The sequence below is a fragment of the Flammeovirga aprica JL-4 genome (assembly GCF_012844305.1).
Lineage (GTDB): Bacteria > Bacteroidota > Bacteroidia > Cytophagales > Flammeovirgaceae > Flammeovirga > Flammeovirga aprica.
Genome location: NZ_JABANE010000045.1, coordinates 1 through 57,671, shown reverse-complemented (window position 1 = coordinate 57,671; position 57,671 = coordinate 1). Strand labels below are relative to the sequence as shown.

Annotated in this window: 48 protein-coding genes and 4 tRNA genes (1 of these 52 running past the window's edge); 23 read left to right on the top strand and 29 right to left on the bottom strand. The window is 35.4% G+C overall.

Translation table 11 applies throughout. The annotated features are described in order from the left end of the window. The 7 genes from HHU12_RS16915 to HHU12_RS16885 all read right to left on the bottom strand — a co-directional run. A protein-coding gene (locus tag HHU12_RS16915) for a hypothetical protein (protein WP_169657923.1) crosses the window boundary here: on the bottom strand, positions 1–38 show its 5' portion. Its footprint begins 367 nt before the window's first position; only the first 38 of its 405 coding nucleotides appear in the window; its start codon is at positions 36–38; the stop codon falls past the left edge of the window. A 436-nt stretch (positions 39–474) separates the two neighbouring features. Then, positions 475–557 (bottom strand) — tRNA-Leu (locus HHU12_RS16910). A 23-nt stretch (positions 558–580) separates the two neighbouring features. After that, positions 581–663: transfer RNA gene (locus HHU12_RS16905), tRNA-Leu, on the bottom strand. A gap of 36 nt (positions 664–699) precedes the next feature. After that, positions 700–782, bottom strand: a tRNA-Leu gene (locus HHU12_RS16900). Between the two features lie 23 nt (positions 783–805). Beyond that, positions 806–888, bottom strand: a tRNA-Leu gene (locus HHU12_RS16895). Between the two features lie 295 nt (positions 889–1,183). Next, entirely contained in the window at positions 1,184–1,954 is a 771-nt protein-coding gene (gene surE / locus HHU12_RS16890; protein WP_205959909.1) for a 5'/3'-nucleotidase SurE, read from the bottom strand. Between the two features lie 85 nt (positions 1,955–2,039). After that, positions 2,040–2,678, bottom strand: a complete 639-nt coding sequence (locus HHU12_RS16885) for a hypothetical protein (RefSeq protein WP_169657922.1) — start codon at positions 2,676–2,678, stop codon at positions 2,040–2,042. 463 nt (positions 2,679–3,141) lie between these two features. Here HHU12_RS16885 and aceB point away from each other — a divergent pair, with 463 nt between their 5' ends. Both aceB and aceA read left to right on the top strand, forming a co-directional pair. After that, complete coding sequence (aceB, locus tag HHU12_RS16880; RefSeq protein WP_169657921.1) at positions 3,142–4,743, top strand: malate synthase A; 1,602 nt, start codon at positions 3,142–3,144, stop codon at positions 4,741–4,743. Between the two features lie 162 nt (positions 4,744–4,905). After that, a complete protein-coding gene (gene aceA, locus HHU12_RS16875; RefSeq protein WP_205959908.1) occupies positions 4,906–6,180 on the top strand; it encodes an isocitrate lyase in 1,275 nt (424 codons plus the stop codon). A gap of 574 nt (positions 6,181–6,754) precedes the next feature. Here aceA and HHU12_RS16870 read toward each other — a convergent pair. From HHU12_RS16870 to HHU12_RS16860, 3 genes are read right to left on the bottom strand one after another with little or no spacing between them, the layout of a single operon-like run. Further along, positions 6,755–8,053, bottom strand: coding sequence for a cryptochrome/photolyase family protein (locus HHU12_RS16870; RefSeq protein WP_205959907.1), 1,299 nt, complete (start codon positions 8,051–8,053; stop codon positions 6,755–6,757). A 57-nt stretch (positions 8,054–8,110) separates the two neighbouring features. Beyond that, positions 8,111–8,605, bottom strand: a complete 495-nt coding sequence (locus tag HHU12_RS16865) for a flavodoxin family protein (protein WP_169657920.1) — start codon at positions 8,603–8,605, stop codon at positions 8,111–8,113. Between the two features lies 1 nt (position 8,606). Continuing rightward, positions 8,607–8,969: a winged helix-turn-helix transcriptional regulator gene (locus HHU12_RS16860; RefSeq protein ID WP_169657919.1), complete on the bottom strand. Its 363-nt coding sequence runs from the start codon at positions 8,967–8,969 to the stop codon at positions 8,607–8,609. Positions 8,970–9,079: 110 nt separating this feature from the next. Here HHU12_RS16860 and HHU12_RS16855 point away from each other — a divergent pair, with 110 nt between their 5' ends. Further along, the gene (locus tag HHU12_RS16855; protein WP_169657918.1) at positions 9,080–9,673 is read left to right on the top strand and encodes an NAD(P)H-dependent oxidoreductase; all 594 of its coding nucleotides are present in this window, start codon (positions 9,080–9,082) and stop codon (positions 9,671–9,673) included. 2 nt (positions 9,674–9,675) lie between these two features. After that, positions 9,676–10,323 carry a peroxiredoxin-like family protein gene (locus tag HHU12_RS16850; RefSeq protein ID WP_169657917.1) on the top strand — a complete coding sequence of 216 codons (648 nt, stop codon included), beginning with the start codon at positions 9,676–9,678 and terminating at the stop codon, positions 10,321–10,323. 95 nt (positions 10,324–10,418) lie between these two features. On the opposite strand, the gene HHU12_RS16845 is transcribed toward HHU12_RS16850, so the two are convergent. The 3 genes from HHU12_RS16845 to HHU12_RS16835 all read right to left on the bottom strand — a co-directional run bounded on the left by HHU12_RS16845 (position 10,419) and on the right by HHU12_RS16835 (position 12,526). Then, a complete protein-coding gene (locus HHU12_RS16845) occupies positions 10,419–10,826 on the bottom strand; it encodes a GNAT family N-acetyltransferase (RefSeq protein WP_169657916.1) in 408 nt (135 codons plus the stop codon). Between the two features lie 11 nt (positions 10,827–10,837). Beyond that, the gene (locus HHU12_RS16840; RefSeq protein ID WP_169657915.1) at positions 10,838–11,794 is read right to left on the bottom strand and encodes a hypothetical protein; all 957 of its coding nucleotides are present in this window, start codon (positions 11,792–11,794) and stop codon (positions 10,838–10,840) included. 204 nt (positions 11,795–11,998) lie between these two features. Beyond that, entirely contained in the window at positions 11,999–12,526 is a 528-nt protein-coding gene (locus tag HHU12_RS16835; RefSeq protein ID WP_317170490.1) for a GNAT family N-acetyltransferase, read from the bottom strand. Between the two features lie 203 nt (positions 12,527–12,729). Between HHU12_RS16835 and HHU12_RS16830 the strand changes: the two genes are divergently transcribed. Genes HHU12_RS16830 through HHU12_RS16805 form a run of 6 tightly spaced genes read left to right on the top strand, consistent with a single transcriptional unit; the run spans position 12,730 to position 16,917 of the window. After that, positions 12,730–13,617: a protoglobin domain-containing protein gene (locus HHU12_RS16830; RefSeq protein ID WP_169657913.1), complete on the top strand. Its 888-nt coding sequence runs from the start codon at positions 12,730–12,732 to the stop codon at positions 13,615–13,617. A 1-nt stretch (position 13,618) separates the two neighbouring features. Continuing rightward, entirely contained in the window at positions 13,619–13,996 is a 378-nt protein-coding gene (locus tag HHU12_RS16825) for an STAS domain-containing protein (protein ID WP_169657912.1), read from the top strand. Continuing rightward, positions 13,986–14,375, top strand: a complete 390-nt coding sequence (locus HHU12_RS16820) for an ATP-binding protein (RefSeq protein WP_169657911.1) — start codon at positions 13,986–13,988, stop codon at positions 14,373–14,375. Before HHU12_RS16825 ends, HHU12_RS16820 begins: the two co-directional genes overlap by 11 nt. After that, positions 14,363–14,947: a SpoIIE family protein phosphatase gene (locus HHU12_RS16815; protein WP_169657910.1), complete on the top strand. Its 585-nt coding sequence runs from the start codon at positions 14,363–14,365 to the stop codon at positions 14,945–14,947. Before HHU12_RS16820 ends, HHU12_RS16815 begins: the two co-directional genes overlap by 13 nt. Beyond that, positions 14,947–16,581 carry an ATP-binding SpoIIE family protein phosphatase gene (locus tag HHU12_RS16810; RefSeq protein WP_169657909.1) on the top strand — a complete coding sequence of 545 codons (1,635 nt, stop codon included), beginning with the start codon at positions 14,947–14,949 and terminating at the stop codon, positions 16,579–16,581. Before HHU12_RS16815 ends, HHU12_RS16810 begins: the two co-directional genes overlap by 1 nt. A gap of 3 nt (positions 16,582–16,584) precedes the next feature. Continuing rightward, entirely contained in the window at positions 16,585–16,917 is a 333-nt protein-coding gene (locus HHU12_RS16805; protein WP_169657908.1) for an STAS domain-containing protein, read from the top strand. A 445-nt stretch (positions 16,918–17,362) separates the two neighbouring features. On the opposite strand, the gene HHU12_RS16800 is transcribed toward HHU12_RS16805, so the two are convergent. Next, the gene (locus tag HHU12_RS16800) at positions 17,363–17,545 is read right to left on the bottom strand and encodes a hypothetical protein (RefSeq protein WP_169657907.1); all 183 of its coding nucleotides are present in this window, start codon (positions 17,543–17,545) and stop codon (positions 17,363–17,365) included. A gap of 281 nt (positions 17,546–17,826) precedes the next feature. Between HHU12_RS16800 and HHU12_RS16795 the strand changes: the two genes are divergently transcribed. The 4 genes from HHU12_RS16795 to HHU12_RS16780 all read left to right on the top strand — a co-directional run bounded on the left by HHU12_RS16795 (position 17,827) and on the right by HHU12_RS16780 (position 20,849). Next, positions 17,827–18,357 (top strand): TlpA family protein disulfide reductase, encoded by a 531-nt coding sequence (locus HHU12_RS16795; RefSeq protein ID WP_169657906.1) that lies wholly within the window; start codon positions 17,827–17,829, stop codon positions 18,355–18,357. Positions 18,358–18,411: 54 nt separating this feature from the next. Beyond that, positions 18,412–19,086 (top strand): thioredoxin family protein, encoded by a 675-nt coding sequence (locus tag HHU12_RS16790; RefSeq protein WP_169657905.1) that lies wholly within the window; start codon positions 18,412–18,414, stop codon positions 19,084–19,086. A 92-nt stretch (positions 19,087–19,178) separates the two neighbouring features. Continuing rightward, positions 19,179–20,027: a glycoside hydrolase family 25 protein gene (locus HHU12_RS16785; protein ID WP_169657904.1), complete on the top strand. Its 849-nt coding sequence runs from the start codon at positions 19,179–19,181 to the stop codon at positions 20,025–20,027. Positions 20,028–20,177: 150 nt separating this feature from the next. Beyond that, a complete protein-coding gene (locus HHU12_RS16780) occupies positions 20,178–20,849 on the top strand; it encodes a hypothetical protein (protein ID WP_169657903.1) in 672 nt (223 codons plus the stop codon). 155 nt (positions 20,850–21,004) lie between these two features. On the opposite strand, the gene HHU12_RS16775 is transcribed toward HHU12_RS16780, so the two are convergent. Then, a complete protein-coding gene (locus tag HHU12_RS16775; RefSeq protein ID WP_205959906.1) occupies positions 21,005–21,703 on the bottom strand; it encodes an SDR family oxidoreductase in 699 nt (232 codons plus the stop codon). Between the two features lie 114 nt (positions 21,704–21,817). Continuing rightward, positions 21,818–22,693, bottom strand: a complete 876-nt coding sequence (locus tag HHU12_RS16770) for a phosphatase PAP2 family protein (protein WP_169657902.1) — start codon at positions 22,691–22,693, stop codon at positions 21,818–21,820. A 350-nt stretch (positions 22,694–23,043) separates the two neighbouring features. Here HHU12_RS16770 and HHU12_RS16765 point away from each other — a divergent pair, with 350 nt between their 5' ends. From HHU12_RS16765 to HHU12_RS16745, 5 genes are all read left to right on the top strand, one after another. After that, complete coding sequence (locus tag HHU12_RS16765) at positions 23,044–23,865, top strand: SdiA-regulated domain-containing protein (protein WP_169657901.1); 822 nt, start codon at positions 23,044–23,046, stop codon at positions 23,863–23,865. Between the two features lies 1 nt (position 23,866). Further along, entirely contained in the window at positions 23,867–27,496 is a 3,630-nt protein-coding gene (locus HHU12_RS16760; RefSeq protein ID WP_169657900.1) for a BamA/TamA family outer membrane protein, read from the top strand. Positions 27,497–27,500: 4 nt separating this feature from the next. Next, complete coding sequence (locus HHU12_RS16755; protein WP_169657899.1) at positions 27,501–28,724, top strand: Pycsar system effector family protein; 1,224 nt, start codon at positions 27,501–27,503, stop codon at positions 28,722–28,724. An 11-nt stretch (positions 28,725–28,735) separates the two neighbouring features. After that, a complete protein-coding gene (locus HHU12_RS16750; protein ID WP_169657898.1) occupies positions 28,736–29,908 on the top strand; it encodes an adenylate/guanylate cyclase domain-containing protein in 1,173 nt (390 codons plus the stop codon). A gap of 180 nt (positions 29,909–30,088) precedes the next feature. Beyond that, a complete protein-coding gene (locus HHU12_RS16745; protein WP_169657897.1) occupies positions 30,089–30,436 on the top strand; it encodes a hypothetical protein in 348 nt (115 codons plus the stop codon). A 67-nt stretch (positions 30,437–30,503) separates the two neighbouring features. On the opposite strand, the gene HHU12_RS16740 is transcribed toward HHU12_RS16745, so the two are convergent. The 4 genes from HHU12_RS16740 to HHU12_RS16725 form a co-directional block, all read right to left on the bottom strand. After that, positions 30,504–30,821 carry an antibiotic biosynthesis monooxygenase family protein gene (locus tag HHU12_RS16740; RefSeq protein WP_169657896.1) on the bottom strand — a complete coding sequence of 106 codons (318 nt, stop codon included), beginning with the start codon at positions 30,819–30,821 and terminating at the stop codon, positions 30,504–30,506. A 49-nt stretch (positions 30,822–30,870) separates the two neighbouring features. Next, positions 30,871–31,383 carry an adenine phosphoribosyltransferase gene (locus HHU12_RS16735; protein WP_169657895.1) on the bottom strand — a complete coding sequence of 171 codons (513 nt, stop codon included), beginning with the start codon at positions 31,381–31,383 and terminating at the stop codon, positions 30,871–30,873. A gap of 101 nt (positions 31,384–31,484) precedes the next feature. After that, positions 31,485–31,979, bottom strand: a complete 495-nt coding sequence (locus tag HHU12_RS16730; RefSeq protein WP_169657894.1) for a mechanosensitive ion channel family protein — start codon at positions 31,977–31,979, stop codon at positions 31,485–31,487. Between the two features lie 12 nt (positions 31,980–31,991). After that, complete coding sequence (locus HHU12_RS16725) at positions 31,992–32,603, bottom strand: MarC family protein (protein WP_169657893.1); 612 nt, start codon at positions 32,601–32,603, stop codon at positions 31,992–31,994. A 369-nt stretch (positions 32,604–32,972) separates the two neighbouring features. Here HHU12_RS16725 and HHU12_RS16720 point away from each other — a divergent pair, with 369 nt between their 5' ends. Continuing rightward, complete coding sequence (locus tag HHU12_RS16720; protein WP_169657892.1) at positions 32,973–36,332, top strand: CHAT domain-containing protein; 3,360 nt, start codon at positions 32,973–32,975, stop codon at positions 36,330–36,332. Positions 36,333–36,403: 71 nt separating this feature from the next. Here HHU12_RS16720 and HHU12_RS16715 read toward each other — a convergent pair whose 3' ends face one another. The 5 genes from HHU12_RS16715 to HHU12_RS16695 form a co-directional block, all read right to left on the bottom strand. Next, positions 36,404–36,712 (bottom strand): MTH1187 family thiamine-binding protein, encoded by a 309-nt coding sequence (locus tag HHU12_RS16715; RefSeq protein WP_169657891.1) that lies wholly within the window; start codon positions 36,710–36,712, stop codon positions 36,404–36,406. Between the two features lie 54 nt (positions 36,713–36,766). Next, positions 36,767–37,171: a hypothetical protein gene (locus tag HHU12_RS16710; protein ID WP_169657890.1), complete on the bottom strand. Its 405-nt coding sequence runs from the start codon at positions 37,169–37,171 to the stop codon at positions 36,767–36,769. A 447-nt stretch (positions 37,172–37,618) separates the two neighbouring features. Continuing rightward, on the bottom strand, positions 37,619–38,128 hold the full coding sequence (locus HHU12_RS16705; protein ID WP_169657889.1) for a hypothetical protein: 510 nt from the start codon (positions 38,126–38,128) through the stop codon (positions 37,619–37,621). Next, positions 38,128–38,781 carry a bifunctional 4-hydroxy-2-oxoglutarate aldolase/2-dehydro-3-deoxy-phosphogluconate aldolase gene (locus HHU12_RS16700; protein WP_169657888.1) on the bottom strand — a complete coding sequence of 218 codons (654 nt, stop codon included), beginning with the start codon at positions 38,779–38,781 and terminating at the stop codon, positions 38,128–38,130. The genes HHU12_RS16705 and HHU12_RS16700 overlap by 1 nt, the downstream gene beginning before the upstream one ends. A 1-nt stretch (position 38,782) precedes the next feature. Further along, a complete protein-coding gene (locus tag HHU12_RS16695; RefSeq protein WP_169657887.1) occupies positions 38,783–39,313 on the bottom strand; it encodes a DinB family protein in 531 nt (176 codons plus the stop codon). Positions 39,314–39,528: 215 nt separating this feature from the next. Between HHU12_RS16695 and HHU12_RS16690 the strand changes: the two genes are divergently transcribed. From HHU12_RS16690 to HHU12_RS16680, 3 genes are all read left to right on the top strand, one after another. After that, on the top strand, positions 39,529–40,359 hold the full coding sequence (locus HHU12_RS16690) for a sulfurtransferase (protein WP_169657886.1): 831 nt from the start codon (positions 39,529–39,531) through the stop codon (positions 40,357–40,359). Positions 40,360–40,439: 80 nt separating this feature from the next. Then, complete coding sequence (locus HHU12_RS16685) at positions 40,440–41,300, top strand: hypothetical protein (protein WP_169657885.1); 861 nt, start codon at positions 40,440–40,442, stop codon at positions 41,298–41,300. Between the two features lie 87 nt (positions 41,301–41,387). Continuing rightward, positions 41,388–42,032: an HAD family hydrolase gene (locus tag HHU12_RS16680; RefSeq protein WP_169657884.1), complete on the top strand. Its 645-nt coding sequence runs from the start codon at positions 41,388–41,390 to the stop codon at positions 42,030–42,032. A 66-nt stretch (positions 42,033–42,098) separates the two neighbouring features. Here HHU12_RS16680 and HHU12_RS16675 read toward each other — a convergent pair whose 3' ends face one another. The 4 genes from HHU12_RS16675 to HHU12_RS16660 form a co-directional block, all read right to left on the bottom strand. Next, positions 42,099–42,476 carry a hypothetical protein gene (locus HHU12_RS16675; RefSeq protein WP_169657883.1) on the bottom strand — a complete coding sequence of 126 codons (378 nt, stop codon included), beginning with the start codon at positions 42,474–42,476 and terminating at the stop codon, positions 42,099–42,101. Between the two features lie 145 nt (positions 42,477–42,621). After that, positions 42,622–54,636, bottom strand: a complete 12,015-nt coding sequence (locus tag HHU12_RS16670) for a LamG-like jellyroll fold domain-containing protein (protein WP_169657882.1) — start codon at positions 54,634–54,636, stop codon at positions 42,622–42,624. Between the two features lie 85 nt (positions 54,637–54,721). After that, complete coding sequence (locus HHU12_RS16665; RefSeq protein WP_169657881.1) at positions 54,722–56,404, bottom strand: hypothetical protein; 1,683 nt, start codon at positions 56,402–56,404, stop codon at positions 54,722–54,724. Positions 56,405–57,002: 598 nt separating this feature from the next. Further along, positions 57,003–57,431, bottom strand: coding sequence for a hypothetical protein (locus HHU12_RS16660; protein ID WP_169657880.1), 429 nt, complete (start codon positions 57,429–57,431; stop codon positions 57,003–57,005). Between the last annotated feature and the right edge of the window lie 240 nt (positions 57,432–57,671).

The window sequence follows — 57,671 nt, the reverse complement described above, 5'->3', positions numbered from 1 at the left end:
AGTAAAAACAATCCATATATGAAATTTCTTATTGACATGTACATTCTATCATTCACGTAAACAAAGATAGGACTTTTTTACGTTTAATTTTAACTATTTTTCAACTTTTGTTAAAGACATCTAAATATAGCTGTTAATTATTGTAAACACTGCCTTTAAAACTTTAATCAATTGAAATATTTTAAATAATCTTCACTTATAATAGACAGTGAAAGCTGCGGAAATGTACGAAGGGATTCTATATTTTTTTAATTGTTTACCTCTTCAAAAATCACAAAATTCATATCAATTAAAGCCTTATAAAGCTAGCATTCCAAAGCATCGATTCATTTTGCAACCCTACTTATAGATTACAACTAAAATGATCGCATGTGACAATTCTTATCTTGCCTAAATTGGAGTATTTAAAATAAGCTTAGTGGAAAAATTTAAGCAATAAAAAAAGCATTGATATTTCTACCAATGCTTTTTGAGTACCTGGGGTGGGACTCGAACCCACACGAGCAAAGCTCACAAGATTTTGAGTCTAGCGTGTCTACCAATTCCACCACCCAGGCGGAAATTAAAAAAACAATCGTAGTACCTAGGGTGGGACTCGAACCCACACGAGCAAAGCTCACAAGATTTTGAGTCTAGCGTGTCTACCAATTCCACCACCTAGGCAAATTGTTTTTTAATTTCTTCAATATGGACAAAATGTACTTGAGGTGGGACTCGAACCCACACGAGCAAAGCTCACAAGATTTTGAGTCTAGCGTGTCTACCAATTCCACCACTCAAGCGAAAATATAAAAAATGAACGTAGTACCTAGGGTGGGACTCGAACCCACACGAGCAAAGCTCACAAGATTTTGAGTCTAGCGTGTCTACCAATTCCACCACCTAGGCGGTTCATTCTATATTTCGTACATGCTTTTCGTTTAAAGCGATGCAAATATGCAAGGTTAATTGATAGAAAACAAACCAAAAATAACCTCACAAGAAATTCTTTTATTAACACACTGAATAATAGGAAGAAATTCTTCAAATAATAAATGTAAACTATTCGAGTGTGTTAATAGTTAAAAGTTAAGAATTAAGATCGCATGTATATTTATCATCAAAATAATGATTGCACGTTTAAAGAATGATAGTTTACTATAAAACCAACTACACTTTTCACACTCTTAACTCTAATATAGGTCTACTCTTCCCAAACACCCTTTAATTCCTCCAGATAATTATAATCTGTAAGGTCTATTTTAGTAGGTACAATACTTCCATAATTTTGCTCGATCGCAAACTCATCAGTATCTTCAGAAGTATCAGGATTCACAAATTTACCTGTTAACCAAAGGTATTTTCTTCCGCTAGGGTTTACCCTTTCGTCAAACTGTTCATGCCATCTCCCTTTCGCCTGTCTTCCCACTTTCATACCTTTAATAGGTTCTCCATTATATTTAGGGAAATTGACATTCAATGCAGTCCCTTGTGGCAAGCCGTTCTCTAATACAGATTGAGCTACTTTCTTCACCCACTCTCTTGTATGTTCAAACTCGGCATCGTAACTATAATCACAAACACTAAAGCCAACGCTTGGCAAACCTTCTATAGTACCTTCTAACGCCGCTGACATTGTCCCTGAGTACAACACACTCACGGATGTGTTACTACCATGATTAACACCACTGACTACTAAGTCAGGTTTTTTAGGTAAAATATGGTTCTTTGCCAATTTAATACAATCAGCTGGGGTGCCGGAACACTGATAAGCCTCGATGCCCCAATCACTAAATAAATCTGACTTATGATATCTTAATGGGTCTTCAATTGTAATTGCATGTCCTTGTCCCGATTGAGGGCTGTCGGGTGCTACGATAACCACCTCACCAAGTTCACGCATAATGTCTGCTAAAAATTTAATTCCTTTCGATGTTATTCCATCATCATTGGAAATCAGAATTAAGGGTTTCATACGTATATTTTGTTTTTAGTAAAAGCATTCATTAAATATGATGCTTAAAAAAGGGCTATTGATTTAACAGCCCTAATTTAGTTTTTTAATTTGAAATTTCTTTTGTTTCGACTAGCGAATCATAATACCTGACTATCTGAAGAAAATCTTCACGGTCTTTATAATCCAGCTTGTTTATATTGATAAATGCTTTCACTTTATCTTTGTATTTTCCAAAGTAAGCCAGCATTGTTTCTTCTTTTCTCATATCTACCTGTCGGATATCTGCAAACATATCCATCAAATAAAAATCATGAACCAGCACTCTACGACGTGTATTAAAATTACTTCCCCAATAAGGATCATAGGATGTCTCTGAAATTTCTGCTATTCTCTCTCTTGCAAATAATATATAAGGCTCTCCTTCTTCTATTAATTCAAAAAAGTGATTCTTCACATAACCTTTTGATTTCTTGAAGGGCAGTGAAAAGAACACTCTCTGTCTTTTAGTCATTGCATCCATAATTTCAAACGACTGCACATTTTGTGCTCCATAAGATTTGATCACACCATTGACAATAACTTGAATAGACTCCACTCCCTCTTCTAAAGAATACTTCACTCTTCCTCTCATTGAGTTACCATTGGTCAAATCTACTTCTCCTTGATGCCAATATTCGGAAGGAAATTCTTGCCCAATTACTGATAATGGTATGATAAAAAAAATCAAATAGGTTAGTGTCATTTTAAGTTTCATATGCATGCTTTTTCAAGTTCAGTGAATATAGGTCTTCATTTTAATAAACAAGACAACAGAGCAATTAGTTTAAACAACTGTATACTGCTACAGAAATAAACCAAAGGACAACTCCATTTTTAACCAATACAAAAGAAGCCCTTATATAAAAATACATTATTTTTTTTACTTCAAAAACTATTCTCCTAAATATGTTAATAGAAACCTCAAAAGATGACATATGTTTTGTTTTAAATAAAAATTAATTTTTTTTGCGAAATTTCGCAATTTTTTAATTCATTATTTAATTATATTAATTAATCTATATTTATATTTATTTACAACATACGTATTTTTTTGTTTATATTTTAATAAAATGAATGTATATTCACTAGCGAATTTTCGCTTTTTTTATTCAATTCGCTTTTTATATCTTTGAGACATCATTCACCCAAACGAAACTTTAAATACTATGAGAGTACAATCTACAACACAGCTTGAAAATTTAGAGATTAAAGGTTTAATTTCTAAACAATTCGAAGACATCCTAACTCCAGAGGCTTTAGAGTTTGTAGTCCGTTTACATGAGAAATTCAACAAGAGGAGAATTGCTCTTTTGGAAGCACGCATCAAGAGACAACAGATGATTGATGAAGGCAAAAGGCCTAACTTTTTAGCGGAAACGGCTTATATACGTAACAGTCAATGGACCGTTGCTGAAGTGAAGGATGACTTAAAAGACAGAAGAGTGGAAATCACCGGTCCTGTTGATCGCAAAATGATCATTAATGCATTGAACAGTGGTGCCAATGTATTCATGTCTGACTTTGAAGATGCCAACTCTCCTACTTGGGATAACAACATCAACGGTCAAATCAATTTGAGAGATGCAGTAAAAGGCGACATTCAATACACTCACCCGAAAACTGGCAAAGAGTACACCTTGAATGCTCAAACAGCTACTTTGATGGTACGTCCGAGAGGATGGCATCTAATCGAAAAGCACATTATCATTGATGGTCAACCTGCATCTGGCAGTTTGGTAGATTTCGGTTTGTATTTCTTCCATAACGCTCATGCGTTAATCGCAAAAGGAAGTGCTCCTTATTTTTACCTTCCTAAAATTGAAAGTCACTTGGAGGCAAGGCTTTGGAATGACATTTTTGTTTTCGCTCAAGATTACTTAAAAATTCCTCAAGGGAGCATCAAAGCTACAGTATTGATTGAGACAATCTTAGCTGCTTTTGAAATGGATGAGATTCTTTATGCTTTAAAAGAACACTCTGCAGGATTGAATTGTGGAAGATGGGATTATATCTTTTCTTACATCAAGAAGTTTAGAAATGACCCTAACTACATGTTACCCAACAGAGCACAAGTGACCATGAAAGTTCATTTTATGAAATCATATTATGAGCTATTGATTCAAACTTGTCACAAAAGAGGTGCCTTTGCAATGGGTGGCATGGCCGCGCAAATCCCAATCAAAGACGATGAAAAAGCGAATCAGAGAGCGATTGAAAAAGTAGCGAAAGATAAAACGCGTGAAGCAATGGCTGGGCATGATGGTACTTGGGTTGCTCACCCTGGATTAGTTCAAACTGCGAAAGAGGTTTTTGATCGATACATGGGAGGACCTAACAACTTGAAAAAACCAATCACTCATAAGAAAATCACAGCTGAAGATCTTTTGAAGGTTCCTGAGGGTGAGATTACCATTGATGGATTGAAAAATAACATTGACGTAGGAATTCAGTATATCGCTAGATGGTTAGATGGTCAAGGTGCAGTACCTATCTATAATTTAATGGAAGATGCCGCTACCGCTGAAATCTCAAGAACACAGGTTTGGCAATGGATCAAACATAAAGCGACAACAGCTGACGGCACTTTAATTACCACAGAGCTTTATAGAAGTTTGCTTCCTGAGATCATGGAAACCATCAAAAATTACGTGGGTGAAGAGCAGTTCAACAACGGTAAATACGAAGAAGCCAAAAACATATTTGATAATCTAGTAACAACAGATGATTTCATTGAATTCTTAACGTTACCTGCTTATCAGCAAATATAACTCAAAGGTTTTTCAATCTTTCGAATAGAACATACCAATACAATTATTTTTAAAAAAGGGCACTTACAATAACATTGTAGTGCCCCATATAAAGTGAATGCTGGATGGGGGTCCAATGCATACACATTTATACATTTTCAACACAGTAAATTTAACACAATTATGACAAAGCAAGAAAGAATCAATGCACTAAAAGAAGAATGGGCAACAAATCCAAGATGGTCAAATATTGAGCGTCCTTATTCCGCTGAAGAGGTTATAAAACTTCAAGGGAATGTATTTGTGGAGTATTCTCTTGCTCGTCAAGGGGCTGAAAAATTTTGGAAAGGATTACACACAGAACATTTTATGGCAGGCTTAGGGGCTTTGACTGGAAATCAGGCTATTCAAGAAGTTGAAGCAGGGTTGAAGGCTATTTATTTGTCTGGATGGCAAGTGGCTGCTGATGCAAATTTAGCTGGTCAAATGTACCCTGATCAATCGTTATACCCTGCAGACAGTGTACCTAAAGTTGTTACTAGAATTAATAATGCATTGAGAAGAGCCGATCAGATACAATCTGTTGCTGATAAAAATGACACAGATTATATGGTGCCGATTATTGCAGATGCTGAAGCAGGTTTTGGAGGCAATTTGAATGCTTTTGAATTAATGAAAATGATGATTGAAGCTGGAGCTTCAGGCGTACATTTTGAGGATCAACTTTCTTCGGCTAAAAAATGTGGTCACTTGGGTGGTAAAGTGTTAGTACCTACCCAAGAAGCAATCAATAAGTTAGTAGCTGCACGTTTAGCTTCTGATGTTTGTGGAGTTCCTACGCTAATTATTGCAAGAACAGATGCAGATGCTGCCAACTTACTGACAAGTGACATTGATCCAAGAGACCGTGAGTTCATTCATGGTGAAAGAACTGCTGAAGGTTTTTATGAAGTGAAAAATGGTATTGACCAAGCCATCTCTAGAGGACTTTCTTATGCTCCATATGCTGATTTGATATGGTGTGAAACATCGCTACCTGACTTAGAGGAAGCGAAAAAATTTGCTGATGCTATACACGCAAAATTTCCAGGAAAAATGTTGGCTTACAACTGTTCTCCTTCATTCAACTGGGCTTCAAAATTAAGTGTAGAAGAAATGGAGACTTTCAGAGAAAACCTTGCTGACATGGGTTATAAATTCCAATTCATCACATTAGCAGGCTTCCACGCCTTGAATACAAGTATGTTTGAATTGGCCAAAGCATATAAAGAGAGAGGAATGGCCGGTTACTCTCAATTACAAGAAAAAGAGTTCAGCTTACAAACAGACGGTTTCAGAGCAGTAAAACATCAAGCTTTTGTTGGTACTACTTACTTCGATGCCGTACAGAACACCGTGACCGCGGGTACGTCTTCTACTACAGCAATGGCAGGTAGTACAGAAACTGCTCAATTTTAGAGTATCAAGTACTAGGACAAAAGTAATCGAGTGTTCCGCACACCATAGCTAAAACTATGGGCAAATTATACTTCAACCTAATCAAGACTAAAGTCTTGAAGGTTGATAACGGAGGCAACACTTTAGTGTTGTCGGAGTCAATATCACCAGCCCATGACTTCAGTCATGGTGCACGAGATTAATGTTCCATTTCTTATGTCCTAGTACTTAGAAATATAGCATTAAAAAACAGGAGGCAAACACATTAGTTAAATTTTAAAACTAGGTTTAAACATATCAAATGGCTTATTGATCGAACACAGTTTGTCCTCCTGTTCCAACATATTATAGTTCTCACATACTCCAAACACTTACATATGGTTACCTAAAATTTTTAAAACGCTCTCGTGCTTATGAGAGCGTTTTTTTGAGCATATTTGGAATATTTATTTTAGAAGTAAAAATTTTCCATTTTAGGTTGTGAGGAAATTAATTTCTGAAAAAATAGTGGTTCTATAGTTGAAGACATTAATAAACTCACGTTCTGAAAGGGTGGATTTTTACTAAAATAGATATTTCAAAAATGCTCTTAGGTTTAAACTTCACTCAAAGCCAAACCATACTTATAGACATCCAAAGCTCTTTGCCTTGCCATTTTATGGTCTACCATAGGTTGTGGATAACCAAAACCATTAAATTCAGGTACCCATTTTTTGATATACTTAAAATCAGGATCAAACTTTTTCGTTTGAGCCGTAGGATTAAAAACTCTAAAATAAGGTGCTGCATCACAGCCTGTCCCTGCCGCCCATTGCCAGTTTCCATTATTGGAAGACAGTTCAAAATCAAGTAGTTTTTCTGCGAAGTAAGCCTCTCCCCATCGCCAATCAATCAGTAAATGTTTGCATAAGAAACTCGCCACCACCATTCTCACTCTGTTATGCATATAGCCCGTCTTATTCAATTCTCTCATTCCTGCATCTACAATTGGATAACCGGTTTGACCTTGTTTCCATTTCTCAAACTCTTGCTCATTATTTCTCCATTCAATATGATCATATTTTTTCTTGAAACTTGTATGAATCACATCTGGGAAATGATACAGAATTTGCATGAAAAACTCTCTCCAAATCAACTCCGAAAAGAAACTTGCATGGTCTTGTACTTTGTACACAAGCTCCCTTATACTTACAGTTCCAAAACGAAGATGAACGGACAAATTACTGGTTCTCTTTTTTGATGGAATATCTCTATCCACATCATAACCTTCTAAATGATCAATCTTATAATCCAATACCTTAATTTCAGATCTTGAAAAACCTATATCGCTTAGGGATGGAAAATCAAGTTGAGCTTGAATAACATTTGATGTACTTAATTCTACTTTGTACTCTAAAGTTTTTGAGGAATCAAATTTTTTCAGCCATTGATTTTTAAAGGGTGTAAAAACAGTATAAGGCTTCCCATCTTTCTTTAGAACTTCATCTTTAGCAAAGATGACCTGATCTTTAAATTGATAAAAGGGTATATTTTTTTGATGAAAGTAATCTCCAATTTTTTGATCTCTCTTAATGGCATAAGGCTCATAATCTTCATTAGCATAAAGGCCCTTAATATCATATTCCTGTTCTAATGATTGATAAACTTCAAAAGGCTTCCCAATTTTAACCAAAAGGCTACTATTTACCTTTCCTAATTGATCATTTATTTTTTCAAGCTGATCATATATGAAAGTGACTCTAGCATCATCTTCCTTTAATTCAGTGATAATATCTGTGTCAAAAATAAAAAGCAACAGCGTAGGAGCATTATCATTCAGAGCATGATGTAAACCCGCATTATCATATAGACGAAGATCTCTTCGGAACCAAAAAATTGAAATCTCTTTTTTCATTATCGTTTCTTATGGATTAAAGGTGTTTCAATCTAACTAAAGAAACGATTAATTGTTCTATTTTTCGCTGAAGAAATCTAGAAATGATGAAATCGCATTTTCAGAGTCCAAATCATTTATAGTGTGCTCCCCACCTAAAAAGTTCATACCTAAATAAGAAGCTGAATGTTTAAAAGGATGCCAGAAATCATCACCTAAATTCCCACCATTTGAGGTCGTAATCACAGCCATGTTTTTCCCTCTCAATTTCCTACCCAACTCTTTTTCAATTGTAATCAGATCCGTTATTCGATCAAAAAACACTTTCATCCTACCGCTCATGGCATACCAATAGACAGGAGTTGCTAAAACAATGGTATCATACTTTTCAATAATTTTCTTCATTAAAGGTAGAAAGTCATCCTCTTTATTTTGATGCTCGTAATCAAAATGCCCTATTTGATAATCAAAAAGGTTAATCACATCAAACTCTCCTTTCATTTGGAGAGTTTGGGCAAGTTTCAATGTATTACTTTCGTTTCTTGCACTTCCAACAATAATTACTGACTTCATGCTATAACGTTACAATTCTACATTGTTCAAAACCAATTTCGCTACCATAAGTATCCACAGTCCATTCGCTCAAAGCCTTTAAAACTGGCAATAATGCTTTCCCTTTTTCAGACAGTGAATACTCTACTCTTGGCGGTATTTCTGGAAATTTCTGTCTTATTATCAAGCCATCTTCTTCCAGTTCTTTCAACTGTTCTGTCAACACCTTTTTAGAAATGGTAGGTGTAAACATTAAAAGTTTACCAAAACGCAAACTTCCATTCGCCAATAAGTATAGAAGTATTGGCTTCCACTTCCCTCCTATGATGTTCATAGCATGAACTAATGAACACAAATTGGGGTTATCTATTACTTTTCTTCCCATAAGTCACCTTTTTGTAACCACTATTTTTTCAGTAATCAAACCTATTAGTTTCTTTTTTAAACTATTGTTAGTTCCTTTACGAAACAAATATAACACAAATCGAAAAAAACATGAAAAAAATATTAATTATTAACGGTCATCAGTATTATCCATTTGCTGAAGGAAAACTAAATAACACTTTGATAGAGAAGGCTTCTTCATGGTTGGAAGAAGCTGATTTTGAAATCAAATACTCCTCCTCTGAAAAGGAATATAATGTAGAGGAAGAAATGGAAAAATTCCTTTGGGCAGATGTTGTTTTACTACAAACGCCACTGAACTGGATGGGCATCACTTGGAGCTTTAAAAAATACATGGATGATGTATTCACTGCTGGCATGATGGGAACACTTTCTCAAGGTGATGGAAGAACTGCTGAAAACCCAAAACAAAATTATGGTTTAGGTGGTTTGCTTAAAGGTAAATATATGATCTCTGTTACTGCCAATGCCCCAAAAGAAGCCTTCAACAACCCTGATGAAAAGTTCTTCAACGGTATCAGTGAAGATGATTTGATGTTGCCGATGCACCTTAATTTTAAATGGTTTGGACTAGAGCCATTAGAAACATTTTTCGCTTATGATGTAATGAAAAATCCTGAAGTTGAAAATGATTTTATCCGATTTGAAAAACACATTAAAGAAGAATTAATCCAAAAAGCTTAATTATGGAATTGCAAGAATCACTAAGTAGACTCAAAGAGAAAATTGAGGGGGGAATGCCTGCCGAATTTGTAGAAATCATGCACCAAGCCACTCGAGACCTTGAGGCATCGGGTATTGGGGACGGTATTTTAAAAGCTGGGGACAAGGCGCCTACTTTCTCTTTGCCAAACCACAATGGAGAAATTGTTTCAAGTGAAGAGCTTTTGAAAGAAGGTCCATTGGTAATTACTTTCTACAGAGGTGTGTGGTGCCCGTACTGCAACACTGACTTGGCTTTCTTGAAAAGATACAAAACACAACTAGATGAAATGGGTGTGAAGATGGTGAGCATTTCTCCTCAAACCATCGAAAATAATCTAAAAATCGTAGAGCAACAACGATTAAACTTTGATCTACTAAGAGACGAAGAAAATAATATTGCAGATCAATTTGGTCTTAAGTGGGAAATGGAAGACCCTTTAAAATCCCTCTATAATGATAAGTTCAATATCAAATTGAATGATTATAATGGAGACGACACCTGGACTCTTCCTGTTCCTGCTCGTTTTATCATTGGTACAGATGGTGTGATCAAATATGCTGAATACTCAGTGGATTATACCAAAAGACCAAATCCAGATGTTTTAGTTTCAGAATTACAAGCTGTTTAATTCAACTAGAAAAACTCCAATTACTTGTACGTAGTAATTGGAGTTTTTTAGAGCATATTTGAAGCTTTTACCAGAGAAATGCTTTAAATATGCTCTTAATGCTCGCTTCCTTCATAAATCCACATTGGAGTAGTATTTCCTGCCTTAGAAAAGCCCATTTTCTCATAAAAACGAACTGCTTCACCATCAGAAGTCAGCATTTGCATATGGAAATCCTTGTATTTAACAAACATCTTTTCCATTATCATTTTACCAATTCCATGCCCTTGGTATTCGGGGTGAATCAATAAATGTGGATAGTAAACCACCAAATAACCATCAGAAATTGCATTCCCAATTCCTACTAATTCATCTCCATCCCAAGCCGATACTAAATGATGAGAATTGATTAACGCATTATATAATAAAGAAGGTTTTTGAGCAGAACTCCATTCATTCAGTTCGTAAAGCTTTATGATTTTATCTTTTTCTATTGCTCTTGTTTCTGAGATTGTAATGTTCATTTATCTTGAGTTTAGTCATTAATAATAGGAATTTCTCCCTTCACCCAATCAGGTAGATGAAAATCCATCCCTGTCTTCTCTTCTATTGTCACTAATTTATTTCGCAATTCAACAGACCGCAAGCCAATCGCCTTTCTATTTTTATTAATCTGATCAATAGTTTTCACCGTAGGAGAATTTAAATACCCGAACGCTATAGTCGTAGAATCTCGTAAAACAGCATTTTTCCAATCTTCCATTAAGGCCAACTCATAAGGAGAAATTTCACCTTTTACTAAAGACTCATGAAGATAAGGTTTTAGGTCTTCAAATAAAGTATCTTGTTTTACATAATCATAGGTGATAGAATTATGATGTGAAATAATGGTAGAACCCCAAAAGTCATTGCCTATTAGCTGTTCTCCGGGGTAGCCTTTAGTCGTAATAATCTGCTTCAGTTCTGCCAATTGCTTTTCACTATGTGGGGCAAACTTTGCATTTGCATAACGATCCTGTGCTTTATCACCAATTTTGATAAATGCTCCAAGTGCTTTTTTCTGATCCTTTTTAAAGAGTAAATGTACTTTATTTCTTAGTGTTAAATCAATATCTCCTTTCCATTTATTACACATCAACTCCGTTAATGATTTTAGTTCAGACTGTTCTTTGTTGGTGAAAATTGAATCTATGTTTTTATTCTTTTTGAAATTTTCCCATTGCCAACCTGCTTCACAAGATTGAAGAATTAGTGTCTTGGCTATTTCTTTTTCCTTTAGATATAAAGCCAAGGCAGCACCATTTTTCAGATCTCTTTTAAAAACAAAATCATATTCCTCGTATAACTTTTGGTAATTTTCCAATGCCTTATGATAGGCTTCCTCAGCAATCATTTCTTCTATTAGAATCACCTTCTGATGATATTCCAAATAATTTACTGTGTCATTAAAACTTAAAAGCGAAAAGAAGAAAGACAATAATAGAGTATTCATAATATGAGAGATTTAAGCAGTTGCACATTTGAAATTGGTAGAAGTTGGATAATTATTTTTCAGCCTAATCAAGGCAGAATAGAAGAGCATAGCCGAAGCTATGTGATGATATTTTAACGTAGAGTAGGCTAAAAAAGAAAATCCAAAACTTCCGATTTTAATTGTACAACTGCTTATGCTCTATGATAGACACCCTATTATCTATTAATAGTTGATGGGATCACTTTTTAACAAGCTATAAACTTCCAAATCATCAAAGGTATTATCGGGCATCAGAATACTTCCCCTTTCAATTCCTTCATAAATGAAACCTATTTTTTGAGGAATCTTTTTACTTGGATGATTACCCACTGCACATTTAATTACGATTCTATACATTTCCCAATCCTCAAAAGCCATTTTACACAATTGTTTCACCGCTTTAGTGACTATACCATTCCCTTGAAAGTCCTGCGAAAGCCAGTAGCCTATTTCTGTATTTTTATTGACCCTGTTTATATCCTTAAAACTGATCAATCCAATTAGCTGATCCTCTACCATTATAGCATACACTTTTGAGAGATGCTTATCAGGCCCTTCTAGCATTGAAGCTACAAATTTCCGAGTATCCTCAACTTCTTTGGTATACTGTACAAAAGGAAGCCATTCTCCAATGTATTCCCGTTGGTTATTAATGATATTGAAAATGGCCTCTGTATCGGACATTTCTAATGGTTTCAATCTAAAATTCACTGCGTTATATATGTTCGTGGTATCTGTAATAATATACACTTCTTAGAACACTAAGAAAAGTATCACACAAATTAATTCAAGCCTTTTTGATAAACAAGAGATCATAATAATTGCGAATTACCAACTAAACCTTAAATTTGTTTCTAGTATTATAAAGTAATATGCTCAAATTAATAGATTAACTCTAATTATATCATCAACAAATGGAAGTGATTTCTAGAAATGCTACCCAACTTTGTGATTTGTATGGAATCACTGAAATCGACATAAATGCTTTACATGACTTCAAACCTGTTGCCATCGAAGAAATTCCCAAAATGGTGGAATCTTGGTACAAATGGTTAAAAACAACTGCTGAATTTCAAGAATATTTTGCAGACCCTTCTACGCTACATAGAGTGCAAAAATTGCAATTAAGTTTCTGGGAAGAGTTTTTTGATGCAGACATCAATGATCAATATGTTGCTACACGCAAAAGTGTAGGTGAAGTGCATGCAAGAATTGGCTTATCACAAGAAATTTATTTAGCAGGTGTAGATCACTTTTTGAGTCTATTTATTGAAATTCTCCTAGCTCAAGACTGGGACAGGGAAAAGATTGATAGAATCAGAAGAGCCTTGAACAAGATTGTACATATGGACATGACAATTATAGTTCAAAGTTATGAGCATGTGGTAAACCAGAAAATCACAGCACAAAGTAAAACGTTAATGGCAATGTCCACGCCTGTTACTCAGCTTTGGGATGGATTATTATTGCTTCCAGTGGTAGGTTTGATTGATTCTAGAAGAGCACAAGATATTATGGACAATACGTTGAACCATATTTCTCAACACCATGCTCAAAGCTTTATTCTTGATATTTCGGGAGTAGCTGTAGTGGATACCGCAGTTGCCAATCACCTTATAAAAATCACAAAAGCTACAAAGTTGATGGGATGTGAATGTATTATTTCAGGCCTTTCTCCTGCAGTTGCTCAAACTATTGTGGAATTGGGCATCGATGTGGGAACCATCAAAACTACTGCTAATTTGAAGGCTGCTATCGAAATTGCATTCGAGAAACTGAACATGAAAATTGTGAAACAATAAGATGAATAATTGGGTAAAATCAGGGATTCCAATTCAATTGCACAGCAAATGTATTATTGCTTCTTTTCAATTGGATCTCCACAAAGATTTATTAAAATTATTCCAGCAGGAATTACTTGATGAAATTGTCAAGCACAACAACATCAAAGGTATCATCTTTGACTTATCGGGTTTGGAGATTATTGATATTATAGATTTTGAACACATCAGATCGATTATCAGCATGATCAAACTTACAGGATTTGATACCGTAATTTCTGGTTTAAGACCTACTGTTGTTTCCTCATTAATCATGATGGACGCTAACATTGACAACCTTTTATCATCTATAAGCTTAGACGAAGCTTTGATAATTCTCGATACTAAAAATGACAATTAGTATTAAATCCGAAAACGATATACATTATGCCCAGCATGAAGGTGTGTCGTTTGCTCAAAATATTGGAATGGAAACTTTAGATACTACTAAGGTTTCAATTATCATTTCAGAATTAGCTCATAATATCATCAAATATGCCCAAAAAGGATTTGTCCGTTTTTCAAAAGTAAACAACGAGTTCAATGTTGGTATTTTGGTGGAAGCAATAGACAATGGTCCAGCAATTGAAGATATTGAACGAGCTTTAAAAGACAACTATTCTACAGGAGGATCTCTGGGATTAGGTTTGCCTGGTATAAAAAGAATTTCTGATGAGCTTCATATCAGTTCATCCAAAGGAAAAGGAACGCATATCAAAGTAACATATTGGAAAAAATAAATATTGATATAGGAGGTTTTACAAGACCCATAGCTGGTGAGAAGAAAAACGGCGATGCTATTTTTATCTATCAGAAAGAAGATTTTTACTTTTTTGCGATCATAGATGGCATTGGTCATGGTGAACCTGCGTTTAAAATTTCATCGAAAATCAAAGACTATCTCTCTCATAATATCAGCATCAACGTTGCCAAAGTGATACAGGATACTCACCAATATATGTTGGGGTGTGAAGGTGCCGCTTTAGGTATAGGAGTAATTGATCATCATCACTTTTATTTTGGGAGCCTCGGAAATATTACATGCAAAGTGATGAACACTGAAAATACAGAATTATTATCCACTGATGGTTTGTTGGGTGTAAGAGGAAGAAGTGTGAAAGTAAGCACAAAGATCCTTCAAGATAATGATCTTATTTTAATGTACAGCGATGGAGTGGACTCCTCTTTCTCAAATGGAAAATTTAAAAACTATCATTTGTTTTCGAGTGAAATTCTTGCAAAAAAAATTATCAATCAGTGGGGATCTATCTTTGATGACGCCTCTATGATTGCTGTTAAAATTAGGAAATAATGATGCATCAACCGTTTAGCAGACAGAAAATTGCCAATGAACAAGATGTGGTCAGTTTAAGAAAAAAAGTCTATCAGGCTTTCTTAATTTGCTATGACGATAACAGTTTTTCTGTAAAAATTGCGACCATGCTTTCTTCTTTGCTGAAAAAAATCATCACTGATCATCAGCATATATTTTTAGACACAGATGTTTTTGTGGTTGGAGACTATGTAAAAAATGCAAGAATAAGAATTTTTGATCCATTTTATGCCATTTCAAAAGACATTCCTGATCTCTATTTACATCAAACAAGTCTTAGTGTAAAAGATGACGCATTGGAGCTGATTATTGATAGAAATTTTCCTTTGACAAGACTGGAAGATGCACTTGTCACTTTTAACGAACGATCAAGAGATGAACTCCTCACCGAACTGCAATCTAAAAATAAAGACCTGCAGGAATCTTATGAAAGCTTAAAAAGGGCCAAGGATAATAATGCAAGGATGGAAAGTGAACTTGCAGTAGGAAAAAATATTCAAATGAGTATGCTTCCGACTGATTTTCCTTCTAATGAATTTATTGACCTACACGCCAAACTTCTCCCCGCTCGTGAAGTTGGGGGTGATTTTTATGACTTTCAAATCATAGAGGAAAATTGCCTGTACTTTGTGGTGGGTGATGTTTCAGGCAAAGGCGTTCCGGCCGCCTTGTTGATGGCCATGACAAAATCTCTGTTAAGAAGTGTTGCTATAACAGAGCATTCCACTCATCTAATTATTACTCATGTCAATAATGAAATCGCTAGAGAAAATAAAAACAATATGTTTGTGACTATTTTCTTAGGGCTATTGAACATGAAAACAGGAGAGCTGACGTACACCAATGCTGGACACAATCCTACCTATATTCTTTCTGAAGATGCCGACCCTATTAAACTAAGTGATAGGCACGGACCCGTTGTAGGTGCTTTGGAAGGTTTTGAATACAGTGAAAGTACTATTCAACTTTCCTCTGGTCAGATGGTATTTGCCTACACTGATGGCGTGACAGAAGCTCAAAATATCCACCGTGAACTTTACTCTGACCTCAGGTTAGAAAAACTGATTGATTCAATAAAAAACAAACCCATTGAATCTTTGGTTAATACAGTAATAGAGGATGTAGGATTGCATGAAAAAGAATCAGAGCAAGCAGATGACATCACAGTACTTTGTGCAAAATATACCAAAAGAAGCAACCCTGATTTTTCAGTAAGTTTTCCTGCTGTGTTTGAAGAAAAAGAACAGCTTACACCACAAATCAATTCTTTTTTCGAAGACCACAAATATCCTGCTTCTTTCGCTCAAAAAGTACAGATCGTTTTGGATGAACTTGTCAGTAACATTATTAATTATGCTACAAAACAGGAAAAAAGTACCGATATTCAACTTTATATTTACTTACTTGAAAATAAAAACGGCATTAAAATTCAAATTATAGATAACGGAATTCCTTTTAATCCACTGGAAAAAGAAGCTCCTGACATCACATTATCTGTTGAAGATAGGCCAATTGGCGGTTTAGGAATACATATTGTTAAGAGTTTAGCAAGTAACATTGATTACGCCAGAACCGACAGTCAAAATAAAATAACATTATTATTAAAGATATAACCGATGGAAATAGAAGTAACGAACATTAAAGACATCTCAGTAGTACATGTAAATGGATTTATGGATGCAAGTACTTCACCCATTGTAGAAGAAGAGGTGTTGAAACTTATTGAAGAAGGAAAAACAAAACTTTTGCTCAACCTGAAAGACGTTTCTTATATGAGTAGCTCAGGTTTAAGAGTATTTCTATCTGCATCAAAAAGTATTAAGGCAGTAAAAGGCAAATTTATAGTTTGTGAGGCAAACGAAGTGGTGCAAGAAATACTAAAAATTTCTGGCTTTGATCTTATTATAGAGGTACAAGAGAAGTATGAAGAAGCAATTTTGAGTTTCTAAACACCTTATAACCTTATAACAACAAACCCTTAAATCTAAAATTGATAGATTTAAGGGTTTGCTTTTTTATACATTGGCTAAAATAACAAAAGCTCCCCGGTTTACGGAGAGCTCTCTTTTTACAATTAGGTTTACATTACCTTTTACTTAGGTAAGTTCGGAGGGGCTTATGTTCAACTTCCTCGAATCCGGTTGTTTGAGAAAAAGTCAAGGGTATCTGAATCTTCTCTTCAAATGTGTGTTTTGAAACGGTTGACTTTTCTACGTTTTCTAAGCCTCCTGCGACAAAAACTGACACTACTAAGCATAGCGCCAAACAGCAAATAATTAAAAAGCTCTTAATCATAAAAAGTATTTAGGTTGGTCTACTACCAATATGCATAAAATACAATTTCATTAAAAGAATTTTAATTAATTATGCAATCATTACTACCAAAAGTACAATTTAATGATTGTAATGCCACCTTAAATGATGTTGATTCATGATGCCATTCACCACCATTGAATCCTTCTCTAAGTTCAATTTTTCGACTTTCTGATCTAGAATGATAGCAGTTGACATAGTAAATAGTGTTACCAGACAGATAACGACCAGCTTTCTTTTGGAGTTAGGGGTTAAAGTTGACATAATTTGTAATTGAATAAATAGATATGACACTAGTACTGTAAATGTGAGGATTCAGTTCAATTTTGCAATAATTTGAAAAGTAAGGTATAACCTATGGTAGTTATTTTGCATTGAATTATTCGTTTTTTGAATAGGTATTTTATGTTAGAATAATCAAAAAACAACTTTGGGATTTGATTTGACTTCAAAAAGATGCTGAAATAAATTAAACATTAGCTATGTACTTTTTAGTCAAAATGTTAAATTTAAAATCGAATTATAAATGAACTTCCAATAACATTATGACAAACTTTATTAAGCACACATTATCAGTTATTTCATTTCTTTTTATTATTTCTTGTGGTCAGCAAGAGACTGCATTAGTCTTACAGCCTGACGAAGTGATTCAACTTGAACAACAGGAAGTTTTAAAATTCAATAAGTTTGATGGTCTAGCCCCTTTGTTTTCGCACAAAGATGATACACTGAGAGTGATCAATTTCTGGGCTACTTGGTGCAAGCCTTGTGTAAAAGAACTGCCGTATTTTGAACAGCTTGATCAAGAATTCAAGGCCAAGGGACAAAAGGCGAAAGTGGTTTTAATCAGTTTGGATATGAACGAGAAAAATATCTCTAACTATATCAAAAAGAAAAACTTGACGACACCTACTTTATGGCTTGACGATCCTGACGGCAATGCTTGGCTTGGTAAGGTGAACCCTAATTGGGACGGTGCAATTCCTGTCACTTTAATTATTGACAAGAACAAAACAGTCTTTCATAACAAGGACTTTCATGATTATGAAGAGTTAAAAAACTTTGTGACCCAATAGAAGTCCTTACAACACAGAAATTCAATTCACTTTATAAATACATATTTTTAGACAATGAAATATTTCAAACTCCTAGTTTTGGCTTTAGTTGCCGGATCAATTTTCAGTTGTTCAACACCTCAAAAGAAAGAGGAAGCTGATCAAAAAGTAACAAAAGGAATGCCTCTAACTCCTGCTACTAAAGTAGGTTTGAGTGTAGGTGATGAAGCGGTAGCCTTCAGCCTGAAAAACGTGGATGAGCAAATGATTGCCTTAAATGATCTTAAAGACAACAAAGGCGCTATTGTTATTTTCACTTGTAATCACTGTCCTTATGCTGTGGCTTATGAAGACCGTATTTTAGCGATCGACAAAAAATACAAAGCACTGGGTTATCCTGTAATTGCCATCAACCCTAACGATCCTGCTGAACAGCCTGACGATTCTTTTGATAAGATGAAAGTAAGAGCAAAGGAAAAAGGTTTTACATTCCCTTACTTATTTGATGAAGGACAAAAGGTATACCCTGCTTATGGTGCGACAAAAACGCCTCATGTTTTCTTGTTAGAAAAAGAAAATGAGAAATATTTTGTAAGATACATCGGTGCTATTGATGACAATTACAAGAGTGCTGACGACGTGAAAGTTACTTATCTTGAAAACGCTCTAAATGCTTTATTAGAGAACAAAGAAGTGACTGAAACGACTACTAAAGCGGTAGGTTGTTCGATTAAAACTTCAAAAGGATAAACAGTAAATCCATCAAAATTTCATAAATTTAAGGTTGTTATTGGCGTGACGCAATAACAACCTTTTTCATTTTTTCAGCTTACATTTTATTGATGAGTAAAAAAGTAAACATATTTCCTTTTTCATCTTTTGTTCTTTTATTTTTTATGGCATTGGGGTATTATATCAATGTCAATGAAGAGGCCCACAAGAAGTTTGCTCCCTATCTGCAAAAAGGGATTGACTTCACCTTGAATATAAGAGATTATGCCGCATCACCTTTTTATAAACATTTCAAAGGATATGGCGTAAAATTACCCGACAATTATGCCGTACATGGTATAGATATTTCACATCATCAACAATTAATTGACTTTGGGAGAGTGGCAGGATTTCACGCCCAGAAAACTTCTATCAAGTTTGTGTATGCAAAGGCAACTGAAGGGAAAGATCATAAGGACAGACATTTTGAGAGAAATAGAAAACATATAAGAGACAATAATTTAATTTTCGGAGCGTATCATTTTTTCAGGCCTCAAACTTCAGGAAAAGAGCAAGCCAATTATTTTATCAAAACAGTGGGAAAACTAAGACCTGATGACCTTGTTCCGGTAGTGGACATAGAAGTGCTTGATGGTGTAGAACCAAGTAAAATGAGAGAACGTCTGGAAGAATTTGTTCTGGCCATTGAAGAGGAATATGGCGTGAAGCCAATGATCTATACCGGTGATGCATTTTACAAAGATTACTTCAGGGGACATTTCAGAAAATACAGAATTTGGATTGCTAATTATGGTCACTCTACCACAGCTCCAAAATCAAGATGGACCATGTGGCAACACACTCAGGAAGCGAATATTGACGGCATTCCCAATAAAGTAGATATGAATGTTTTTGATGGAAACTGGGAGAAATTTCAGAAGAGTTTGCTTATTGGACATCAAAAAGGTTATAAAGGTTAACAACAATTACTCTTTCAGTATCAGAACCTAAGAGCATGTTTGAAATATCTCTAAGCCTTTAGAGTTATTAGTATTCAAAGATCAGGCTTTCACAATTTTTGAGAATTGGTTATTTTAAATTTGCATATAAATTTTACGAACCTCATCGATATGCATTATAAATACCTTATCATTTTTGTAGCCTTCCTTTCTTTTATTAGTTGTAAGAAAGATTCCCCTGAAAATAACCTTCCCGTTATTAATGGCAATGTAGGTTTAAATATTATTTCGAATTATAGAAAACCTTCTTCGACAGCGAGATTTGAACCAAATTATATCTTCACAGAAGCTTCAATTGCAATAGATCAAATTTCATTTTTAAAGAAAGAGACAACTTCATCAAAAGCTCATTTTGAAGGACCTTTTATTTGTGATTTGGTCAATAATACCACCGAACCACAATTACCTTACGGAAATATAGAAGAAGGAAATTACCAACTTTTTCAGTTAGATATCTTAAAAGAGCTTGAAAATAATTTTGCAATTGATATCAAAGGAAATTATCACCCTAATGGGGTCTTAATTCATCCTTTCCATTATTCTGTATCTCTAGAAGAAACCGTTTCTATTATGGAAACGAACGGTGTGAATATCGTAGAAGATTCTTTACATCAAGTAGCCATCGTTGTAGACCTTGCCTTTATTTTTGATGGTATTGATTTTGAAAATGTCCATTATGAGGAGGACGGCTTTTTGGATTTCAACGCCGAAAAAAATCAGGAACATCATCTAGGAATTACAGAACGCTTTTTAGAAGGGTTTAGAGTATATCAAACTAAATGAGTTAAGAGGGAAGAATTAAGAGTTAAGTGGTTCGTGTTGTGGTCCTGTAGAATATAGATTACGATTGAATAACTGTTTTTATTGCAACGTTCCTAATAGCCACAACACGAACCATTTTCTTAACTCTTCCCTCTTAACTCTTAACCCCAACTACTCTACCATTCAATTACTTTCTTATCTCTGAAGAATTTACCATTTAGGCTTGCATCTTCCAACTCAGCAGCCCAAATAATGGTTTCAGCTCCTTCTTCTGGCGTTCTTGGAGCATTCGCCCCTCCCATATCTGTTTTCACCCAACCTGGGCAGACAGAGTTTACAAGAATATCATTGCCATTAACTTCATGCGCTAGTTTAATGGTCAAAACATTCAATGCCGCCTTTGATATGCTGTAACCTGGCGTTCCTGCACTCATTTCATTCATGGCACCCGAACCGCTAGATACATTGACAATCCTTCCAAACTTACTCTTTTTCATCATAGGAATGAAAGTTTGTGCTAATTTCCAAGGACCGAAAAGATTGGTTTCAAGCGTTCCATGTACTTCTTTCAAATCCGCATTCAAAGCCGTTTGCCAAGTGTCATAATTCGTGCCTGCATTATTGACTAAAATATCCAGTTGAGAATATTCCTTTTCAATGTAATCTTTAATTTTCAGGATGCTTTGCTCATCAGAGACATCCAAAGTGTGGTAATCTACATCTCCAAATACACTTAAATATTTTACCGCTTTCCTCCCATCTTTTTCTTGTCTTGAAGTAATAATTACTTTATGTCCTTTCAATAAGAGGCCTTTTGCGACAGCAAACCCAATCCCACGGTTAGATCCTGTCACTAACGCAATTTTCTGATACATAATTCTGTTAATTTGAGAAGAGTATACAGGTGTAATCGCTCATATACTCTAATATTCGATAGTGTCTAGTTTGTTTTCTATTAACAAAGGTAAAAAATACTTTCAAACATTCTCTTAAAATGTCTTTCTTACATACAATCCCATCATCTGTGGCTGCATAATAGGCATAAATGCTGTACCTGAACCATCTGCAGCTCTTTTAGATCTTAATTTTTTATGAATCTGCGGCACAAAAACACCTGTCAGTGCTCCTACTGCACAACCTGTAATTACGTCTGTATAAAAATGCTTATAAGCTCTCGTTCTATAATATCCCACTAAAGCAGGTGGAATAAACGCAGCAACATACACTCCAATTTTAGCACCTGTAGACCACTCTGGGTGATAATCCGTTAAAACTTTTGCTGTAAAAAAGGTACCACATGCTGTATTCGAAGTATGACCACTGAAGAAAGAGCGTTCGTTATTATTGTCTGTCAATTCTGCATCAGGTACATCAGGGTGACCATGCATGTAAACAATGGGTCTGTATCTTCTAAAAATACCCGGTCCTAAATAATTATAGATATTCACAGCAATCATCTGTGTCTCTAGATACATCAGAGAGACTTCTATCCAATCTTTTCTGATTTCATCATCAAAAAACAACGTAAATGGCAAAACAACTGAAACATAAAGCCCCCAATCTGTAAAGTTGTGAGAATCCTCTCTGTCTTCCACAGCATGATCGAAAACATGACGGTCAAATGAATTGACACTATTAATATCTAATTTTCTGATTTCATTAATATCTAATGATGGACGATTATTCAGCATTCGAATCCCCAAATAATTCGCCAATAAACCTGCAGCCGCTATACTACCTGTTGTAATAGGAGGAGCATAATAAATCTTAGAATGCGATTTATACCACTTCAATGAGTCTGCTTTCTGAGCTAAAGAAAGTGTAGAAGTGAGGAAACAAAATAGAAAAAAAACTATTCTAAACATGTGCAATGGATGAGATTGAAAAAATAAAGAGCTATGCTATAAAGCACTCTTGAATATTGAATCTATTAATTTTTTTAATAAAGTACTATTACATGATTATTTATATTGGAAAAACACTCATTTTTTAATTGAAATATTCCAATTCAACTTACAAACCTCTCCATGTTATTATTTGTTTTAACAAAATACGTATTTTTTTGATTAACTTTGGACTAGAAATACAATTTTAGTTTTAATGCTTCTTCTGATTCTCTATTTTTATATTTCAATAGAACACTATAGCCAAAAATTAGTTGATCACTAATTTTTGCTTAGAATTTATTCATATTTCAATCTCTAAATACTTTAACTTGAAATACATCTTACTACTGTTTATTATCATCTCCTCTTTCACTTCATGTGCTCAAAATAAAACAGAAACGAAAGGTAGATTTGACACCCCAAAAAACAAATGGTTTCTTCCATATCAATTAGAAGAAATATCCGGCTTGGCATGGCATTCCAAAAATACTATTGCTACAGTCAATGATGAAAAAGGGAAAATATATCTCTATAACATTAAGAAAGAAGAAATTGTAAAAACAATAAGCTTTGGAAAAAAAGGAGATTACGAAGGCATTGCATACGCCAAACCCTTCTTTTATGTGATCAACAGTAAAGGAAAGCTCTACATTATAAATGAAGAAAATGATAATGTAGATAAATACCAATTGCCTTTCACCGTTGAAAATGATGTGGAAGGACTGTGTACTTTTGGTAATAAGCATCTTCTTGTTGCCCTTAAAGGCAGAGGAGGTCTGAACGGGAAAAAAGCAGATTTCAAAGGTATTTATAAAGTAAGTATCGAAGATCTCTCAGATGTTCAATTGGCTTACAAAATCCCGAAAGGGAAAAATACTGGCCCTTCAGGTGTTTTCTATGATAAAAAGCACAATCAAGTGATCGTCTTATCACATCGGTCAAAAGAAATCTTTTTTATCGATACTGCTTCAGACGAGATTAATGCTAATTCAGGCGGAGTTAATAGCAGTTCGTCGGGAAATATTGAAGTCGTCAAAATAAAAAGAAGTATTTTTGAACAACCTGAAGGGATTTGTATTTCGCCTGATGGAAGATTGTTTATCTCTAACGAAATGGGTGACAACCTAAAAGCCAATCTACTCGAATTTTAACATGAAGAAATTTCTCTACTTATTCAGCTTTTACTTTTTATTCTTCATCAAAGGATATGCTCAAGATCACACGGTCTTTTTAATTGGTGATGCCGGATTGGCTACTAAAAGTGATAAAGTGCTTCAATCTTTCTTTGAACAGATTCATCGTTCAGATCAAGAAAACAGTACTGTCATTTTTTTAGGTGATAACGTTTACCCTCATGGATTGGAAAATGTTGGGGAGAAAAAACGCACGCAAGGAGAAGAGATTTTAAAAGCGCAATTGGAACCCTTGAAATCTTTTAAGGGAGATGTATTTATGGTGCCGGGAAACCATGATTATAACAGAGGGAAGAAGAATGGACTGAAACGATTGAGAAATGAAGAGAAATTTGTCAATTCCATCCTAGGCGACTCTACTTTGGCTCCTTTTGACGGTTGTCCTGACCCAGTTGAAATTCCATTGAATGATGAGGTGACACTGCTTCTGATCGATACACAATGGCTGATTTTTGATTATATAGAAACGGCCGAATATAACGGCTGTGAGTATAGAAGTGTTGATGAGGCGTTGATCGCATTGCAGGATATTGTATCAAGAAATAAAGATAAGAAACTGATCATTGCGGGACATCATCCTGTGATTACCTACGGCGAACATGGAGGTGTTTTCACTGCAAAAGATCATTTATTCCCACTGACTTCATTTGCCTCTTGGGCCTACCTCCCATTGCCTGTTATAGGTTCTATTTATCCTATTGCAAGGAAATCAGGTGTCAACCGTCAGGATACGGGCAATAAAGTCAATAGAAAAATGACTTCTTCTTTTGAGAATATCTTCAAGAATCATCCAAACATTATTTATGCCAGTGGACATGAACATACATTACAATATAATTTAAAAGACAATGTACATTATATTGTTTCGGGATCTGGATCAAAAACCTCTCATGTTAAGCAAGGAAAGTACTCTAAATTCGCTCAAAGTACAAAAGGATTCAGTAAAGTGACTTTCACAAAAGACGGCTCTACTAACATTGAGTATTTTGATGAAAAAACAACATTGTTCAGCTCCTCTTTCTTACCGAAGGAAGTTGAAACTGTTGCTCAAGTAAAACAAGTTGAGTTTGCTGACAGTGTTATTGTTCCTACCAGCACACAATATGCTACAAGTACCTCTCAGCAGAAATGGATGGGTGAGAATTACAGAAAGGAATGGGAGACGCCTATCAAAATGCCTGTCTTTGATTTGTCTAAATTCAAAGGTGGCGTAAAGATCGTGCAAAGAGGCGGTGGTATGGCTACGCTTTCTTTCCGTTTGCAAGACTCTTTAAAAAATCAATATACATTACGCTCCATTGATAAAAACCCAATAAAAGCAATTCCTGAGGAACTGAAACAGACCATTGCAACAGCAGTGGTACAGGATCAGATCTCAGCCGCACATCCTTACTCTCCCCTGACTGTGCCGATCATGGCAGATGCTATCGGGATCTATCACGCCAACCCTCAAGTGGTTTATGTGGGTGATGATCCTCAATTTGGCATCTATCAGGAAATAGCCGCCAATAAGGTTTATATGCTTGAAGAAAGACCATCAAAAAATACTGGAGATGTTGAGAGTTTTGGGAATGCAAAAAAGATTTACAGCACCATCAAAACGGTGAAAAAGCTGAGAGAAGATAATGACAATTATACTGATTATGAATTCACGCTTAAATCACGTTTGTTTGATATGCTGATCGGTGACTGGGACAGGCATGATGATCAGTGGAGATGGGCCGCTTTCAAACAGAAAAAAGGAAGACGCATGTTTCGCCCAATTCCAAGAGACCGTGATCAGGTATTTTTCCTTAATGAAGGCATCATTCCAAATATCGCTTCAAGCAAATACATTTTACCCAAATTTGAAGGTTTTGACGATGAAATGAACTGGGCTCCAGGGTTTAACTTCAATGCAAGGTATTTTGATCGTTATTTTCTAGCTCAAGCTGATTTAGAAGACTGGATTGCTCAAGCAGAATATATTCAGAAACACATCACAGATGAAGTAATCCTTGAGGCACTTCAACACCTGCCTGAAGAAATAAGAGATTTCCATCATGATGAAATTTTTGAAGTGCTGAAAGCTCGTAGAACACAACTCCCTGATATTGCTAAAGAGTATTATGCACACCTTGCTAAACACGTTTCTGTTTTAGGTTCTGATAAAATGGAACAAGTAACCGTAGAACGTTTAGAAAATGGTTTTACAGAAGTAACCTTAAAGAAAATATCTAAAAAAGGAAATATCCAACAGACCTTGTACCATAGAGTATTTGACCCAAAACAAACCAAAGAAATAAGAATTTATGGTTTTGGAGGAAAAGACACATTTATTTTTAAAGGTAATCATAAAAGTAAAATAAAAGTAAGGGTCATTGGTGGTGATGGTGAAGATACAATTGAAGATACTACAGATAGACACTCTTCAAAAAATATATTAATTTATGATACAAAAGATAGTACTAATATTGTTCATAAAGGAGGTGCTGTAAAGAAGAAACTCTCGAAGAAAGCTGATATTAATGATTATAACAGAGCTGAATTTAAATTTAATTCTATCCTGCCTATTCTGTATGGAGGTTACATTCCTGATGATGGAATTTTGTTAGGTGGGGGTTTTGTATTTACCAATCACAGCTTCAGAAAAGTACCTTTTGCTTCAAAACACACATTATACGGAGCAATTGCCACAGCTAATGTCGGCGCTTTTAAACTGAAATATAAAGGGCAATTTACAGATGTATTAGGCAACTCTGATTTGGTTATTGATGCTGTACTTCGTTCACCCAAAAACTCCAACTATTATGGTATGGGCAACGAATCTGTTTTCGATAAAGAAAGAGGTGTAGATTTCTACCGTTTCTTATATACTTACCATGATATCAATACACACTTCCTTGTTGAATTCAACAAAAGCGTAAACATAAAACTTGGGGGTACGTTTATACATACAGACGTTAGTAACAATAAATACCTAGCAGACCGTTATTTTGCTGAATCAGGTGATTACCTCACTTTTGAAGGAGCTTTGGACCCTCAGAATTATTTTGGGCCTGAAATCGGTTTTGAAATTGATAAAAGAAATAACAGTTTGTTACCCAAAAAAGGAGTTCACTTACAGATTGGTGGAAGAGCACTAAGGAACTTTGAGAATGATAAACTCAATTATATCAATATTGATGGTCAGTTCACCTACCATTATACCTTTAAGTTACCCACTGATTTAACATTAGCTTACCACGTTGGTGGAGCTACCAATTTTGGAGATTATCATTATTTAATGGCTAATAAGATTGGCGGGAATAAAAATATGAGAGGCTTTAGAAGGGACCGTTTTTATGGAGATGCAAGCCTTTATAACAGTCTCGATGCACATTTGGATATTTTTAAATTCAAAAATAGTATTATACCTTTCACTTTTGGAGTCATCGGTTTCTATGATTTTGGTAGAGTATGGTTAGAAGGAGAATCTTCTGACAAATGGCATGAGTCCTATGGAGGAGGAATTTACATTGCTCCTGTTGATAAAATCGCACTTTCTTCAATCGTAGGTGCTTCCGATGAACGTTTGAATGTTTATTTTAATGTAGGCTTTAGTTTTTAATTCAATGGAAAAGACAGATATAAATTTTGACAACTTGATTACTTCAGCATGTGAATTTGCGAAGGAAAATATAAAGGATCTGCCTTATCACAACGTAAAACATACTGAACGTGTGGTACAAGCCGTTCGTGAAATTGGTGAGAACGAAGGTTTGGATGAGAGAAATATACAACTTCTAGAAATTGCCGCCTGGTTTCACGATACAGGTTATACTCAGGCAAGTTGTAGTAATCATGAAGAAAACAGTTCTAAAATCAGTAAGCAATTCTTAGACGGGAAGCTTACAGATGAAGATATACAAACAATTCAGGAATGCATTATGGCCACTCAGCTGCCTCAAACTCCAAGAAACCTGATGGAACAGATTATCTGTGATGCAGACTTGGCACATTTGGGTACTGAAGATTTCAATACATTTTCTGAAGCACTCCGTAAAGAAAAATCTGAAATTGTAGAATCGGGCAACATCTCCAAATCACAGTGGTTAATGATGAACGCTAGATTTATGACTGACCATAGGTACTTTACAAACTATGCAAGAACACATTATGGACCACGTAAAAGAGAATACCTCCAATCCATCTTGAAAGAAGCAGAAACCATCATAGAAGAAGTAGAGCCCAAACAGCAAAAGGAAAAAAAGAAGAAGAAGAAAAAAGAGAAAAAAGATCCTCCGGGTGAAGTAGAGATACTAAATGGTGTTCCTAAACTGGTAAAACCAAGAAGGGATATTGAAGAAATGTACTCAACTCTTGCCAAAAATCAGCTTGGGCTAAGTTCTATTGCAGACCGAAAGGCAAGTACATTGCTTTCCATTAACTCCATCATCACTTCTTTTGCTATAGGTTATTTATTTCGAAAGATTGAAGAGCTTCCAGAGTTATTATGGCCAAGCTTAATTTTAGCCATAACTGGTTTAGTATCAGCTATTTTAGCTGTTTTAGCTACTAGACCTAATGTAAAGAAGCATATTAAGAAAGATAAGAAGGACCTTAATTTACTTTTCTTTGGAGATTTTGTAGATTTGGAATTAAAGGAATACCAACAACTATTAAGAGAAACCACTCAATACCCGGAAGAAGTATACGATAAGCTCAGTAAAGATGCTTATTATTTAGGAAAGGTATTGGACTTGAAATATAAGAAAGTAAGAAATGCATTTAATTTCTTTATGATTGGTATTACAATATCAGTGATCTCATTCATCATTACTTTCTCCGTGTACTAACCAACTAACCCATGCAATATTTAAAAAATCGCTACCAATTTGAAAAATATATCAAAGGCTATCTCATCTCAAGTGCTTTTTGGTATGTTATTAACGCTTTATATCTTTTGATAAGATATGATGCTTTACAATTTTACAACCGTTTTATTGACAATGAGGAGTTCTTTGTTATTCATAGTGAAATACAGTTTGCACTCCTTGCCAATGGCGTATTAGCATTGTTTTTAGGGTGGTTTTCATGGAACTTTTACTTTTTCCTTGATAAACGATCAAAACTCAGTTCTTTCCAAAGAGGCATATTAATTCTTGTCATTGTCTCCGTAGAAACTACTATGCTATTAAATATTGGAGAGTATATGGGAAGAAATGTTTACCCCGAAGGACTCCCTTATTTTAATGAGCTGTCACAACAAAGCTTTATTATTTATGCAATCTACGTTATGATGGCGGGTGCTTTAATCAATTCACTTTTCCAATTGAAGGACATTCTTGGACCCGAGTTATTTCAAACGGCCTTAAGAGGACAATATTACACGCCCAAGGAAGAACATAGAGTTTTTATGTTTTTAGACTTATATGATTCCACTTCTATTGCAGAATGTTTGGGGCATATGAAATACAGCCGACTGATTCAGGATTGTTACCGTACAATGACTGACCCCATCAGCTATTCAAAAGCTTCGGTTTATCAATATGTAGGAGACGAAATAGTGCTGACTTGGCCACTAGAAAAAGGTATAAAAGACAACCGATGCATACAGTTGTTTTATGATATTGATGCTACTATCAAAAGCCGTAAAGAATATTTTATGGAAAAATATGGTGTATTGCCAGAGTTTAAGGCAGGAATTCATGCAGGGATTGTAGCAACCTCTCAAGTGGGTGTGATCAAAAGGGAAGTGGCCTATCATGGAGATACCGTAAATGCTACTTCAAGATTACAAGAAAAATGTAAGGAATTAGGTTATCAAGTGTTGGTATCTGAAGATGTTGTCAATTTATTGGACAAATCCTTTAAGGAAGTAGGTACTCATCAGTTCAGAGGGAAAACCCAACCGATAAAGATTTTTACAACAGAAAGTAAGCCTCTTGCAAAATCATTTACGCATGAATGCCCATCAATAGAAAGCACCGTAAGTGCTCTTCTTCCTAAAAAGGTAGATGGATCTGTGGAAGGAGCTTAAACACAATTAAAAATCATACAACGGCCCTAAATTGAATAAAATTTAGGGCCGTTTCTTTTTTTAAAAACTTTTGATGATTACAAAAGGTTACAACATCGTAAAATCACAAGATTATACTTTTACATTTATTTGCATTACGCTATTTTAGCATCTGTTTTAATCACTTAATTACTATTTTTTATGAACAAGCTATTCGCCTATTGCTTAATAGGACTACTTTCGGTAACAATGTTTTCTTGCTTTGAAGTAGAAGAGACAACAGAAGGATGTACAATTACTCCCGAACTACAAAACGTAGAAACACAATTTGCTGCTGAACTCGCTATCCTTGAGGATGAAAATTCGAGTTGTGAGGAGAAAAAAACAGCCGGACAGACTGTTTTGAATTTTATTGATGAAAACGAAGAGTGTATTGACGTTGCTATTGATTTTTACGCTGATTCAGAAGAACAAGCGGATTCATTAAAAGCAGAATACAAGGAGCAACTACCTGCTCTTAGAATATTGGTCAATATTCCTTGCTTATAAAATTTCTCTAAGCATGTCACAACAAAGCTCCAAGGTTTTATCAACTTTGGAGCTTTTTCTATTTTGCTTAAATTTTTCCGTAATCTCTCTCTACCAATGCAATTCTTGTTTTAAAAGCACTGTACCATTGCTCATTTCCTTTCTTTCTGGCTATAGAGTGCTCAAGATTATTTTTCCAGTGTTTAATGCTTTCTAAATCCTTCCAGTAAGAAACTGTTATTCCTATTCCATCACGAGCAGATTCAAAACCGAGAAAGCCTTCTTGTTGCTGAGCTAGTTCTACCATTCTGTCGGCAGTCTCGGCATATCCTTCTAATGCTTCGGCAGTGATAGAAGTAAAAATCACTGCGTAATAGGGTGGTTTGGGTGTGTTTGCTATTTTCATTTTAATCAAAAAAAAAGTGCTGTAACTTTTCAATCACAGCACTGTATATCTAATATTTTATTAAAGAATTGATAGTATATCCTTCCAATTTCTCTTTTCCGTTGAGGAACGTAAGATCAATTAAAAAGTCTAACTGAACTACTTCTCCACCCGCTTTTTCTACCATCTTCACTACAGCTTCAGCCGTTCCGCCTGTGGCAAGCACATCGTCATGGATCAAAACTTTATCTCCCTTCTGGATGGCATCGACATGCATTTCTAAAATATCTGTTCCATATTCTAATGCATATTCTTGTTGAATGGTTTCGTATGGTAACTTATTTGGTTTTCTTACCGGTACAAAGCCAGCACCAATAGCATTTGCAATCAACGGTCCGAAAAAGAAACCTCTTGATTCCATAGATACAACTTTGTCAAGTTTCTTCCCCTCCACCAATTTCACAAACTGATTCAAGCCTTCTTGAAGTGCTTGAGGATTGAGTAAAAGTGGTGTAATATCTTTAAAGCCGATACCAGGTTTAGGAAAATCTTGGACGTCTCTGATAAATTCTTTTAAATTCATTTTCCTTCAATTTTTATGGATTTTAAAAATACAATAAAATCACAATGGATAAAATTTGACTTGAAATTATTAAGGAATTGTAGAATGTTATCAGCTTTATTTTATTTCAGTTTCTTGATAGGCTTTTGAATCGCCAGGTTATTAGGGTAAGCTACATCAATCCCGTCATCTGTTAGAATACGGATATTAAAGAGAGTGATATTGATAATTTTTCCTTCCACTGAATTCTCTCCACCATCTTGAATCCTGATGTAATCTCCAATTTTAAAAGGATAAGCAAAAAATAAAAGAATGGAACCAGTAATATTACTCAACAAGGACCACTGTGCTACAAAGGCAACCCCCAACAATGTAAAAAACGAAGAAACAAAGAGAGAAATACCTTTGATGGAAACATCCCAAACACTCAATAAAACGATAAGAACAACGATTACATAACCTGCGGTAAAAAAGTTGCTCACATATACTTTTCGATGATCGGAAAAGCCTTTTTCTTCTGCTATTCTCGATAAAGACCTGCTTGTAATACCAAGTACAATAAACAATAACAATATAACTCCAAGGGTAATTAATATTTTTGTTTCTAAACCTTCCATATTTTTGTTTCATTAGTTTTCAAAAAATGCTCTCAATCCCATCAATATATGATTGACCGCTACAGCAGATAAAATTAAGCCCATTACTCTACTTATTAAAGCTGCACCACTGTTACCTATTCTATCAAATATTTTTGATGAAAAAAGCATAAACAACCATGCCATGCCCATTACCGTCAGCATAATCAATGAGGTAAGCACTTGTTCCTGCACACTGTATTTGCTCTTCTCCGTCAATAACATTACAGCCAAGATGGCACCTGGACTGGCCAAAGAAGGCATGGCTAGTGGAAAAATAGCTACATCTTCTTTTTTATCAATATGAGATATTTCTTCTTCTGGTTTACTTTCACCAAAAATCATGGTCAGTGCAAATAAGAAAAGAACAATTCCCCCTGCAATCTGAAAATTAGACATAGGGATTTTGATGACTTCTAATATTACCTCCCCTACTGCTATAAAAAAAAGTAAAACACCACTCGCCGCGAGAGTTGCCTTTTTAGCAACTGAAACTTTTCGATCTTTGCTCATTTTGGCTGTCACAGCAATGAAAACTGGTATGGTGCCTATCGGATCAATTACCGTAAAAAAGGCAATGAACTTTGTAAAAAACAGTTGGAACATGATAAGTTTTGTTTAGCAATAAAAAATCTGCTTTAATAAGCTTTAATAGCCATAATATCATCAATCTTTATGGTATAAAACAACATTCGGCCGAGTTTGTTTACAAGGTTAAAAATTAACGAGTATTTTCTTGATAAACGGACAAAAATTGATTGTATTTCATCCTAAAATTGTACTTAAAAGACTTTGAGAACCATAAAACATTCCATTTTATTTCCATACTAATCAATAAACTAGTCTTAAAACTCATTTATAATAGTTTGATATTCAAGAAACATTTCTAATTTATCAATATTGGCAGTATAGTAAATACCGCACTCCAATCAAATTTTGTATCTTCAAATATCAATCGATCTTCAGCTCTGTTTTATGAATAAATACCTCTTTCAATTCTTCATTACAATTCTCTTTTGTGCTTGTGTTACAGTACAAAGTAGAAGTCAAAAAATTTTACCGTCCAATACATTGGGTGCATTTTACTTAAATGGAGACCTAGAAGAAGAGTATAAAACAGTGCTTCAGCAACTCAAAGAGACAGAACTTCAAGACAGCTCACCAATAGAACTGATTATACCTTTAATGAATGCAGGAAAAATCAGTATGTTCTTAGAAAAATACAAAAGGGCCAACAAGTATTTAGAGAAGGTTTTAAAAATTATTGAGGATAATACTGGATGGCTTTACCCTGACTACGGAATTGCACTGAACTTCTACATTTATTCAAAATTAAAATTGAATGAACTGGATGATATTGAATTTCTATTGAAAGAAGTAAATACTATTCACGAAAAAAGTATTGGGAAGGACAACATCAGCTATGCCAACTTATTATTTAATGAGGCGATTTATGCCTACAAAATGAATCAGTTTGAAGTAGCTGAAGCTAAAGTACTTGAAGCCATAACGATGAGTAAAGAACTTACTACGGAGGCTGAATATTATGGAAGGTACTTGTTTATGGAACTCTACTTGAATAAACTTTATTTTAAGACATCCAGAGAAAATATTGCTCTTCAGAACTTGAATATTTTAAAAGATAAACTTGAAGAAATTCATTTGGATAATACTTTCATCTACTCTAAAACAATACTGTTTATTGGCAATGCACACTTTGCAAAAGAAGAGTTTATAGAGAGTGAAAAAGCTTATGAGGAATACGAAAAGGTCATTGATAAAATATTACCCAATCATCCCGAATTTTATGGAGATGTTTACAGCAGAAGAAGTGCTATTCTCATGTATACCTCCCGATATAACGAGTGTATTCCTTTCCTTCAAAAGACGCTGGAACAATATGATGAAGACACAAATGAAGACAAAAGAAACCGAATTAAAGTAAAACTTGCATACTGTTATTTTGCATTGGGCATGTACGACAAACTTGATGTCCTCCTTGATAAAATCGAAAACATCAGATTTGAAAACACCGAATACAATACACTGCTTCATATTGTAAGAACTGAAAGGGCTATGGTTGCCGGACAATATATAAAAGCGGAAATCAACCTTTCTAAGATTCCCAATCCACTGCTGACTGGTAAAAAATATTTGACGTTCGATGATCAGCTTGCACTTCAGCTTAATATCAGGTTGACTATTTTACTTGGAAGATTGAATAAGGCAAAAGTATTAATAGAGCAATGGAAAGAGTATTTGGCGACCTCAAAAAGTAGTAATCAAAAATTCTATGTTAACATAGAACTGCTTGAGGTTTTTAGCTTATTGACAAGTAATAATTATAAGGAAGTCATTCAAAAATTAGAATCAATTTCTAGTGATAATCCTCAAATTACCCCCTACGAGAATTTTGTGAAACACCTTTTTTTAGGTCATGCCTATTATGCCAACAGGGATACTTTGAAGGCAAAATCCACTTTTGAAAAAGCGCTCACAATTGCAGATAAAATCCAATATACGGAGCAACATATTGATATTTTAAAAGTGAAAACGTACTTGTTGAATATTGAAGTGGCAGAAGGTAATTATGAGGGAATAGAGAAGAAATATAAAAAGATTCTAGATAAAGTTGAGGTCAATAATATCACTTATTCTAAAGTATTGAGTGATATAGCCTACTGCTATGCCGCACAAAATAAATGGGAACTTGCCTTCCAAACTATCAGCAAAGCCTTAGAAAATAGAAAACAACTCTACTACAGCTATTTCGCGTCTGCAAGTGAAGTGGATAAAAGGCTTTACCTAAGAAAAACAAAGTATGCTTTTGATATTTTCTATGACCTGCTGTTAAGGGCTAATCCTGATATACAAGACAAATTTGTTGCTTTAGCTTACAACATTCAGCTGATGAATTATCATTTTTATTGGCAAGATGCTCAGAAACAAAACATCAAATTATACAATTTCCAACACGATAGAAGAAGTCATCACTACCCTTCCTACCTTACACAACTCAACTTAATGAAGTCAAGAATAGCCACTTTTAAATTTGCTTCTGATGAAAATAAATCAAAATATAAAAAGGAATGGATCGAGACTGATCTAAGAACGGGTAATCTTGAAAAAACACTTTTGAGAGCAGCCGCTCATTTTGAAGAGGAAAAAGAGGAAGCACTTTTCAAATGGTCTGATATTAAAAACGCACTCAAGGAGGATGAAGTAGTTGTTGAAATTGTAAAAGCACAACTTTATGAGACATCACAGGAAGCACATTATTTTGCTTTGCTTCTTTCCAGAAATAGTTCATCCCCACAATTTATCCCTTTAGAAAATACGGATTTGCTTGAGAAAGAAGGTTACGCTTTATACCTTACTCAAATGACTTCAAGAAGGTCTTTAGTACTGATGAAAGAAGACGAACATGATACTTATGACCTCTATTGGAAACCAATTCAGCAAGAAATTGATAAACTTCAACGAAAACCAAATAAAATTTTTCTTGTCAATGATGGTGTATACAGATTGATCAATATCAATACTTTGAAGAACACGAAAACGGATCAATATGTTCTGGAAACACATTCCATTGTTCCTTTAGTCTCTTCAGCTAAATTACTCCAAAACAATACGCTTACTTTCAAAGAGAAAACCGCTGTACTATTTGGAAACCCTAATTTCGACAAAAAAGAAGATGATGTTAGAGGCGTGCATTCTAATTTTAAAATCTCATCACTACCTGGCACTCAAAAAGAGGTAGATAAGGTGGGAGCAATCTTGAAAAATGACAATTGGAATGTGAAAGTGTATACTCAGGAAAATGCGACAGAGTCCAACATCAAAAATTTCAAATCTTCACCTGAAATCCTGCATATTGCCACTCATGGCTTCTTTTTTAAGCAAACTTCAAATAATAATATCAATAGTTCCCTTTTCCAATCTGGATTAATTCTGAGTGAGGTGAATTCAAAACCTTTCTCTGAAAAATTTAAAGAAGGTAATGATGGGATTCTTTCTGCTTATGAAGTATTGAATCTCAATTTATCACAAACCAAACTCCTTGTGCTCTCCGCCTGTAAAACCGGAATCACCAATTCATTTGAGGATGAAGAAGTGTTGGGGTTACAATTTGCCTTTCATACCGCTGGTGTAAAGAGTATGATTATGAGTTTATGGGATGTAGATGATTTTGCTACTCAGAAACTTATGAATGATTTTTACACCAATTTCATAGGAGGTCAATCTAAAAACGAAGCATTCAGAAAAGCTCAGTTGAATATGCTGGAGGAATACGGAAGTCCTTATTTTTGGGGAGCCTTTACAATAACGAACTAAGAATAAGGTACTGTGACAAAAAAAGGAACCTCCTATGAGATTCCCTCTTTTATATTTCGTTTCCGAAACATCTAGTCTACCTTACCGATTCTCTTTTCAATGGATTCAGTTTTCGACTTAATCATATTCGATTTATTCTTGTTATAATCCATATTCATCACACAATAGATTCGGTCAGAAATAGGATCCATAATTTTGTAAGCCTCATCCACCACTTTGAGCAGTTCAGTTACAGTTTCAGCCTCAATCACAGTTCCCATAGGTGAGAACTGATATTTCAAACCTGAATCCTTGATGTGTTTTACCACCTTGCTTACATATTCACCAATGTGATCTCCCTTATCGATTGGGAAGATCGCGAAATTCATTAATGCTCCCATAAAAATGTTTGTTTAGTATTCACCACAAATTTATGAGTTATAATGGTTGTAAACCTAATTTACATGAAGAGGTTTCTTTTTTGACCTTAATTTATCGTACCATACTACAAAAAAAGTATCATATTCCTCTCCCATTTTTTCACGATTGAATTCGTATTCAATACCTCTTTCCTTATTTATATAAAATTTCATCGTAGCATCTGTATAATTCAAAACACTATCAAATTCAATAGCATATTGTTTTTGAATTTCTAACTCAAAAGTTTCGCAAGCAGATCTGCTGAGAGTAGTTGGGATCTTTGAATCTGCATCCACTGGCAAATACATCACACCACAAATCACCTCAGACTCTTCGTCCTCAACGGGTACCACCTGATACAAGTGATCATTGATTGCTTTGTAAGTACTTTTCTGATTTTTTTCTCCGAGTTGAATACCATCAATTTCTTGTGCAGACATTTTTTGAGTGAGGAAAAATAATATGATTATAGGTAATAATTTGTAGAACATTATAGTAGAAATAATTTTTGTTTAAATACCAACATTCTCAAATATACTATGTTGAAAACGGCTAGTCGCTTAATGAATGTAAAAGGGGTGGATTACTCAAAAATATTATCATTAATTCAGGTTCATTAAAGCATTTTATTGAGCTATATCATCAAAATCTATCTCTTACTGATTGAATTGGACATAAAAAAACACCTCTTATAAAGTGGTGTTTTTCGGTCCCAAATGATTGGGATTCTAACTACTTTTGTAACTTAATAAATGTTTAACAAAATTAGTCAGTAGGTTTGTCATTGGCAATAACCATTTTTGAGTATTTTTCTGGTTTTGATCCTAAAATTCACTTATTTACTTTGTTTTAAATGAATTTTTTGAAAAAAATTGCGATTTCCTAACTTAACTTTTCTTTCCTAAAAAGACATTTACTCCTTTAGGCTGAGGGTTTCCAGCTATTCTTCTCCAGCTTACTACTTGCCCTACATGTGTCAAAGCATCGGCAATCTGACCATTGATCAAGTACCAAAAAGGAAAAGACTGAGTTGAACCATTGTAATTATAATTTTCCAATGTCTTGGGATCCATCTCTCTTAAATGCTGGCTTAAATCCCAATACAACGATAAGGTTTCTGCTCTATATTCTTCGTATTTTGAAATGCCTTTCTTAGGCATAGTACTATTTGTCAATACTTTGTGAGCAGCATGTGCCAAGTTGTAGATATGATCTAATAATTCTAGCATATTACGGCTTGACTCAACGGGCCTGAAATCAATTTCATCGACCGTTAAACCTTCAGTTGCCCAGTGATACCTAAAACCAAGGCCATCAACTAGTCTACTAAGAACAGTAGCGGCATTCGTTTCCTCCGGTAATTTTGGTATTTCGTAATAAGGAAGTTTTTTGTCCATTATTTTAAGATGGTTTTGATTTGTTCTAGCTTAGAATACAGTTTTTTGAAATGCTCTAACAGCTCCTTTTCTTTGCCTTCTTCCATTAATTGAGGAGTGAACAAAGCACTGCCTCCCATCCCGACACCATACACTCCTAATTTGAAATATTCAAAGAGGTTGTCTTGATTGATGCCTCCCATTGGTAAAAGTGGAATTTCATCCAGTGGTGCTTTGATATCTTTAATGTATTTAGGCCCCATTTGAGAACAAGGAAATACTTTCACCGCCTTCGCTCCTAATTCCCAAGCTCTGTAAATCTCTGATGGAGTGAAAGCTCCTGGAAAAATTGGCGTATTGCTTGTTTTACACTTTTCAAACAAAGCCTCATTTAGGATTGGCGTGACAATAAAATTGGCACCTGCATGAATCGCTTTTTGAAGGTCTTGCACATTACAAACAGTACCCGCTCCAATATTCAAGTTAGGAAAATTTTGTATTGCATTATGAATTAACACCTCTGCTTTGGGAGTATTCATTGTTATCTCCAATGTAGTAAACCCTGCCTCCTCATACAAAGGCAAGATTCTTTTCAAAGTATCCCAATCTACCCCTCTCAACACCCCCATAATAGGTGCTCTTTCAAATGCACTTGAAGAAAATGTATCAATCATCTTACTTTGATTCTAAAAGTGGGAAATACCTTTCTTTGATCACATCCATATGATGCAGTTGATGCCCTGCAATTGTAAAACCAAGAGCCAATGTAGAGATTTTCACACCATTTGCAGATCCAGATTGTAACAACATCTCATCTGTAAAGCTTTTGAACAATGAGATTGTATTCACTCTCAATATTTGAAACTCATTGATCAGGTCACTCAATTCTCGGTGATTAGCCATACTTGACACCACATAGTCATCTTCTTCAAAGCCCGGAAGATTGGTTTTATCCTCTCTTGCAATGGTCAATGCTCTATACGCCAAAATCCTTTCCGTATCAATCATATGCTGCAACAATTCATGAGAAGTCCACTTGTTGGGAGCATACACGTTCATTTTCAAGGCTGTTAAATCGGCCACAAAATCCGAATCAATTTTCACAATCGTTTCTGACAATGCATCAATCACATTCAACTTATCATCGACTTTGTTGATATACCTGTCAAAAAAATCAGGCATAAATGGGAGATCTTTCTTTTTCATAAAAAAATATATTCGGTTTTTTATAACGCTAAACTGAATCCTGTCTTTGGAAGACTCTAATTTAATGAAATCTTTTCAAAAACAGGGTCAAATTTTCCCCCTAGGATTTATTCTATTATTAGGTGATGTAAGAAAACGGGTTCTTAAAAAAAATCTGCTGATTCAAATGAAATAATGTATCTTCAAACCAAAGTAAAAAAATAATATAATTTCAAATGAAAAATCTAATCTCACCCCAGCAATTATCGGAACAGTTACAAGATCAAAACCTCATTATTTTGGATGCCAGTCAGGATGGTAAAGCTGCAGGTTTGGCTACCGAATATCCTGATTTAATGATTGAAGGGGCTAGAATTTTTGATATTAAAAACACATTCAGCGACATTTCTAGTGGTTTGCCTAATACTTTTCCTTCTGCTGAACAGTTTGAAAAGGAATGTCAGAAATTGGGCATAAATAAAGGAAGCAATATTGTGGTTTATGATAATATAGGCCTTTTCTCTAGCCCTAGAGCATGGTGGATGTTTCAGGCAATGGGTCATCAAAACATTAAGGTATTAGATGGTGGATTACCTGCATGGTTGAAAGAAGGATTTAATACAGTGAGTAAGCCCACCACACAGGAGTTTGAGAAAGGTGATTTTGTTGCGAAATTAATTCCTCAAAAAATAAGATCAATGGAAGAGGTGGTCGCCAACATCAGTTCTGAAAGTGAAGTGGTGGTGGACGCTAGAGGAAAACAACGTTTTGATGGAACTGTGGAAGAGCCTAGACCTGGGATGAAAAGTGGTCATATTCCCAATGCCGTCAATCTTCCTTTTAAAGAGATTCTTGAAGATGGAAAATTAAAATCTCAGGAAGAATTGAAAAGTATTTTTGAGGAAAAAGTACCTTCAAATCAAAATCTTATTTTTAGCTGTGGTTCTGGTATTACTGCCTGTATTTTACATCTGGCAGCGTCAGAAATTTTAGACGTTCCAATGTCCATTTATGATGGATCATGGTCAGAATGGGGACAGTCTGAGAATCCTATTGTTAAGAGTTAAATAAGGGAAGAGGTAAGAATATAGATCATTAATACTTACCTCAACATCTCTTTTCCCCTCCCACTTGGATTTTTTTAAATATGAAACAACTAATTACTTACTTCAAGGAATTTCATCAAAACCTTTACCGTCTGCAGACACTCATTTTGATAGGGCTGTGGGCGACATTACTTCTCAGTTTCAATTATTATTTCGACTTTGAAGATAGTTATATTGATCACATCAAACCCTTCTTTTTGAAAGGTTGTGTCTTCTTTCTCTATCATGTGATAGGCTATTTGGGCACTGTTGGTATTATCCACTTTACAACAGATAGAAAGTTATTGGTTCAGAATAAGGAATTTTGGATAAAGTTTACTCTCGTTTTTATAGTGCTTGCCACAGCTAGGAGTTTCTTTTTCCATGAATATCTTGTAGAGGATTTAGAGGGTTATACCAGAATTTATTTTTACAAAGTATTCTCAAAAGCACGAAAAGTTATTATCATTTTTGCTGGTGCTTTGCTTCTGTATTTTCTTTATGATAAAGAGAAACTGCCTAATTTTTACGGTTTGGACTGGAAAGCGAAAAATCTGAGGCCTTACTTCATTATTCTTCTGCTGCTCGCTCCGTTCATCATAGGGGCTTCATTCACTCCTTCTTTTCAAAAATTCTATCCATTTGTTAAATATGCTTATCCTGATATCATCGCTAACAACTTCCACTTGCCAAAAGCGATTTTCATTGCTTTTTTTGAGTTTGTTTATGCCTTGGAGTTTTTTGGAGTGGAATTATTTTTCAGAGGAATTTTAATTTTCGGACTTGTAAAATACCTAGGAAGAGATGTGGTGCTACCAATGGCCATTACTTATGCAGTTTTTCATTTTGGAAAACCATTAGGCGAAGCCATTAGCTCTATCATTGGAGGCTATCTTTTAGGTGTGATTTCTTATTACTCCTAAAACCTATGGGGAGGCATTATTATTCATATAGGCATTGCACTTTTAATGGAGTTTTTTGCCTATATACAATTGTAAATAGGAAGATAAATGAAAGAAGAAAAACACCTGGCTGTTTTTGATATTGATGGTACGATTAGAGAGATCGTTGATCCATGGATGATGTTGCATCATTATTTTAATACATCAAAAGAAGGTGGGGTAATTTATAAAAATTGGGTAGAAGGAGTGATTTCTTATCATGAAATGTGTGAACAAGATGCATTATTGTGGAAAGGGAAATCAAAGGAGGAAATGCTTGTTCCTTTACAGAAAAATTCTATTCGATCAGGCAGTGCTGCATTAATTTCGTATTTGAAAGAGAATAATTTTAGATGTATTGGTATTTCTACTGGTCTGTCTTTATTCAATGATATCACTTCAGAAATAGTAGGTTTAGAGAAGTGTTTTAGTAATGAAATTCTATTTGAAGAAGGCATTTGTAACGGAGAAGTGAAGGTTAAAATAGAGGAATTCCAAAAACATAAAGTGCTAAAGCAGTTCATTGAAGAAAATAATATCACGGGTAAAGTGATTTCTTTTGGAGATGGTAAGTCGGATATTGATCTTTTTAAAAATTCAGATCTTTCGTTTGCGGTTCATTTCAAATACGATGAAGTGAAGGAAGCGGCGACCTATCAATTTGAAGGAAATGATTTTATGGAAATGCAAGACTTAATCAAACAGTATCTATAAACAAAAAAAAAGGGAGTGCTACAACTTTAAAATTGAACACTCCCATTTTTTATATTTCATTTGAAATTAATCGTTAGATACTACTTGAACACGAATAATTTCATCGTCTATCTCCACTGTAAACCTTGAAAACTCCAAGGACAACTCCTCACAAACTGTTTCTTCTAACTCCGATTTATCTTCCATAGAAACTTGATATCCTCTATCAATTTCTCTTTTAATGGCCGCAGAACCTACCTTATTTTCCCAATATTCAATAATTGAAGCAATATAAGCCAAGTTGGGCACCTCTGTCATTTGTTCGAAGATCTCCTCCTCTTCATCGTCTGTTTCTGCTTCGGCAAGGTCCATCAGTAAATCATAATGATCTTCTTGTAGAAGGTACTCATGAGTTACGGTTTGCTCATTGCTATTCAGATTTCTTAGTTTTTCTAAAGTTGACATATCTTTATCAGTTTAATCTTGGCACAATTTAAGAAAAAAATATGGAGATCGTTTTAAGTAAATATTAAATACATGCGTTTTTGATAACAAAAAACAACCCCAAAACCGAGGCTTTGGGGTTGAGAAATTAGACTATTTATTATTTTTATTTCAAAATAAACTTCTTGTATTTAGCACCTGTTTTTTCGCCTATGATGTTAACTACATAGACTCCCGTACCTAGGTTGTAATCTGATAGATCTACTTCTATCTCATTTGAACCTTGGTAAACTGTTTCATTGAATTCTAAATACTTCACTCCTGAGATACTAGAGATGCTGATCGTAATTACATCATCTTCTAGAACATCTAACTGAAGTGCAAAATCCGTTTCCACAGGGTTAGGGTATAAGCTGATGCTCTCATCTAACAATTGCTTATCGTCCTCATTCAAGCTAAAGAGCATTGGATTACTCATCGAACCTTCTCTTTGGTTGGTTTGATAAGTGAAGTTCTCCACAGTTCCAATTAAGGAATTGGTACTTGACTGATAGTATTTCACCACCAATTCTTCTTCAGTACCTCCACCATAAATAAGTCCTGTGAAATACCACTCTTGGCTTAATTCATCAAACACAGCATCTATTACACCAAATAGTTCTTCATCTTGACCGCTGATGATCAATTGATCACCTTCAGTTACCGATAAGTCCTTTAATTTAGCAATCAATGATGCAGAATGCTCAAACTGAGATGGCTCCACTGACCATTTTTCTACTGACCTTGTATTACTTCCGTTTTCATACAAGTTGTCCTTTTCAGGCCATAATTCTTGAACGTCAGTGCCGAAAGTCATGATAGAGTTGGCATCCAATTGTACCTGATAAGCTTTGAAAGGTTGCATCAATGCAAGTTGACCTGACCAAACACCGCCTTCAAAAGTAGCGAACTGATTTTGTGTTTTCAATACACCTTCCGTTGGTATATCTCCAATAAAACCAAGCACTTCGTTGATGTTTTGCTCGTCTTGGATTGGGGAACCGATCAAATACCATCCAGAAGGATCATTAAGCAGGAAGTTTCTTGCAATATCTCCTGACTGATATTTACCAGAGAAACGGATGCTTCCTTCATTCTGTACATAAACCCAGTACCCTTGACCGCCTTCCAATGAATCTAAAGTTGAGGCAGACCAACCTTCCACATCAAACTGTGTGAAGTTGTTTTTGTCTTTCACCTGATCACCTGCCATTAATGGATAACCTTTGAAGATTTTGCTGATACTTGCATCCTCAGGTTGAGCGTTTAAGGAGATCATATTCCAGCCTGATGCTAAGTGAATATACCTTGCTCTTCCCTCCGACTTGTCTACTCTCAATGTATCCGGCAAGCCAGTACGTCCGTACAATGTATCCGATTGGAAAGTCACTTCACCAATGGTGTTGTATGCATCATATTCGTATCCATTAGAAGCATCTAATACCCTAAAGTCAACGGATTTTCCTCTGTCTTCTACATTACCAAAGACTGTAAGATAAAGTCTTTCGCTATCGATATCTTTAAGTTTGGTCATTTGAGCCAAACCGCGGATTTCATTATCAATCACCGCTGCTACTATATCATTTGTATCAGCACTTAGGAGCATTTCTGATTGTGCATCTTCAGCAAAACCAACCACACTAATCATTTCCATTGATGATTCATAATCACTTGGTTTGAATGACCAGTTGGATAATTCACTGTTCAGATGCACCGTCAAGTAAAGAACTGCAGGAGCAAAACCTTCCACTTGAGCATATACTGTATCACGATAAGTCCCTGCCTCTTTTTGGAAGGAATCGAAATTCAAGTACATATCACGTGCTCCATTTCTGAACTGCTGTTGTGCATTATTCTCTAACAGAATATTATTTTGGTTCGATAAAGAAATCCAACTTGTGTCATATCCTGATAAGGTGAAATACTCAATCTGCTCAAAGTTGGACTTCAATGCCACTTCTACTTGATGTGTCGCATTCATGTCCATAAAGAACTCAATCTCATTGCTTGAGAAATATACTGGTGAATAATTCACTTTGAAATCCCATGTGAATTGCTCTAGATTTTTATTCCCTTGGAAATCAATCAACGCTGCAGAATCAATCGTCACGGTTAGCACTTGATCATTTAGAACATCAAGTAATGAATCTGTAATCACGAACTCTAAACCGCTTCCTGAACAAATCATCTCAAAATCGATTGGATTTAAAGCTGTATCTGTAATAGTGATCATTGAAGAATCCATCAGGTGACAATCCAAGTCTTTGTTGAAATCAATACTGATTGCATCTCCTATTGATAGTATACCATCACTTGGCTGTGCAGACCCTACCAATTGAATCGTTGAGCGATCAATTTTACCACTGATAATGTTGTATTCTGAATTTCCGTATTCACCGCATTCAGCAGTTACTTTGATTTCATAATTACCATCAATGATACTTACATCCTCATGAATATTCCAAACAAATGGATAGGTAGGTTCAGGGTAAGTCAGCTTCATCAACTCAAAGTAATTGCTTAAGCTATCGATATCAACAGACTCTATTTCTGTCCAAGCTTCAGTTCCTTCTCTTCTGTATTCCAGCGTCAGACCTTCGGTGTAATGATACAAACCATCTACTTCATAATCTGTCACTTTGATCATCAATAGTTCATTACCATTTTCATCGTAATTCACCACAAAATCACTTTCAGGAACATAAATCGAAACAGGTGAACAAGGCTTGTTGAAATACACTTCATATTCAAGCGTATCGGCTTCATAAGCTCCTTCACTACATGAAGGTTTTACCACAAATTTCAAGTCAGTGAAATCATAGTAAGGGTCTACTCGATCCACGATGATCGTTCCGTAATACGCTTCTCCTCCGTCTAAACCAATTGGGCTTTTCTCATACTTCAAACTTGCATGATTCTTATTTGTACCAGATATTGGTTCAATGATAAACGAGCGTCGATCTGTAGTGATATAGCTACCATTACCTACTGAGAAATGAAGTACAGCAGACTTGTTTGGTTCTACACCATATACCACATTACTAGCCACTGAAGTATCATTTATTGCATAACCAGCGGTGAAATCATCACGTTTCGCTGTGCCGACTACATAAGGACAAGCCGTTCTACCACCCAATAAATCGAAGTAAGGCGTATGACCTTGGTTTGTTCCTTTTACAATCATCACAGAATACAAATCTCCATTGTCATTGTCATCCAAAACATAACCCACTCTGTAAGCACTATCGAGCGTTACACTTTCCTTCTCAGTTAAAGTGATCTGATCATAGTGTGTTTCTCTATCTTCCTCATAAATACTTGTGCGGTTTTCCATTTCAACACCCGTTTTTAAAGTGAGGTCAAAATTATCCGCCCATTTAATACCTGCCGGCGACACTTCATTACCCAACGCAATCGTCGTTGTTTTGGCTCTGAACTGTAATCCAACTTTGTAAGAAAGCTCTGCTGCGTATTTTGTTTTGATAAAGAATTCACTTTTTCTTGAGCCATACTCCATCTCCTTTGTTCTCCATTTTTGGGTAAACGTATTTTTTGTTCCCCACTTAGAGATAATTTGATTGGTATTGGCACCTGCTCCTCCTGTGAAGGTTTTGTTATCAATGCCGGCCCCTTGATATTGCTCTTTGAAGACCTCCATCAATGCTTCAATATTATCTTGGATCTCATCTACCACAACAGCATCCGTAATAATGTCGTCTTTTAATGAGACATTTGCACTTTCGTAGTTATAGTTCTGAGTGTCTTTACCAGGATGTTTATCAATGATCTCACCTTGGTAGTCACCGTCCAATTTCGCTTCACTAAATACATCAGAAAGTAATGTGTACTCAAACGCTTGTTGCTGTTCGATGGCTACATTATTGATGTAATTTTCGTATTGCTCCGTTAGAAGATCCGTCCAAGCGTATTCTGCTTCCAAGTTTTCATTGTAAGGCGTGTACACATTTAATGTGTCATCATCCGTCCAATTCCCCCAATGTGCCTCACAGAAAGTGGTTAGTTCATCATAACCTTGATCTTCTGCCAAGTTTTCTTGAAGCAATTCTTTACAAATTGCATACATTGGAATGGCGTCTCGATTCACGTAAATATCGATAGCTTCCCAGTTATCACGGGCCACTTGGAAAATCTCACGATCATCATCACTAAGAATAACATTTGGGTTGTTCAAAAGTGAATCATATTCATACACCGTTTGACGGATATGATCAATTGTGTAAGACCATTGTGTTGTGATTTCACTACCCGCTATATCATAACTTAATAATTCAGCTACTGCAGCTCCACCGCCTTCTTCTTCCAAAATTGTGATTTCTTTAGAAACACCATAAGTCATGGCTACCCCCATTCCCACTACAACATCTTCCTCATGGAAATCTAAATAACCATTGTTCTTTACGCTCTTTGTAGGTGTTTTAGCCGTTTCAAACTTCTCTGTTGTTTTTAGAGAAAGGTGAATACCATAAGCATCAAATTCGTTACTGCTGATCTCTGCAAAATCACCGTACATCGAGGTCATTTCAGTTGATTCCGTTGGTACGAACTCGTCATGATCATCCAAGTCAGATGCTCCTTGTACAGTCTCAAACCACTGTTCCCAGTGCATATCATCTGAACTTGCTTCAAAGTATTTCGAAATCGTAACGTCCTTCTCTACAAAACTGTAACTCCCATCACCTGGAGGGTCACGTAATACAAATAATGGAATCTGTATTTCATCCTCACCGTCACCGTTATCTGAAGTATTTACAGACACCAAGATATCTCTTCCTGCCGCATCAGCTGTACCTGTCACTAAAACTGGATAAGCTACAGCATTCATAAATTCTCCTTCTTTGTTGTAATACTCCACAAACATGCCTTGTAGGTAAGGAACTGCTGGATTGATATTCTCCGCTTTGAAAGTATAATTGAATAAACCATCAGCTCCTGCCTGTAATTCTACATTGGCTTTCCCCACTTCAGCTGCCGAGTTTCTTACTACCACAGTACCGTAATCCAACACACATGTATTGGTATTGATCTGCTCTTCAATTTGGAAATTGAATTCATACTCGTTGCCTTGAATAAAGACATTCAGCCAGTCTGGAATTTGATCTTGAGTTGTATTAGTTAAATCAAACTCTTCAATCACATCTTCAAAACCATTGACTTCAAGTGTTAGAATCTCTGGAATTACATGATATTCAAAATACTTGATGCTATCATCAACACCTATAAAATCTCGTTCTCCACTTAGTATTGATTCATGAATACCAGTGACATCAATTTGCTGAGGTCTAGTGGCAAAATAATCTATAACTGATTGAGAAATTGGATCCAAAGGCTCAGCTCCTGCTACTCTTAGAGAATATTCTCCCAGTGGTAAACTCAATTCAAGTAAACCATTCAGATTGGTGCTGTATTTTTCATACATACAACCTTCTTTCGATTCTACTAGAACTTCAAAATTATACGCTCCCAAACTTCCGTGACAGCCATTCACCACATTCACAGCAAAATCATAAGTTGTACTATCCACATAAGAGAACTCTGCTTTTTCTGTAAACAATGCCGCCAATAAAGTATCAGGTTCCGCATTGAATTCATAATAGCCTTCTGTTCCATTTTCTAGCTCCTGTTCTGAAATATTGATGATATAATACTCCAAACCTTCCACAGCAAGTGGTGCAAAAGAATAGAAACCTGATCCGTCTGTGATCGATTGCTCCGATGCTATCACATCATTACCCAATACATCTTTATAATGTAATGTAACCGTGGCTCCTTCCACTGGACAACCTGTAATGGCTTTGGTCACCATACCATTGATTGATTTTCCATCTAAATCATAAATGGTCGGTACGGTATGAACGCCTGATTCTGTAATTACAAAAGTTTGAGGTGAGTTGATCAATCGGTGATCACTGTACGACGCTGAAATGGTATACTCTACAGAATCGTTTTCATTGAAATAAATCTGATTGAAATCGTAACCACCTACATTATTCGTTTCTGTGACATAACTGTATGTGATATTGTTCTCATCTGTATGTGTCAACTTGATTTCAGCACCTTCCACAGGTAAATTTCCATTTGCGGTAGCCACTAAACCTGTTACGCTATTTAGTGCATAAGCATAGGCACTCGCAACGGCTTTTGCTCCATTTACAGCAGAGTTTTTATAAGGAACTACCTCGTATAAATTTAAGATATTGATTGCCGCTTCACTGTCATAAAACTCATAAGAAGTGCCATTCGTGAGCCCAATGTATTGTCCATTACGGTAAACTCTCACTTCATCCAAGTCTTTATCTGAATTGAATTGCCATGATAATTTTACCACAGAATAATTGGTTTCTGCCTCTAAACTTGTGATCATATCCACATCACTTGTACATGACCCAAAGCTTAGATCTTTAGTACGATTGGCATTAGAATTCGTCACCACATTTCCATTAATAATTCGATAAGGAGCTACTTTCACAGACTTTGAGGTGCCACATGAACTTCCACTGTTATCTATATAATAGAAATCTCTTTCCCATGATTCTAAAGTATCTACCGCCACATTGTTCACATAAACAATAAAACCGTTGATGTATTCCCAATCATAAGTCCAAACAGCACCTAAATGATGCTTACTATTTCCTGAAGATGCAATTGCACCTAAAGTTGGGAAATCTGGATAGGACGCCAATGTTTTGTTTGTCTCCTCTGAGTAATATACTGTTTGTGCTTCCTCGCGGAAATCAAAGGCCATAATTTCATAGGAATAACTTAGTCCAGGCTCCCCTTCAGTGTCAATGTATGATGTTTGATCAGGAGTCAATGCTGTGAGATACTGTCCATCACGGTACAAGACAAAGCCATCTATGTAATCATAGTTATAAGACCAATCTAATTTTGCTACATTGTTCTCTGCTCCCACTTGTAAATTAGTGACAGCTTCCAACTGAGGGAAAGTAGCCGTATCCATCACAGTTGATGAATAGTATTTATCAAAAGTATCCTCACGATAAGCATAAATGGTATATTCATGCCATGTTTCTGGTATTCCAGAAGTATCCGTATACGATAAAGTTTCTGATACTAATTGAGCCAACAATTTTCCATTTCTCTCAATTTTATAACCATCAATATGTCCTGCAGGATAAGTCCAATTTAGATTGACCACATTTTGATTTGCCGTAGCGACAAAATGTTGCACTTCCTGAAGATTTGGATAAGTAGTGGTGACGGTTGCTTCTTGAGAAAAAGAATTGGACGTCTTATTGTAACCAATCAACTTATACACATAATTAATACCCGGCACAGCAGTTGAATCAACAAATCGGTTGGCTTCATCCGCAGGAATTGCCGCAATAATATCACCTGATCTGTAAAGGTAGAATTCATCTGCAAGACCTGTGTAAGTCCAGCTCAAATTCACTTCATTAGAATCCTGCAAAGCAGTTGCGTAAAAACTATTGATGTTACAAATACCTGGATAAATCACCGCATTATCATACAATAATGTATCTCCATAGTGATCTTGCCCATTTGGAATTTCTGTGTAAGATTGAATTCCATACGTATAAGATTCACCTGGCAAACCTGTTTTATCTAAAAACGATAAAGGCTGTCCTTCTAAAAGTTCTATTTTTTCAATTGCATTAAAATCTCTGAATAAAATAAAACCAGTATAATTATCATTCGTTGTAATCCAGTCAATTTGTACTGCATTCTCTTCCTCCACAGCGTTAACACTCAATGCGATCATTTCAGCTGGAATTGAGTTATCCACTTGATCAGCAGGATAATTAATAGTGTTTTGATACTGTGCCTGCAGTTGGAATAATGCGGTTGACAAAGCATTGACATCGTATGTTCCGCCAGCGATTTCATAATTGTCTTTTTCAAGTACAATCACAATTGAATCCACCTCTGATTTGCCTGAAATACTTCCATCATTGAAATCTTCAAATATGAAATATCCCTTTTGATCAGAAGCAGTATTCTTACGTTGCACAACTTCTCCATTCACATAAAGCAAAGCCATCACATCCACACCCATAAGCGGTGCTGTACCATCCGTATCTACCACAGTACCTTCCATTTGGAAGTTGCTTGCACTTGAACCAACAGCAGCGTAATGCTTCGATTTTTGAACCTCTCCTGTATTTGGATCTTCATAAACAGCACACAGTTCATAAATGTAAGATGCTCCTGCTTCAATCTGATCATCTAAGTAGTTTCTGTACTGTGTTGGTAATGTATCTAACACAGCACCATCTCTATAGATTACAAAACGAGCCAAGTGATCTACTCTATGATTCCAAGACAACTCAATCATCTCTTCTAGGTTTGTAGTTGCTACAAATCCATTAGGATCTACATAAGTTGTAGAAGAACCTGAAAGTGTAAGTTCACTAGAAGTCTTAGAAATGTCAGCAGGTAATTTTTCAGAAGCAAAAGTAATAATGTATTGCACTTTTGAGACATTGCTTCCAATTCCTGTTAAGCCATCTTTAAATTGATATTCGAAACTACCCGTATACCAATTGGCCACCACTACTGTATCACGGCTAGCATCTGTAATTTCTATTCTTGACAATTGAGCAGCTTCATCTACTCCAAGGTTATTTTGATGAGCAAATTCCCAATTGACATTCACGACATTATTGTTACCCGTTGTAGGATCAAATGCTGCTGAAATTATTAAGTCAGATGAAGAATAGCTTACTCCAGCATTAGTTAACGGAATGCTGTTGAATGCAGAAACAACAGGTTCTTCTTGTAATTCGGTATTTCGGTAGGCTCTGATGTAATAATCATAGGTTTCACCAAAAACTACGGTATGATCTGTATAGGTCAATGCATTATAGACGGCTTCTTTCTTAATCTCTGAGACCAGAACGGTATCGTCTGCTGAAGAGACACGGTAAATCTGATAACCATCAAAATTGTACTTTGACAGTGCGATGTCCGCATCATTTTCTTGGTGATTCCAAACAAGTTGGAACGCTTTATCACTATTCGATTTACATTCAGTAAGATCAAATTCTGGAACCGGAATAGCAGGAGTTATAAAATCTACATATTCTAAACTATCTGACTTCGCGTCGGATTGATCACTTGCAGCATATAAATAATATGTAGCTTTTTCTTCAGGAATAAAATCATCCAAAATCATGGAATCATCAAATCTATCCAAACGAGCCATTTCCTCTTCTTCAGTAGTTCCCTCTAGCACTCTTGTGATCAAGAAATAGTTTAAATCACGGCTCGATGCGTCAAGATTAAATTTAACTTCCCCTTTATTATTAGTAGTGATAGTAAATGATGAAGGAGTTGGCAAGACATCTGTGGTTACATTTGTGATCATTGTTTCATTAAAATGTACAATGTCATGCGTAAATGTACCTGTGATCACCTTATAATCATAAGTGGTATTTGGGGCTACATTTTCATCAAAGAACCTTACACGATCGGTATAATATTCCTCATTTGATCCATCGATATAATAGTTACCCCACTCACTGATCAAGGCCAACAATTCCCATTCCCCCTCTTCTTGTTCTGGTTCTTTTCTTAAAATATAAAAGACTACCTGATCATTTGGTATCAAATTCGGCTTGAAATTAAAGAAGATTTCCACACCTGTAGCACTTTCATCCACTCCCATCGATAAAGGATCGTGGACATTAGGAAGGTCTGCCACAACTTCAAATTCTTCATTGACTAATACCATCACCTCATAAATACTTGGTGTATCTAACGAAACATAGTATTCATTATCCAACACTTCGTAATCGTAATCCGCTACTCTGATGGAATAATCAACGCCATTGGCACCAAAATAAAGACTGTCAAATTTGAAATACCCTTCAAAATCCGTTGTTGTGGTGTACTCATAAACCACATCATTTAGTGTGGCAGATGCAATGATTTTTGTTTGTTCCAATGCCCATGGTCGCAAGGTATCACTGACACTAAAATCACCTCTCTTTCTACCTCTTCGAATGGTTTCTGCCAAATCGGCCACTAAGTGTCCGCTGATAGAACCTATACTCGGCACATCAACCACCACTTCATCATAACCATACATCTTCCCATTTTTGATGCCTGCAATCTTATAAGTTTCGGACTCTCCATGAATTGGATACGCGTAATCATAGGAATCAATCGTTGAGCTCAAAAGTGTAACTTGAGATCCATTGTAATAAACAGCTAACGTATCTATTTCAAGCATATCATTATCATTACTAGTGAGGTTGGTCCAGCTTAATTTAACGACACCGTCTTTGTACTTTCCAGTGAGATCCATGTCAAACAAAGCTCCTGTAGTCTCATCCATCTCAAAAATCTCTTCCAAACGAGCATTATACCTTTTTACTGAATAGGTATTTTCTTCACCCATTACAAGACCTTCAGTTTGAAGATCTTCATACGACTTACTTCTCGTTCTTCCAATCTCAGAATTATTCCTGTAAACGATATATTGATCTGTGACATCACTTGAATCAGACCATGATAATGTTACTTTTCCAGGATCGTTATCTGTGGCTACTAAACTACCATTATACAAAGAACTTGTTGAACCTGTAGCTCTCAATGTCACACAGACCGGCTCACTAGAACCATATTCTGTAATTTGAAGACGGTAATTTCTGCTTACATCAGGACCAAGGAAATCAATTACTGACCCTACAAACAATCTATTTTTGTCTGTTTCATTGTCAAAAGCAGTCCAATTTCCATAATTGACCCCTGCAACGTAACCTGAATTGTCTGTTACTTCATTAGACAAAGTCAATGCGTTTCCACTGTCATAAACTTTTGCTGAATATAGAGCTACAAGTCCTGTTGTAGAACCAAGTACAGGGTAATAATAATTGTACTTTACTTCTAAACTGTTTCTTGTATGATCCCAAAGTCTGATATCTGCAATGGCTCCATTGAGTTGGTCACCATTGCCATTACCTGCAATTTTAGTGAACTCCCATGGCATAATTCCACTAACGGTATTAATAAGTTCTCCATCCAAATATAACTTGAAAATTTGTTCTCCTGAAGCAGGTTCTGCCGTTAATGAAACGTGGGTCCAAGTGTTTGATTCAATGACACCTCCTAAATCAAGCACTCCATCTTCCGTCTTTAAATAAAAGGTATTATTACTGATATAGAATTGTTGATTTTCAGTATCATCCGTTAAGAGAAGATGTTTATTTTGAGTTAGATCCTCTACTTTAATCCAAGTTTCAAAACTGTATTCATAAGATCTGAAACCTGTCGCTTGATCTGCAATTGGGTCAATGGAAATATAGGATTCGTCTTTTTCAAACATCAATTGATATTCCCCACTGAGTTTAGTGGAGTTGACAAAAGAAGACGGATCTGTAATGTGTGTGACAAATATTTCCTCTTCTGTATCGTCATCCAATATTCTGAAATAGACGGATTCTTCAAAGTCACCCATCAAACAATTGGCATCAATTTCCCATTCCACCAATACCATATCATCAGAAGACTGATTGGATGCTGTAAGACCAAATGCCATTACAGAACCATAATCTGCCATGTACTCTGACTCACGATATGTGGTTACTGGTGCAGAGGGATCATAGCCAAAAGCCCTTAGAATATATAAATACTCTTCTCCACTTTCTACGCCATAATCTGTATAGGTAAAACTGGGTTCATCAAGAGCAACGGTGGCTACATACACCATGTTAGAGGAAAGGTTAGTTGCAATTGTACTGTCTGATATTTCAACTACATCCTCCGCCTTTCCACGGAAAATTAATAGACTATCATAAAATGCTGATTCGGCTGCATCAGCGTTGTAAGACCATGTCACTTCTATACCTGAATAGAGTGAAAAGTCCTTTGCGTCTACATTATCAAGAATATAATGTTTTTCTGAAATACCGCCATTGGGTATCTCTCCGTCGTTGATTTCGATTGTTCCACTACTGAAATAAAATAGTGAACTATTGGGACAAGCTGGATCAAAATTGATAACATCCGCCTGTTCAAAGTCATTCCGATTGATACAACCATCATTTAGACTTTGTGCCATCAGCGCAGACTGACTCCACAAAGCGAATATAAAGGCAATAGCAATCCAGGACTTTAATTTATAGTAAAAGCCTTTCATGAGTTTTTAATAAAAAGTAATTAATTGGTACTTAGCTTATGTACACCTACTTATGGGGCAACATTGGCTTTCAAAAAAGTTGGGATTAGTTTCTATTCTTTCTTTTTCTCTTTTTGGATTTATTTTGCTCGATATCCGCAATTTTCTTCTCCAATTCAATTACGTACAAGGTTAACTCTTCTACTTTTTCAAGTAAAATACGCTCCACTTCTACTACATCTACACCTGTTTCCTTAATTTCTTTTGCTGATGGCATATTAGGTAAATGTCCTTTTTCTTCAATAAATGACTCCACCTCTGATAAAGGTGCCAATTCGTATTCCTCTTCGAAAACATAATCAGGCCATTCGTTGTCTGGTGCAGCTACAATACGTTTTGCAATGACATCTCCCTCCACAATCAATTCATATTGATCAATAGGGTGATTATTAAAGCTACTGTGGTCATTAGAGCCAATATATACCTGTGATTCAAAAGATGCATCAGCTGCAAAACTAGATGCTCCATTCGCTCTAAAAGTACCACCTACATTGAGTTTGTACTGAGAATTTTCTACACCAATTCCCACATTACCGTAGTTATTGATAGCAAAATGAGTAGCCCAAGTAATTGCATCACCAGCCACTTTTCCATCACCATCAGCCCATTTGAAAGCAATCCAATCATCGTTAGTGACTTCGACTCCCATATCAATAAATGCAGCATCTTCACCTGGAGCAAGGTATTTTTCATTGGTGCCTGTTGTTGCATTCCATTTATGCTGTACTCTGCCATTTCCATCTTGAACGGAGATATTATATTGTGAATCTGTACCAGGAAGTATTATTCCCTCATCTCCGTCTAATGTAGTTCCATTAGCATCACTATTAAAAATAGAATTTGCACGTCCTCCAGCTACTATAGTACCATTTACATCTAATCTAGTTTGAGGAGTGATAGTTCCAATACCAAAGAAACCTGATGAAGCAAGACTAGCTTTAGTGGCATTATTGATATTAAAATTGATTTCTTTTCCACTCTTCGCATTCAATAAGGTTGTACCATCAGACTCTTGTAATAAGGCATAATCTGAAGAATTATAGTTGCCAAAATGTGCAAAAGCGGCCATGTCTGAATAGCCAGTGATAAAACCAATTTTAGCTCTACCAATGACTGCTGAAACATCAGTGTCTGGATATACTTCAAAATATTCAGAGGCACCACCCGTACCAATTCTCACTTTACCATCATTAGTAATTCTCATTCTTTCAGTGGCATTAGTACCAAATTGAATGAAATCGTTTGATTCATTCCAAATAAACGTTTCTCCATTGGTATGTTGTCCTATAGTAAATCTAGAATTTGTATCTGAATAGAAATTCAATCTTGTTGTACTATTAGGATCCGAAATTCTGATGTTACCATTGTAAACATGGAGTTTGTCACTTGGATTATCCAAACCAATACCCACTCGACGTGATTTAAGATAAATGTCAAAGCTTGTGTTAGCATCGAGGATCATACCCCCATACAAGGAACCGTCTGCGTCATACTGTTTTAAGCCTGACCAAGTTTTACCATCGGTCTCGGTAACAATCATACCTACCCTCAATGGACCACCTGCATAGTTGTCATTGTTGTCGAGGTCCATGTAATCCTCATTTTTGTTGATGGCAGTTCCCACCCACCATTCTTGAGCCATAGTTTCAGTAGTTGTACATACCACTAGTATAAAAAATAATGGTATAAGATAAGCTACCTTCTGCATTGAGAAATTTAAATGTTTCATGTAAAAAAATAGTTAGGAAATATTTAATTGATTTTAACTCGAAATTTCGAATTCAAAGGTGGGAAACCATTTTGATTTTCGCTAATGACATTTTCTTACATAAGAACACCTCTTGCTATTATTCTATTTTTACAACTAGACAAGACTTATAAATTGACCACAAAAATAGACTTAAAATAAATATTAGAGACATATTATTAAGTTACTGAATTAAACACTATATGATAATAGTACAATTTTAAAGGTCAATTATATTTTTGTATTAAAGATCTAATCAAATTTATTTTTAGTTACTTTGAGTCTGATAAAAAGAACTTTGAGCTACTGTCACTGTTTGTCACTCAAATTGATAAAGAGTTACTTGTTAGTTTCAACAAAAAAAAACAGCTTCTCATTATAAAAGGCTGTTCCTTCTCAATTTTACTAATCTTTTTCACTGCTGAGTTGTAATTCATAAATATCTTCTGGAGTCAAGCTCATATAGAAAAACTGAAATTATTCATTTTCTTGTTTGATTTGTCGCTCTCGCACTGAAAGGTAATTGAGCATAAGTTGATGATTACATTCCCAGTGCTATTTTCCTAATACTTAAGTAATTCTATTTAGCTTTAGGTTTATCTTCACTAATATAGTAAGAATAATAACTCAATTGTATTCCATCAGAAGTTGAAGTTAAACTAGAACGCTGACCATTAGTGTTTGTTAATCTAAAAGTAGTAGATTTTGATGATGCAGTGCCCTCACATTGACTATTAGTACTGTTAAACACCAATTCTGCATAATCGTATGTTACTCTTACAGTATAAGGTAAATTCACTACTAATTCTTTACTACCAGTTAATTTTATATTAGTAATACGGTGTCCAGTTGTATTTGTACCAGGATCACAATGCTTAAATGGCATATTCGCTCCAGTATTGCTGATAATAACAACATATTTTCCGCTTTCTAGTTCAATCTGAGCATAACACTTTCCTAAAAAAAGGAAGCCCAGCGCTAAGGATAAAAAAAACGCCTTCTTTAACATATTCATCTCATTTTCAATTATAGTTTACTTTTAATAAAAATACTCTATTTGAATTCATTATAAAAATTAATCTATACGCTCTTAATTTTTATTAACTCAAAAAGATGCTGTCTATTTTGTTATAAAGTGGCGTACCTGAAATCATATTTTCTTTCCTCCCAGGGGCATAATCAAGTAGGGTAAATATGGAATAAGTCTACGTCTATCCCATATTTATCCCTCTCACAGAACCGTGCGTAC

Bases quoted from the DNA above. Each gene is read 5' to 3' on its own strand.
- surE (WP_205959909.1), bottom strand. From the start codon at position 1,954: ATGAAACCCTTAATTCTGATTTCCAATGATGATGGAATAACATCGAAA.
- HHU12_RS16885 (WP_169657922.1), bottom strand. From the start codon at position 2,678: ATGACACTAACCTATTTGATTTTTTTTATCATACCATTATCAGTAATT.
- aceB (WP_169657921.1), top strand. From the start codon at position 3,142: ATGAGAGTACAATCTACAACACAGCTTGAAAATTTAGAGATTAAAGGT.
- aceA (WP_205959908.1), top strand. From the start codon at position 4,906: ATGACAAAGCAAGAAAGAATCAATGCACTAAAAGAAGAATGGGCAACA.
- HHU12_RS16870 (WP_205959907.1), bottom strand. From the start codon at position 8,053: ATGAAAAAAGAGATTTCAATTTTTTGGTTCCGAAGAGATCTTCGTCTA.
- HHU12_RS16865 (WP_169657920.1), bottom strand. From the start codon at position 8,605: ATGAAGTCAGTAATTATTGTTGGAAGTGCAAGAAACGAAAGTAATACA.
- HHU12_RS16860 (WP_169657919.1), bottom strand. From the start codon at position 8,969: ATGGGAAGAAAAGTAATAGATAACCCCAATTTGTGTTCATTAGTTCAT.
- HHU12_RS16855 (WP_169657918.1), top strand. From the start codon at position 9,080: ATGAAAAAAATATTAATTATTAACGGTCATCAGTATTATCCATTTGCT.
- HHU12_RS16850 (WP_169657917.1), top strand. From the start codon at position 9,676: ATGGAATTGCAAGAATCACTAAGTAGACTCAAAGAGAAAATTGAGGGG.
- HHU12_RS16845 (WP_169657916.1), bottom strand. From the start codon at position 10,826: ATGAACATTACAATCTCAGAAACAAGAGCAATAGAAAAAGATAAAATC.
- HHU12_RS16840 (WP_169657915.1), bottom strand. From the start codon at position 11,794: ATGAATACTCTATTATTGTCTTTCTTCTTTTCGCTTTTAAGTTTTAAT.
- HHU12_RS16830 (WP_169657913.1), top strand. From the start codon at position 12,730: ATGGAAGTGATTTCTAGAAATGCTACCCAACTTTGTGATTTGTATGGA.
- HHU12_RS16825 (WP_169657912.1), top strand. From the start codon at position 13,619: ATGAATAATTGGGTAAAATCAGGGATTCCAATTCAATTGCACAGCAAA.
- HHU12_RS16820 (WP_169657911.1), top strand. From the start codon at position 13,986: ATGACAATTAGTATTAAATCCGAAAACGATATACATTATGCCCAGCAT.
- HHU12_RS16810 (WP_169657909.1), top strand. From the start codon at position 14,947: ATGATGCATCAACCGTTTAGCAGACAGAAAATTGCCAATGAACAAGAT.
- HHU12_RS16805 (WP_169657908.1), top strand. From the start codon at position 16,585: ATGGAAATAGAAGTAACGAACATTAAAGACATCTCAGTAGTACATGTA.
- HHU12_RS16800 (WP_169657907.1), bottom strand. From the start codon at position 17,545: ATGTCAACTTTAACCCCTAACTCCAAAAGAAAGCTGGTCGTTATCTGT.
- HHU12_RS16795 (WP_169657906.1), top strand. From the start codon at position 17,827: ATGACAAACTTTATTAAGCACACATTATCAGTTATTTCATTTCTTTTT.
- HHU12_RS16790 (WP_169657905.1), top strand. From the start codon at position 18,412: ATGAAATATTTCAAACTCCTAGTTTTGGCTTTAGTTGCCGGATCAATT.
- HHU12_RS16785 (WP_169657904.1), top strand. From the start codon at position 19,179: ATGAGTAAAAAAGTAAACATATTTCCTTTTTCATCTTTTGTTCTTTTA.
- HHU12_RS16780 (WP_169657903.1), top strand. From the start codon at position 20,178: ATGCATTATAAATACCTTATCATTTTTGTAGCCTTCCTTTCTTTTATT.
- HHU12_RS16775 (WP_205959906.1), bottom strand. From the start codon at position 21,703: ATGTATCAGAAAATTGCGTTAGTGACAGGATCTAACCGTGGGATTGGG.
- HHU12_RS16770 (WP_169657902.1), bottom strand. From the start codon at position 22,693: ATGTTTAGAATAGTTTTTTTTCTATTTTGTTTCCTCACTTCTACACTT.
- HHU12_RS16760 (WP_169657900.1), top strand. From the start codon at position 23,867: ATGAAGAAATTTCTCTACTTATTCAGCTTTTACTTTTTATTCTTCATC.
- HHU12_RS16755 (WP_169657899.1), top strand. From the start codon at position 27,501: ATGGAAAAGACAGATATAAATTTTGACAACTTGATTACTTCAGCATGT.
- HHU12_RS16750 (WP_169657898.1), top strand. From the start codon at position 28,736: ATGCAATATTTAAAAAATCGCTACCAATTTGAAAAATATATCAAAGGC.
- HHU12_RS16745 (WP_169657897.1), top strand. From the start codon at position 30,089: ATGAACAAGCTATTCGCCTATTGCTTAATAGGACTACTTTCGGTAACA.
- HHU12_RS16740 (WP_169657896.1), bottom strand. From the start codon at position 30,821: ATGAAAATAGCAAACACACCCAAACCACCCTATTACGCAGTGATTTTT.
- HHU12_RS16735 (WP_169657895.1), bottom strand. From the start codon at position 31,383: ATGAATTTAAAAGAATTTATCAGAGACGTCCAAGATTTTCCTAAACCT.
- HHU12_RS16730 (WP_169657894.1), bottom strand. From the start codon at position 31,979: ATGGAAGGTTTAGAAACAAAAATATTAATTACCCTTGGAGTTATATTG.
- HHU12_RS16725 (WP_169657893.1), bottom strand. From the start codon at position 32,603: ATGTTCCAACTGTTTTTTACAAAGTTCATTGCCTTTTTTACGGTAATT.
- HHU12_RS16720 (WP_169657892.1), top strand. From the start codon at position 32,973: ATGAATAAATACCTCTTTCAATTCTTCATTACAATTCTCTTTTGTGCT.
- HHU12_RS16715 (WP_169657891.1), bottom strand. From the start codon at position 36,712: ATGGGAGCATTAATGAATTTCGCGATCTTCCCAATCGATAAGGGAGAT.
- HHU12_RS16710 (WP_169657890.1), bottom strand. From the start codon at position 37,171: ATGTCTGCACAAGAAATTGATGGTATTCAACTCGGAGAAAAAAATCAG.
- HHU12_RS16705 (WP_169657889.1), bottom strand. From the start codon at position 38,128: ATGGACAAAAAACTTCCTTATTACGAAATACCAAAATTACCGGAGGAA.
- HHU12_RS16700 (WP_169657888.1), bottom strand. From the start codon at position 38,781: ATGATTGATACATTTTCTTCAAGTGCATTTGAAAGAGCACCTATTATG.
- HHU12_RS16695 (WP_169657887.1), bottom strand. From the start codon at position 39,313: ATGAAAAAGAAAGATCTCCCATTTATGCCTGATTTTTTTGACAGGTAT.
- HHU12_RS16690 (WP_169657886.1), top strand. From the start codon at position 39,529: ATGAAAAATCTAATCTCACCCCAGCAATTATCGGAACAGTTACAAGAT.
- HHU12_RS16685 (WP_169657885.1), top strand. From the start codon at position 40,440: ATGAAACAACTAATTACTTACTTCAAGGAATTTCATCAAAACCTTTAC.
- HHU12_RS16680 (WP_169657884.1), top strand. From the start codon at position 41,388: ATGAAAGAAGAAAAACACCTGGCTGTTTTTGATATTGATGGTACGATT.
- HHU12_RS16675 (WP_169657883.1), bottom strand. From the start codon at position 42,476: ATGTCAACTTTAGAAAAACTAAGAAATCTGAATAGCAATGAGCAAACC.
- HHU12_RS16670 (WP_169657882.1), bottom strand. From the start codon at position 54,636: ATGAAAGGCTTTTACTATAAATTAAAGTCCTGGATTGCTATTGCCTTT.
- HHU12_RS16665 (WP_169657881.1), bottom strand. From the start codon at position 56,404: ATGAAACATTTAAATTTCTCAATGCAGAAGGTAGCTTATCTTATACCA.
- HHU12_RS16660 (WP_169657880.1), bottom strand. From the start codon at position 57,431: ATGTTAAAGAAGGCGTTTTTTTTATCCTTAGCGCTGGGCTTCCTTTTT.